The sequence below is a fragment of the Streptomyces sp. 6N223 genome (assembly GCF_052246635.1).
Taxonomy (GTDB): Bacteria; Actinomycetota; Actinomycetes; order Streptomycetales; family Streptomycetaceae; genus Streptomyces.
Genome location: NZ_JBQQCA010000030.1, coordinates 1 through 56,261, shown reverse-complemented (window position 1 = coordinate 56,261; position 56,261 = coordinate 1). Strand labels below are relative to the sequence as shown.

Genomic DNA, 56,261 nt, shown 5'->3' with positions numbered 1-56,261 from the left:
GTCGTACGGGAGGCTGGCTGAGGCGGGCTCGGGCTCGGCCGGCGCGTCGGGCTGGGTGGTGGAGGGGGCCTCGGCGGCTTCGGCCTCGGTGCGGGCGGGCGTGGTGGTGGTGAGGACGGTGGTGACGGCGAGGATGACGGCGGCGATGCCGGCCTCGGCGAGCACGGTGCGGCGCAGGCCGGCGCGGGTGGGGTCGGCGCTCAGGGCCTTGGCGCGGCGGGCCTGCTGGACGGCGGCGCGCTGGCGGGCGAGCTGGCGGGCGCGTTCGGGGTCCGGCTCGGCTTCCGCTTCCCCTTCGGGTTCGGGTTCGGGTTCGGGCTGGGGGCGGGGGGTGGGGCGTTCGGCGAGGCGCTGGGTGAAGCGGCGGGAGAACCAGGCCACGCAGAGCATCGCGGCGACGAGCCCGGCCTTGAGGATGAGGAGTCGCCCGTAGTCGGTGTCGATGAGGCCGTCGAGGGTGCGGATCTGGCGCCAGCCCTGGTAGAGGCCGGTGGCGGCGAGGGTGGCGACGCCGGCCAGGGCGAGGGAGGAGTAGCGGCGGACGGCGTCGCGGGGCAGGGCGCCGGGCTCGCGGCGCAGGAGGGTGAGGAGGGTGACGAGGCCGCCGAGCCAGGCTGCGGCGGCGAGGAGGTGGAGGGTGTCGGCGGGGATGGCGAGGCCGGTCTGGGGTCCGGCGGAGGCGTGTTCGGCGGCGGCCCAGGTGGCGGCGGCGCCGGCGGCGAGGAGAGGGCCGCTGGCGAGCAGGCCGAAGTGGAGGTCGCGCAGGCGTTGCAGCTCGGCCTCGGCCTCGGGGTCGTCGGGATCGGGATCGGGATCGGGGTCGGGAGCGGGAGCGGGGGCGGTGAGGAGGCGGGCGTAGGGGCCGGTGAGGACGGCGATGTACGCCGCCGCCGCGGCCAGGAGGAGCAGCCGGGTGAGGAGCGCGGTGCCGGTCTTGGTGTCGATGACGTCGGCGAGTCCGTCGAGGTCGAGGACGTCGGCGAGGTCTCCGCTGCCGGTGTAGGGGGTGCGGAGGAGGAGCTGGGCGAGGGTGGCGGCGGTGACGGTGGTCCAGCCGGTGCGCAGCAGGCCCCTGGCGGCGGGGCGGGCGGTGGCGCCGGGCCAGCAGCGGAGGATGAAGAGGCAGCAGCCGGTCAGGAGGAGGAAGCCGGCGTAGGCGGCGTAGCGGGAGGTGTCATAGAGGAGGCCGACGGCGCCGTCGTCGCCGGTGGCGGTGGCGTCGTCGGGGTCGACGGTGGTGGTGGAGGGGGCGCCGACGGAGAAGGTGAAGGCGCCGGAGATGGGGTGGCTGTCGGCGGAGACGACGTGCCAGGTGACGGTGTAGGTGCCGTCGGGCAGGCCCGGGCGGAGTGATATGCCCTTGATGACGGCGCCGTCGTCGGTGGTGAGATCGGTGGGGCGGCCGGACTGGACGGGCTCGCCGTCGGGGTCGAGAACGCGGATGGCGTCGTCGGCGAGGGTGACGGGCTCGGAGAAGGTGAGGGTGACGCGGTCGGGCTGGGTGGGCACCACCTCCCCGTCCCCGGGGGTGCTGCCGGTGAGGGTGGCGTGTGCGGCCGCGGGTGTGGCGGCCAGCAGCACGGCGGCGAACGCCGCGGCAAAGGCTGTGGCGAGGGCCGCGAGCAGCAGGGCGGCGGTCCGGCGCCGGGTGGGACGGGGGGTGGTGGGGGTCATGGCCGGTGGTTCACTCCTCCCCTGTATGGGTGGCGGATTCGATGGGGACGCGCAGGGTGATGGGGTCGGATTCGGCGAAGTGGAGTTCGAGGGTCGCGGTGTCGCCCTGGGCGGGGCGGCGGGTGAGGTCGAGGAGCATGAGGTGGCTGCCGCCGCGGTCGAGGCGGAGCCGGCCGTCGGCGGGGACGGGGAAGCTGTCGACCGGGCGCATGGCGTGGTCGACGGTCTCGTGCATCTCCACGGTGGCGGCCAGGTCGGTGGTGACGGAGGTGAGGGTGTCGTCGGCGTCGCCGGCGTTGTCGATGGTGAGGAAGCCGGCGGCCATGTCGCCGCTGAGGGGCTCGGGGATGTACGCGCCGGTGACGGTCAGGTCGGGGGTGGCGGCGTCGGCGCCGGAGCAGGCGGTGAGGGTGCCGGCGAGGGCGACGAGGGCGCCGGCGAGGGTGCCGACGAGGGTGGCGAGAGGGGCCGGGGACGTCTTCGTCCTGGTCACGGAAGCTCCCCCTCCAGCAGCTTGGGGATGTCCCGCTCGAAGGTCTCGGCGGTGACGCCCTCGGTGTAGATGACGTGGGCCTTGTCGTCGGTGGGGAGGAAGGCGATCACCTGGGTGCCGTGGGTGGAGACGATGTCGCCGTTGTCCTCCTCGTAGGAGGGCTCGATGTGGACGCCGAGGGAGCGGGCGGCCCGCTGGATGGTGTCGAAGTCGCCGGTGAGGCCGGTGAAGTCGGGGTCCTGGGCGTCGAGCCAGGAGCGGAGGGAGGCGGGGGTGTCGCGCTCGGGGTCGGTGGTGACGAAGACGACCCGCAGGTCCTGGCGTTGCTCCTCGGTGAGGGTGGTGGCGGCGACGGCGATGTTGCTCATGGTGAGGGGGCAGATGTCGGGGCAGTGGGTGTAGCCGAAGTAGAGGAGGGTGGCGTGGCCGTCGGTCTCCTCGGCGAAGTCGTATCGCTCGCCCTCGGTGTCGGTGAGGACGAGGTCGGGCTTGTCGAAGGGCTGGTCGAGAACGGTGCCCTCGACCGCGCTCTGGGCGCCGGAGACGTCGGCGACCTCGGAGCTGTCGCCCTGGTCCTGGTCGCCGGCGTTGTCGGTGGAGCTGTCGCTGCCGCAGGCGGCCAGGGTGAGGGCGGTGGCGGCGGCGAGGGCGGCGGCGGTGAGGCTGCGCAGGTGCATGAACGTTCCTGGGGTTCTGCTCCTCCCGGGAGCGGTCCGGGGTGCCGGGGTGCGCCCCCGGGAGGAGGTGGTTCGGTGTGCGGGTGGTCGTTGGCGGGTGGCCGTGGGGGGTACGCGGGGTTAGGCGCGGCGGCGGCTGGTGACGACGCCGAAGGCGAGGCCGGCGGCGCCGACGAGGATGCCGATGCCGGCGAGCACGCGGGCGGTGGTGTCGCTGCCGGCGTCGTCGGAGCCGGGCTCGGCGGCGGCCGCGTTCTCGCCGGCGGCCTCCTCGGCGTTCGCCTCCTCGGCCGCGGCGGCGTCGTCGTCATCGGTCGCGCTCTCGCCCTCGCCCTCCCCGTCCGCCGGGGCGGCGGCCAGCTCCAGGACCGGCGAGGGGTACTCGGGCTCGGCCTGGCCCTCGGCGGGCTCCTCGATCCAGCGGACGACCTCGTCGTTGTCGTAGGTCTGGATGGCGTCGAAGACGAGCCGGTCGGCGTCCTCGGGCAGCGGCCCCACGGAGAGCGGGAACTGCTGGAAGGTGCCGGGCTCGATCGCGCCGCCGGTCCAGGTGACGGTGCTGGGCGCCTCGGTGATCTCGGTGCCGTGGACCTCCATCGGCTCGTCCAGCTCGGCGGTCTCGACCTCGACGTCCCAGCCGGGGACGGGCTGGGGCATCACGGAGGAGAGCGGGTGGTCGGGGTCGAGGTGGAGTTCGAGGCGGATCGTCGAGGCGTTGTCGCGCTCGTTGGGGACCTTGATGTTGATGACGCTGTAGCCGCCCTGCTCGGCCTGGTCGGGGTCGATGCTGACGTGCGCCTGGGCGGTGCCGGCGAGCGCGATGACGGAGGTGGCGGCGAGGGCGGTCGCGCCGGCGGCGACGCGCGTGCGCGTGTGTGAGCGCGTGCGCGTACGGGGGCTTGTGCGGTTCATGGGTACTCCAGGGTCAGGTGTGAGGGCCGGTGGGGCCCGTGGGCTGAAGGTGGTGGTGCCGCGCGGGTCGACGCGCAGCCGTTACCTCCCTGCCGGGATGTCCCTGCGGGGTGGCCCTGGGGTGGGTGGGTCTGCGCGTCAGGTCGCGAGCGTGAGCTGCTCGTGCGGGTCGCCGGGGGGCGGGCCGCGCCGGGTGAGGGCGTGCGGCAGCACGACGCCGGTGGTGGCGGGCGTCGCGTGGTCGGCGTGGTTCGGGGGGCGGGCGACGGGGGCGTACGCGGGCGTGCCGGCGGCGAGCCGAAGCGCGCGGCGCAGGGCGCGGAGCATTGCCGTCAGGACGAACGCCACGGCCTCGGCGACGGCGCGTGCGACGGGGGCGGAGAGCCGGACGAGCCGCCACAGGGCGGCCTCGCCGCGCCGCAGCAGCCAGGCGGCGGCGGTGGCGGCGAGCAGGTGGCCCAGCAGCATGGGGGCGGAGCCGAGGGAGGCGACGGCGTCGGCGAGGCCGCCGGGGTCGGCGACAGCGCCGCCGTGGTGGGCGACGGGCACGGGGCCGGTGACGGCGGTGGCCGCGGGGGCGGCGACGCCGGGGCCGGTGGCGGGGTCGAGTCCCGAGGCGGCGACGATGCGCGCCGCCTTCTCGCCGGTGAGGCCCGCGGCGTGGTCGTTGCACAGCAGCCGGGCGGCGATGCCCAGGACGCCGCCGCCGTCGTGGGTGCCGCCGTCGTGGCCCGGGGCGCCGGTCGCGCTCGCGGGCCCGGTCGCGGCACCGGGGTCCGGGGGGGCGGCGCCGTGCTGGCCGAGGCAGTACAGGCAGTGGAGCGCGAGCTGGCCGAGGGCCAGGGCGGCGGCGATGGCGGGGAGGGAGCGGCGTTCGCGCCCGGCGAGGGGCACGGCGACGAGGAAGACGGCGGCGAAGCCGGCTGCCAGCGCCCACAGCGCGATGCCGGGCCCGGCGGCGGCGAGGTGCCCCGCGGCGGCCAGCGCGGCGCATGCCGCGGCGAAGACCGCGGCCCGCAGCAGTCGCAGATCAGCTCTGGCACGCATGGCGGCGTCATCATCTCATCGGAGGGGCGCGCCGTGGGCGCAGGGGCGTGTGTCCGTACGGATGTACCAGGATTCACCCTGGTGGTGTCATCGCTATATCGACTCTGTGACGCGGGCGCATCCGCCGAATGGGGGGTGTTGGGTCAATCACACGCTTACGCTTCACGTGGCTTGGCAATACCTACACATATGTCGAGCCGCGGCCAGGAGGCTGGAGCATGAGCATCTGGTGGTCTCTCCAACTGCGGCGGGAGGCGGCCAGCGTCCCGCTCGCCCGGCGGCTCCTGCTCGGCGCTATGGAGGCCCAGGGGGTGGACGCGGAGGTCTCCCACGAGCTGTCGGTCGCCCTGTCCGAGGCGTGTTCGAACGCCGTGCGGCACGGCGGTGGCGGGCCGTGCGAGGTCTACCGGGTGACGGCGTTCATCGACGACGAGCTGTGCCGGATCGAGGTGGCGGACGGCGGGCTCGGCTTTCCCGGTGGCCCCCCGGTCGTCGGCGGCAGCGGCCAGGGCAACGGCAACGCCCAGGGCGACGGCCGGAGCGACGGCCGGGGCGACGGCGATGCCGACGGCCTGGAGGGCGAGGTGCGCGAGCTGGCGGTGGGCGGGCGCGGGCTGCACCTGATCGAGGCGCTCTCGGACCGGGTCCGCTTCGGGAGCGAGCCGGGCGGCGGCGGCGCCGTGGTGACCTTCGACCGGGCGCTGCGGCGGGCCGAGGGGGCCCTGCTGCGCGCGAGCTGAGGCGGAACCCGCCGGCCGTGGTCCCCGTCACAGGGTCATGAGAGGCACCCAGGCGAATTCGAGGCGTGTGGCGAGACGGGGAGCGGCATGCCTGCTGGCCACCGTCCCGCTGGTGACGGCCCTGGCGGCCCTGGCGGGCTGCGGGGAGGAGGGGGAGGCCGGGCAGGAGAAGGGCGGGAACAGCGAGCTGCTGCGGGAGCCGGGGGGCGGCGCCCTGGTCGGGCCGGAGTGGGAGGAGGCCCGGGACTACGCCTACACGCTGGAGCAGGAGTGCGGCGAGAACTCCGTGACCGGCACCTTCCGGGTGACCGTGCGGGACGGGCGGGTGTCGGGCTGGGAGCCGGTCGGGGAGAACCACACGCCCCGGTCGGTGGAGGTCCCCTCGATCGGCGGTCTGCTGGCTGAGGCCGAGCAGGCGCGCCAGAGCGGCGCCGAAACCGTCGAGGTGCTGCGCGCGGGGGACGGCCGTCCCACGGAGGTCACCATCGACCACGCCGTCCGGGCCATCGACGACGAGGTGTGCTATCGGATCCGTGCCTACCGGCCGGAATCGGTCAGCTGAGAGGCGAATCGCGGCCCGGATCAGGGCTGAAGGGGTCTACCCCACTCCCTCCGATGCGGGTTACAGTCATCGGTGATACAGGACATTCAGTGTGTTCTTCTGGTTCTTCTAGGGAGTAGGCGGGAGTCATGGGTCAGATCGGACCGAAGGAACTCGTTGTTCTCCTCATCGTCGTGCTGCTCGTCTTCGGGGCGAAGCGGCTGCCGGACATCGCACGCTCGCTGGGGAAGTCCGCCCGCATCCTGAAGAGCGAGACCCGGGCGATGAAGGCCGAGAGCGCGTCGGCGTCGCAGCCGCAGCAGCCCGCCGCCAACGCCACCGCCAACGCCGGCACCGGCACCGGCACGACGGCGAACGCCGCGGAGCCCGCGCCCAAGACGATTCAGGCCGCGCCCGGCGATGTGGCCAACGCCCGCCCGGTGGCCGAGGAGCAGCCGAAGAGCACCAGCACCCAGCCCTGACCGGCGGGCAACCTGGCCGCGACAGACGCAGCGACAGACGGCGCTAGCGCTTGGCGTGCCGCCCCCGCGGGGGGGCGGCGGTGTCGTCGTCGCCCCCCGGCTGCCCGGCCCGCTCACGGCGTCCGGCGCGGCGGGCCCGCAGGTACTCGATCGCGATCGGCAGCACCGACAGCAGCACGATCCCGATGAGGATCGCCTCGATGTTCTGGTGCACGAAGTCGACCTTGCCCAGCGCCGCGCCCAGCAGCGTGACGCCCGCGCCCCACAGCACGCCGCCGATGATGTTGAACGTCACGAAGGTGCGGTATTCCATGCGGCTGACGCCGGCGATGATCGGCGTGAAGGTCCGCACGATCGGGACGAAGCGCGCCAGGACGATCGATTTCGCGCCATGCTTTTCGAAGAACTCGTGGGCCTTCTCGATGTTCTCCTGCTTGAAGAGGCGCGAGTCGGGGCGCCGGAAGAGCGCCGGGCCCACCTTGCGGCCGAAGAGGTAGCCCACCTGGTCGCCGACGACGGCGGCGAGCACGATCAGCGGGCACACCACCCACAGCGGGGTGTGCAGGTACTGGTCGGTGGAGACCAGCAGGCCGGTGGTGAACAGCAGTGAGTCGCCCGGCAGGAAGAAGCCGATGAGCAGCCCCGACTCGGCAAAGACAACGATGAGGATGCCGAGCAGCCCGAAGGACTCGATGAGGTGTTCGGGGTCCAGCCAACTGGGACCGAGAGCAAGAGAATTCATGAAGCGCGAACCTCGTCAGCCGCGGCCCGTGACCTCCTGCCCGGGCGGTCCCTCCAGGCTATCAACTCCCCTTGCGGGCGCGGTGGTGCTGATCACGGGAGTGATGGCGGCGGGCAAGAGCACGGTGGCGCAGGAGCTGGCCGCCCGGCTGCCGCGCGCGGCACACGTGCGCGGGGACGTCTTCCGCCGCATGATCGTCTCCGGCCGCCGCGAGCCGCTGCCGGAGGAGGGCCCGGAGCCTGACGCCGAGCTGCGGGAGCTGGCGGAGCTGCGGGGACCGCGGGAGGAGGCCGACGCGCAACTGCGCCTGCGGTACCGGCTGTCGGCGGCGGTCGCCGACGGCTACGCCGCCGAGGGCTTCACGGCCGTCGTGCAGGACGTCGTGCTGGGCGCCGACCTGCCGGCGTACCTGGCGATGGTCCGCACCCGGCCGCGTTACGCCGTGGTGCTGGCGCCCGGCCCCGAGGCGGTCGCGCGCCGCGAGGCGGGGCGGGCCAAGCGCGGCTACGGAGCCTGGACGATCGAGGCGCTGGACCGCGCGCTGCGCGAGGAGACGCCGCGGCTGGGCCTGTGGCTGGACACCTCCCGCCTCACGCCGGAGGAGACGGTGGACGCGATCCTCGGCCGGCTGCCCGAGGCCCGGGTGGAGTGACACCCGCCTATGCGGTGGGAACGCCGCGGACCGCCTCGATGTGCGTGCGGTGCTCGGCGCCCCAGGCGCCCAGCGGGCTCAGCGCCTGGTTGAGCGAGACGCCGAGCTCGGTCAGGGAGTACTCCACCTTCGGCGGCACCTGGTGGTAGACCTCGCGGTGCACGATCCGGTCGGCCTCCAGCTCGCGCAGCTGCTGGATGAGGACCTTCTCGCTGATGCCGGTGACGAGCCGCCGCAGCTCGCCGAAGCGGAGCGGCTTGTCGTGGAGGGCCCAGAGGATCAGCACCTTCCACTTGCCGCCGACGACGTCGAACGCGGCGTCGATGCCGCAGCTGTACGGGCGTTTCTGCACGGTCCGAGCCAACCTTTCGGTGAGTACCTGACTTTTTTGTAGGTACTTGAGAATCGTACGGTGCCGGGCGAGCCTGAGCCACGTGACCACTCACACGAAGACGAACACAACCGCGAACGTGACGGTGATCGGCCTGGGCGCGATGGGCAGCGCGCTGGCGGGTGCGCTGCTGGACGCCGGGCACCGGGTGATGGTGTGGAACCGCACCCCGTCCCGCGCCGACCCGCTGGTGGCGCGGGGCGCGGCGCGGGCGGAGACGGCGGCGGAGGCCGTGGCGGCGAGCGAGCTGACCGTGGTGTGCCTGGTGGACTACGCCGCGAGCCGGCAGGTGCTCGAGCCCGCGGCCGGAGCCCTGTCCGGGCGGACGCTGGTGAACCTCACCTCCGACACCCCCGAGCGGGCGCGCGAGGCGGCGGGCTGGGCGAGGGAGCACGGCATCGACTACCTCGACGGCGCGGTGATGGTCCCCGTTCCGGTCGTCGGCACGCCCGAGGCGCTGCTGCTGTACAGCGGCGGCCAGGCGGCGTTCGCCCGGCACGAGGCGACGCTGCGGGCGCTGGGCGGCAACGCCCGCTACCTGGGCGAGGACCCGGGCGCGGCGGCACTGCACGACCTGGCGCTGCTGGACATCTTCTGGACGATGATGACGGCCGTCCTCCACGCCTTCGCGCTGGTCGGCGCGGACGGGGTGCGGGCGTCGGAGTTCGCCCCGCTGGCGGTGGAGTCCATCACCGGGCTGGCGCCGCTGCTGGTGGAGGAGGCGGCGGCGGTGGACGCGGGTCGGCACCCGGGCGAGCTGGCCCCGCTGGCAACGGACGCGGAGGGCGTGGCGCACGTCGCCGAGGCCAGCCGCGTCCGTGGCCTGGACACGAGCGTGATCGAGGCCGTGCACGCGCTGATGGCACGCACCATCGCCGCCGGACACGGCAACGACGGCTTCAGCCGCGTGATCGACGCGATCCAGGACCGCCTGCCCTCCGGCCTGCCCTCCGCTACGCGGGCTGCGGCTTCTGAGGCCGCATCAGGCGCACCAGCAGGTCGTCGAGGCTGATCAGCCCCGTGAGGCGGCCGTCGGCGCCGCGCACCACCGCGAGGGAGGCGCGGCGCTGACGCAGCTGCTCCACGGCGTGGGCGACGGTGTCGTCGGCCGTGAGCTCCGGCACCGGGCGGGCCAGCTCGCGGGCTGTGACAGCGCGGCCCCGGGAGCGGGCGACGACGGCGTCACGGGCGTGGACCGAGCCGATGACCCTCCCCCAGGCTTCGCCCGGGGGCGCCCCCAGCCCTGTCCCCAGCCCTGTCCCCAGCCCCTCGCACACCAGCAGCCGGGTGTGGTCGCTGGCGGAGGCGGCGGCCAGGATCGCGGTGGCGTCGGCGTCGGCCGGGACCTGGGCGATGCGCGCGGCCGGGACCTGGATGGCGCCGACGGGGGCCTGCGGCTCGGTGAGGGTGCGGGTGATCAGCCCGGAGTCGGCCTCGCTGATGAGGCCGAGCCGCTGCGACTCGGCCACCAGGTGGGCGAGCTGCTCCCGGTCGTGGACGGACGCCAGCTCCTCGCGGGGGGTGACGCGGAAGAGCCGCACCACGCCGTTGGCCGCCTTGTTCAGCAGCCATATCAGGGGCCGCACCAGCCGCACCATGGCGCGGAACGGCGGGGCGAGCAGCATCGCCGATCGCTCGGGGTGGGAGATGGACCACGACTTCGGCGCCATCTCGCCCACGACCATGTGGAGGAAGACCACCAGGGTCAGGGCGAGCAGGAAGGAGATGCCGTGGGTCAGGCCCAGCGGCAGCCCGGCCCGCTCCAGCCAGGGGTCGATCTGGTGGGCGATGGCGGGCTCGGAGATGCTGCCCAGGCCCAGCGTGCAGACGGTGATGCCGAGCTGGGCGCCGGCGAGCATCAGCGACAGCTCGTGGGAGCCGGCCAGCGCGGCGCGGGCGCCGCGGCGGCCCTCCGCCTGCGCCTGCTCCAGGCGGTGGCGTTTGGCGGCGGTGAGCGCGAACTCGGCGGCGACGAAGAAGCCGCTGGCGATCAGCAGGCCGAAGGTGACGGCGAGGGCGGTCATGGCGTTCACGACGGCTGCCCCTCCCGCTCGCGCGGCGCCGGCCGCGACGAGGCGGCGTCAGCGCCGCCCATACGCCCCATACGCCCCATGCGTCCGACGGTGCCGTTGCCCGACCCGCTGCTCGACCCGCCGCCCGGGCCGTCGCCGTCCGGGCCGTCGCCGTCCGGGCCGTCGCCGTTCGCGCCACGGCGTTGCGCGCCGGGCGCCCCCGCCTCGCCCGCACCGGCGTCGGTGTCGGTGTCGGTGTCGGTGTCGGTGTCGGCCGACGGAGTCTCCTCGTCGCCGGGCAGCCGCTCCAGCCGGATGCGGGCCGGGACGCGCCGGTCGAGAGCGAGCACCTCGATGGCGGCCCGGCCGCCGTCGGTCAGCTCGACCAGGATGCGCTCGCCGACCTCAGGGAAGTGCCCGCAGTGGTCGATCACCAGGCCCGCCACCGTCTCGAACGCCTCGTCCTCCGGCAGCGGAATGCCGGTCGCCTCCGACGCCTCGTCGACGCGGCGGCCCGCGTCCACCAGCCAGCCCGCGCCGTCGGCGACGGCGGGCTCGACGACCCGGTCGGACTCGTCGGCGATCTCGCCCACCAGCTCCTCGGCGATGTCCTCCAGGGTCACGATGCCGGCCAGCCCGCCGTACTCGTCCAGCACCACCGCGAACTCGTCGTCCGCCGCGCCGAGCTGCTCCACCGCGCCCGGCAGCGGCAGCGTGTCGGGCAGCAGCAGCGCCGAGCGCGCCAGCGCCCCGGCCGTCAGCCGCGACAGGCGCTCGGGCGTGACGCGCATCAGCTCGCGTACGCCGACGACGCCGACGATGTCGTCGACGCGGTCGCCGATCACCAGGTAGTGGGAGTGGCCGTGCTCGCCGATGAGCCCGACCACCTCGGCGGCGGGCGCGTCGGCGTGCACCGTGCACACGTCCACGCGCGGCACCATCACCTCGCCGAGCGTCCGCTCGGAGAACTCCAGGGCGTGGTCCAGCAGCGCGGCGGTCGCGTGCGGCAGCTGTCCCTGCTCGTGGGACTCCTCGATCAGGTGCCCCAGCTCCTCCAGCGTCGCGCCGTGGTGCAGCTCCTCCACCGGCTGGATGCCGACGCGGCGCAGCAGCCGGTTGGCGGTGGAGTCGAAGACGCGGATCACCGGGCCCGCGACCTTCAGGTACGCCAGGGTGGAGGACGCCATGCCCATGGCCAGCCGCTCAGGCACCGCCAGCGCCAGGTTCTTCGGGCCGAGCTCGCCCAGCACCATCTGGATCCCGGTCGCCAGAGCGAACGCGATCGCCAGCGCGATGCCGTGCGCGGCGGCGTCGGGCAGGCCGAGGGCCTCGAAGGCGGGGTTCAGCAGCCGGGCCAGGGAGGGCTCGGCGAGGAAGCCGACGATCAGGCCGGTGACGGTGATGCCGAGCTGGGCGCCGGAGAGCATGAACGACAGCCGCTCCTGCACCTTCATGGCGCGGGCGGCACGCCGGTCACCGGCGGCTGCCCGCGTGGACAGCGCGAGCCGGTCGGCGGCGACGAAGGCGAACTCCTGGGCGACGAAATAGCCGGTGCCTGCCGTCAGCACCAGCACGGCCAGCAGGCCGAGCAGTGCGGCACTCACTGAGCACCACCTCGCCGTGTGCCGCGTGCTTCCCGATGCTGGCGAGGTGGTCCGGGACTATGCCCGGGGGAGTCCGACGATTGGGCGGACACGAGCTCCTCCTTCGGGGGCTTTGAGTTCTGCAACGCTGGTGCGCGCGTCCGTGTTCCCAGGCTGTACCCGGAAATGCCCCCTTGACACCTGACTTCCCCCTGTGTCGCCCGAGGTCACCGGGGGTCATCTCCCGTGTTGACGCCGTGACCGTCGGCGCCCGCGCCCGGGGCCTGCACGGGCCCGCCCCGGGCTGCCCAGGCAGGCCCCGGCCGGTCCTGGCCCCTCGGGCCTGCGCCGGGTCAGCCCCGCAGCGCGGCCATCCACGCCTCCACCTCGTCGGAGCGGCGCGGCAGGGCGGCGGAGAGGATCTCGTTGCCGTCCTCGGTGACGAGGATGTCGTCCTCGATCCGCACCCCCATGCCCCGGTACTCCTCCGGCACGGTCAGGTCGTCGGCCTGGAAGTACAGCCCGGGCTCGACGGTCAGGCACATGCCCGGCTCCAGGGTGCCCTCCACGTACGCCTCGCGCCGCGCGGCCGCGCAGTCGTGCACGTCCATGCCGAGCATGTGGCCGGTGCCGTGCAGCGTCCAGCGGCGCTGCAGCCCCAGCTCCAGCACCCGCTCGACCGGGCCCTCGACCAGGCCCCACTCCACGAGCCGCTCGGTCAGCACGCGCTGCGCGGCCTCGTGGAAGTCGCCGAACTTCGCGCCGGGCTTCACGGCCGCGATGCCCGCCTCCTGCGCGTCGTACACCGCGTCGTAGACCCGCCGCTGGAGCTCGTCGAAGCGGCCCGAGACGGGCATGGTGCGGGTGATGTCGGCGGTGTACAGCTCGGTGGTCTCCACGCCGGCGTCGAGCAGCAGCAGCTGGCCGGGGCGGACGGGGCCGTCGTTGCGCACCCAGTGGAGGGTGGTGGCGTGCTCGCCGGCGGCGCAGATCGAGCCGTAGCCCACGTCGTTGCCCTCCACGCGGGCGCGCAGGAAGAAGGTGCCCTCGATGTACCGCTCGGAGGTGGCCTGGGCCGCCTCCAGGGCCCGGACGACGTCCTCGAAGCCGCGGGCGGTCGAGGCGCAGGCGCGCCGCATCTCGGCGATCTCGAAGTCGTCCTTGATGAGCCGCATCTCGGAGAGGAAGGTGTGCAGCTCGGCGTCGCGCTCGGCGGTGACCTTGTCGGTGAGGGCGGCCTCGATGCCCGGGTCGTGGGAGCGGACGACGCGCACGGGCCCGGTGGCCCTCTTCAGCGTGTCGGCGACGGTGCGGACGTCGGCGACGGGGATGCCGTAGAGCGTCCCGGCCTCGGTGAGGCTGTTGCGGCGGCCGACCCACAGCTCGCCCTGGCCCGACAGCCAGAACTCGCCGTTCTCGCGGTTGGAGCGGGGCAGCAGGTAGAGCGTGGCGTCGTGGCCGCCGTCGGGGCGGGGCTCCATGACGAGCACGCCGTCCTCGGTCTGGTTGCCGGTGAGGTAGGCGTACTCGACGGCGGCGCGGAAGGGGTATTCGGTGTCGTTGGAACGGGTCTTGAGCTTGCCCGCGGGGATGACGAGGCGTTCGCCGGGGAAGCGGGCGGAGAGCGCGGCGCGGCGGCGGGCGGTGTGCTCGGCCTGCGCGACGGGGGCGAGGTCGCGCCGCTCGGTGTCGGCCCAGCCCTGCTTCATGTTGGCGGCGAGCTCGTCGGAGACCTTCCTGGCGACGCCGTTGCGCCGCTCCTCCTTCTCGCCCTTCTCGCCCTTCTCGCTTCTCTCGCCCTTCGCCTCCGCCGCCTGCTGGGTGCCCTGCTCCGAGCCCTGCCGGGTCTGCTCCGTGGCCACGTGGTGCCTCCTCGCGTGCTGGGCCTGACCGGCTTCCATCGTAGATGTGACCGAATCCGGGCGGACAGGCGTTTGCGGGCGCGGACAACGCGGGCGTCAGTCGAAGCGCGCGGCGAGCAGGACGACGTCCTCCGGGAGGGGGCGGCCGGTGGCCGGGACGGCACGGGCGATGTGGTCGGCCAGGGCGCCGGGGTCGGCGCGGGCGGCCGGGGTGGCGGCGCGGGCGGCGGACTCCAGCCGGGTGAACGCCGCGTCCAGCGGCTCGCCGGTGGCGCGCAGCAGCGCCGTGGTGTAGAGCAGGACCGTTTCTCCCCGGGAGACCTCCACGTGGGTGCTCGGCGCCTCCCAACAGGCGAGCATGCCGAGCGGCGCGGAGAGCGCCGTCTCGGCGAACGCCACCCGCGCGGGCCCGACGACCAGCGGCGGCGGGTGGCCGGCGGAGGCCAGGACGAGGTGGCGGGTGGCGCGGTCGGGCGTGAGCGGCGGCTCGGCGTAGCAGAAGAGGGCGGTCGCGGCGCGGTCGGGCTCGGTCAGCCGCAGCAGCAGCTCCAGGTCCGACAGGACGGCGACGGGGTCCTCGCCCTCCATCACGGCGTAGGCGCGCAGCCCGGCGCGCAGGCTGCCCGCGGCGGCGAGGGCGGCCGGGCCGGGCCCGGTGGTGGAGCCGATGGACAGGCCCAGGGCGCCCTCGGGCAGCGCGAGGGCGTCGTAGAAGTCGCACGACCCGCCGGCGCTGGGGGCGCGGTGGTGGCGCAGGGCGAGGGCGGCGCCGGGGAGTGGGGCGATGCGGCCGGGGAGCAGGCCCTCGCGCACGGCGCGGGCGGCGGCGTGCGCGCGGGCGAGTTCCAGCCGGTTGGCGAGGTGCTGGGCGGCCTGGCGCAGGTAGCGGGCCAGCAGGCGGCGCAGGTGGGGGTCGGGGGCGGCGGGGCGGTCGTAGAGCCAGACGGCCGAGCCGAGGCGGCCGGCGGGCGCGGCGGCCAGCGGCACGGCGTAGCTGGCGGCGCAGCCGAGGCGGGCGGCGACCTCGCGGTGGCGGGGGTGGAGGGCCTCGTCCCCGGCGATGTCGGCGTGTACCACCTCGGCGGGCGCCCCTGGGGATGTGTCCGCGGACGACGCCGTGGACGCCGCCGCGAACGCCGTCACGGATGCCGCCGCGGGTGCCGCCGGGAATGTCTCCCCGGACGCCTGCGGCACGGTGTCGAGCTGGCCGATCTCGGCGTGGCTGAGGCCGAGGCCGATGCGGCGTTCGGGCCCGAGGCCGTCGGCGGGGTGCAGGGAGAACAGCGCGCGCCGGGCGCCCAGGAGCGCGGCGCCGGCGCGCAGCGTCTCGCGCACGGCGTCGGTGAGGTCGGTGGTGCGGCCGAGACGGTCGGTGAGGTCGTGGAGTGTGCTGAGATCGGAGGCCCAGCCCGCGATGCGGTCGCGGATGCCGCCGTGGTGGGTGCCGTGGCCGGGGCGGTGGCCAGGGCGCGTTGGATCGTCGGCGGAGGCGTTGGGTGATCGGGGAGTTTGGGGCATGTCGGAAAGCACCGGGTCGATTCCGGCCACTTTCGGGAGTGGTGGGGTGCTCATGCGCGCGGGCCTTGGTCGACGCGCGTTCCCCGCATCAGCATCGCGAACCCCAAGTTGTGCGCGTGATGTCCTGCGTTCTTCCATCCGCTTGGATGATGCCCAGTCGGTGCTGGTGTTCCGTAAGCGACAGGCCGAGACGGGTGAGGTCAGCGAAAACTTGGCCGAAAAGGGCCAGTGGTCCGGGCAACGCGAGGTCCACTGAGGCGCCCGCTCGGTGGCTGGGACCGGGCGGCATCGAGGGCTGTGGAGGCGTCGCTGAGCACGCTGGACAGGCTGGGTGGATTCGCTGGGTGATCGCTGGGTACGCGCGTCGCTGGGACACATCGATGGGTACGAACGGTGGGTACAAATCGGTGAGTACGTGCCGGAACGACGCGGCGCGCTCAGGCGTCCTAACCCAGGGGCGGCCCGCTCACGTGCCCGTCGGCCCTCACTGACCATCCACCGCGGCCCCTGCGCCGCCCGCCGGGGCCGCGGTGCGCGAGCCACGGCAAGCGTGATCCAGGCACCACGTGGTGCGGCACGTGGTGTGAACGGCCCGGCCCGGCGATGGTGAGCCGGCACTCAGGTGCGAGGGAAAGGAACGAGCGCTGATGCGCGAGATCCTCGGAGAGCTCGGTAACGGTAAGCGGCGAGGCCCGGACGACGGGGAAGGCGGCGGGGGCAGCGGCACCGGCAGCGGCAGCGGCGACAGCGACGGCGGGGAGTTCGCCGCCGGGACGCGCCGGGCCGCGCTGGCGTACGCCCGCGAGTTCGGCTGGCCGGTGGTGCCCGGCGCCCAGGCGCGCCCGGAGGAGACCGGCGCGGTCTGCGGCTGCCCGCGCGGCAGAGACTGCCCGGCGCCCGGCGCCCACCCCTTCGACCCGCAGCTGCTGGCGGCCACCACCGACGCCCGGATGGTGGGCTGGTGGTGGGCGACGCGGCCGGGGGCGCCGATCATGCTGGCCACCGGCGGGCGGGCGCCGTGCGCGCTGACCCTGCCCGTGCCGGCGGGCGTGTGGGCGGTGGAGGAGCTGGACCGGCAGGGGGTGCGGACGGGCCCCGTGGCGGCGGGCGCCTCGCGCCTGGCGCTGCTGGTGCGGCCCTACGAGCTGCCCGAGCTGGGCGAGCTGCTGGGGACGCGGTACGGCGCCGTGCCGGGGGCGTTGCGCTTCCACGGGCCGGGGGGCCACCTGACGCTGCCGCCCTCGCTCGCCGCCGGCGCGGGCGGCCCGGCCGGTGCGGACCGCCCGGATCGACCGGACCGCGCGGGGAAAGCCGGGCGGGCGGCGCGCTGGCTGCGCCCGCCGGAGCGGCGCGCGGGCCGGGTGGCGCTGCCGCGTGCGGCCTGGCTGCTGGACGTGCTGATCGAGGCGGGCTTCAGCCTCGGCGTTCTCAGCGAACAGCAGTGAGCGCGAGCCCGGGCGAACGGCGCGACGAACAGCGCGGCGAACAGCAGAGAACCCGATCGCTGGCGACGGGGGATGCACCAGCGACCGGGCTCACCTCCGAAGGTAACAACTCCTCGGGGAATCGCAAATCCCGCCCCGCCCGATGGGGGCCAAACGGGGCTCCCCGAGGCACGAGTTGTGACCGGAATCACGCGCTACGCTTCGGGCTCTGCCCAGGGCTTTACTCCGGCGGCCGACAGGCCGTCAGACCACCTCAGTTCAGGGTGACCTGACGGTTGGTGAGCCCGCTGCGCGCGCGGCGCTCCTCGGCGGAGAGCGGGCCCGTGGCGGCCAGCGCCTCGGCCAGCCGCTCCGCGAAGACCGCGGCGGGCTTCTCGCACTCCTCGGCGGCCATGGCGCTCGGCAGGTCCCACACCGGCACCGTCAGCCCGTGCGCCCGGAAGGAGCCGACGAGCCGCGTGCCCTCGCCGAGCCCGGAGGCCCCGGCGGCGTGCAGCCGCGCCAGGGCGTCGATCAGCGCCTCCTCGGGGTGGGGCATCACCCAGCGCAGGTGGTTCTTGGCCGGGGTCCTGCACCAGTACGCCGCCTCCACGCCGTCGAGCCGGGTGGTGGGCACGGCCGCGGCGTTGGCTCGCTCCAGCGAGGCGGCGACCTCCCCCGTGGCCTGCTTCTCGGCGTCGTCCAGCCAGAACTCGAAGCCCTCGTGCACCTCGGGCGTCAGGGGGGCGCCGGGGTCGAGGAGGTCCTGCAGCCGGGGCGCGCCGGGCTCGGTCACCGGGGCGGTGGTGACGGGCTTGCCGGGCTCGGTGGTCAGGGCCTGCGTCAGCACGGCGGCGAGGTCGCGGCTCAGGTCGCCGGTGGGGGTGTCGTTCTGCACGCCGAGCAGCACGCTGCCGTCGTCGCGCCGCAGCGCGGGCCAGGCCATGGGCAGCACGGTCGCCAGGGTGAGGGAGGGGACGCCCTCCGGCAGCCCGTCACGCAGCGTGAGCGGCGCGGTGGCGGCGGGGACCAGCTCGCGCAGCGCGACCCAGTCACACTCGCCGGGCAGTCCCTCGAACGGGCGGCGCACCAGCTCCGTCGCGGCCTGGGCGGCGGCCCGGCCGTGGCACGCCTTGTAGCGGCGGCCCGAGCCGCAGGGGCACGGCTCCCGCGCGCCGACGACGGGGACCGGGCCGTCGCCGGCCGGGGCGGTGGTGGTCTGTGGGCGTGGGCGGCGCTTTTTGGCCATGGCTGCGGGTCTCCTGCTGCTGGTACGGCGTCGCCGCGAGCGTAGCCGCGCCCGTGCCATCTGTCAGATCAGCATGCGCGAAAACCGGGCACCGCGATACGGCGTCCGCGCTGCGGAGTGCCACGCAGTTCCCGTCCGTCCTGCGGAGTCCCTGTCCGTCCTACGGCCGGACGCCCGCGGGCGGCAGGACCGCCCAGACCGTGACGGCCCCGGACGGGTCGGCCTCCCGGACCCCCCAGTCGCGGGCGAGGCTGGTGATGATCGTGAGCCCCCGGCCGCCGCGCGCCGTGACGGAGGGCGACGCCGGGCGCGGCAGCGTTGGGCCGCCGCCGTCCGTGACCGCGATGGTGAGCGCGCCGTCGGTGTCCCGGCTCCACGAGGCGTTCACCACGTGGCCGCCGTCGACGCCGTCCAGGGGTCTCGCGTGCCGGTAGGCGTTGCTGAGCAGCTCGGACAGGATCAGTACGGCGTCGTCGATGACCGACTCCGCCGCGCCGCTGTCGCGCAACTCGGCCCGCAGCCGCCGCCTTGCCGTCCCCACCCCCGACGGGCCGTGGGGCACGGACATGGACGACGACGTCGGCACCTGCTGTATGACCACCAACGCCACCCCCGAGACCTCCTTTGCCCCACGCCATGGGTTCGATGCCCTGCGGCTCAGGTCAGGAAACCGGCCACAAGTCATCTGGTGACGGGTTCGTAATGATCCGATACGCCCCGGACGCGGGGGACCACGCCGGGTGAGCCTCAGGCGGTGTGCATGCGGGCGAGCTGCTCACGCACCGTGCGCGGCCGGTTCGTGATCACGGCGTCGACGCCGAGGCGGGCGCACAGCTCGACGTCCTCCGGCTCGTCCACGGTCCACACGTGGACCTCGTGCCCCGCCCGGTGCGCGCGGTCGACGTAGCCGGGGTCGCGGCGCAGGATGCGGATGCTGGGCCCGGCGATGCCGGCGGCGGCCGGCAGCCGCCCGGAGCGGTGGCGGGGCAGCAGGAACTGCATCAGGTACACGGTCGGCAGGTGGGGAGCGGCCACCCGGACGCGCTGCAGCGAACGGGCCGAGAAGCTCATGATCCGCACGGGCCCGGGCACGGTGTGCTCGGCCAGCAGGCGCAGCAGCCGCTCCTCCACCCGACCGGCCCAGCGGGTGGGGTGCTTGGTCTCGATGGCCAGGCCCACGGGCCGGCCGGCCTCGGCGACCAGGCGCAGCAGGCGTTCCAGGGTGAGGACGGACGACGCCTCGGCCCGGTCGGGCGACTCGGCGCGGCCCGACGGCGTCTTCCACGAGCCGAAGTCCAGCTCGGCCAGATCGGCCAGCTCCAGGGAGGCCACGGCGCCACGGCCGTTGGAGGTGCGGTCGACGCGGCGGTCGTGCACGCACACCAGGTGGCCGTCGGCGGTGAGCCGGACGTCGCACTCCAGGGCGTCGGCACCGTCGGCGATGGCCTTGCGGTACGCCACCAGGCTGTGCTCGGGCGCGTCCTCGGAGGCGCCCCGGTGGGCGATGACGGGGATGCGGTGCGGCAGGGAGTTGGGACCGGTCACGGGGTCACGCCGCCATTGTGTGGGTACCGGGGGACACCACCCGCGTCCCCCGGCGGGGGCAGCCGAGTTTTATGCCCGTATGACAGACCATGGGAAAGACTGCCCGCGTACCCGTCGTACACCAATCCGTCTTCACCGACGACAGCGTCGCATACCGAGTCGCATACCGAGGAGAGAGCCGTGAGTACCGAGTACGAGGGCGGCCGCAGGCCCGCCGAGCCGGACAGGCCCGATGGCGGTGACGTCTCCGCCCGGCCGGGGCGGGGGCCCGAGGCCGGGCACGCCGCCCCTCCGCCGGGCGCCGCGCCGCCGCCCCCTCAGCCGCCCCCTCCGCCGTCACCCCCGGCCGCGGCCCCGCCGCCGCCTCCCGCCACCGGCGCCTGGGGCGTTCCCCCGTCACCGCCGCCGCCCGTTCCACCGCCGTCCTCCGCCGGCACGGGCCGCGGCGGCGTGGTGGCGGCCGTGGTGGCGGCCACGCTGATCGCGGGCGGCATCGGCGGCGGCGTGGGGTACGCGCTGTCGGACGAGGACGACTCCACCCAGGCCACCGCCAGCACCGACGCCGACGGCGACGGGAACGACGCGCTGGCCCGCCCCCCGGAGTCGGTCGCCGGGATAGCGGAGGAGGCCCTGCCCAGCGTCGTGACGATCGAGACGATGAGCGGCGGCACGGCGACGGGCAACGGCACCGGCTTCGTCTACGACGAGCAGGGCCACATCCTCACCAACAACCACGTCGTCGCCGAGGCGGACGCCGGCGCCGCGCTGAACGTCATCTTCTCCGACGGCGAGAGCTACGAGGCGGAGGTCGTCGGCCGCGCCGAGGGGTACGACGTGGCGGTGATCCGCCTCTCCGACGTCAGCGGCCGCGACCTGGAGCCGCTGGAGCTCGGCGACTCCGACGACGTCGTGGTCGGCGACGCCACGGTCGCCATCGGCGCCCCCTTCGGCCTGGACGGCACGGTGACCACGGGCATCATCAGCGCCCTGGACCGCCCCGTCTCCACCAGCGACGCCACCGGCACCGACTTCTCGTACATGAACGCCCTGCAGACCGACGCCTCCATCAACCCCGGCAACTCCGGCGGCCCGCTGCTGAACGCCGGCGGCGAGGTCATCGGGATCAACTCCGCGATCCAGCCCACCTCCGACACCGGCCAGTCCGGCAGCGTCGGCCTCGGCTTCGCCATCCCGATCAACCAGGCCGAGCGCGTCGCGCAGGACCTCATCGACACCGGCGAGCCGGTCTACCCGATCATGGGCGCCTACGTGAACACCGACCCGGCGGTCGGGGGCGCCGTGATCAGCGAGCCCACGGCCGAGGTCCCCGAGCCCATCACCCCTGGCGGCCCTGCCGACCAGGCCGGCCTGGAGTCGGGCGACGTCATCACCCGCTTCGGCGACCGCGTGATCGACAGCGGCCCCACCCTGATCAGCGAGATCTGGACCTACCAGCCCGGCGACAGGGTCGAGCTGACCTACGAGCGCGACGGCGAGGAACACACCGCCCAGGTGACCCTCAGCGAACGCATCGGTGATGAGGAGTAAAACGCCCCCGCCCCCTCACGCCCGCTACGCTATCCGGGTGCGCCGCCACCCCACCCACCCCCGGCGCACCCGGGAGGCGTGCCCGAGCGGCCGAAGGGAACGGTCTTGAAAACCGTCGTGGCGTAACCCGTCACCGTGGGTTCAAATCCCACCGCCTCCGCAGCTAGAGAACCCGCAGGTCAGCGGGGAGCCCGGATTTCCGGGCTCCCCGCTTCTTCACTCTCTGTGTCAGGCCGTCCCACCGAAAGCCGTCACTGTCCAGTGTTTGTGGCCAACCTGTGGCCAGAATCGGGGGCGGCAGATGATTTGCTGAAGCAAAATTGATCACGATCGTTGTCGGTCAGGAGCGAAGAGATCAGAGCCCTGGCGGCGATCCCTATGGGTCTTGGGAAGGCGAACTCCGTTGGTCGGTAGCCCGGGACTGAGATGCCCCGGGCTACCCGGCCAACGGCATGGTGGCTGTTGCGGCTCCAGCCCTGAGGGGTCGCAACCGGCGCGCGGGAGATGACGTCGTGTGGGGGGAGGGACACGGCGGGCTGAGGGAGGTGCGAGGAGGAATGAGAGGCGGAGGTGGTGGCGCCGTCACGGCGTTGGAGCGCGACATCCTGCGGAAGGCGACGAAGTTTTTCGCGGGCGAGATGAACTGGTGAACCGCTTCCAGTTCATCGAGGACCACCACCGCGCCTGGGGCGTGAAGCGGTTGTGCGAGGTGCTGGACGTGGCCCGTTCCAGCTTCTACAAGTGGCGGGTCGGCCGCCAGGCACGCGCGGCGCGCCAGCGGGGCGACGCCGTTCTCGCCGAGCGCCATCAGGGCCGTCCACCGAGTGGGACGGCACCGGGGGCCGCCCCCGCATCACCGCGGCGCTGCGCGAGGCCGGGTGGCGGGTCAACCACAAGCGCGTCGGACGGGTGATACGCGCGTATCGCATCGTCGGGCTGCGGCTGCGCCGTCGGGTGACCACCACTGTGCCCGAGCCGTCCGCCACGCCGGTGTCCGGCCTCTTCCAGCGCGACTTCACCGCTACGGTCCCCAACACCAAGTACGTCGGCGACATCACCTATCTCCCGGTAGGCGACGGCGAGTTCCTGTATCCGGCGACCGTGATCGACTGCTTCAGCCGCCGCCTGGCGGGCTGATCGATCGCCGACCACATGCGCACGTCGCTGGTCACCGACGCTGCGGCCACCCGCGGCAGCCTGACCGGCGCTGTCTCCCACCAGCGACCACGGGGCGCAGTACGGCTCCCGTGGATTCGCCGAGTTCTGCGCCCAGTTGGGGGTGCGGCAGTCCATGGGCGCGGTCGGCACCAGCGCGGACAACGCTCTCGCCGCTGACCTCGACGACTGCAAGATCACCGACAGAGTCAAGCTAAGACGTCGTTTCCTTTGGTTATGGCGAGTCGCTGAGCGGTTGGTACAGGAGGGGTGTGGTGGTGTTTCGGTGGCTAGGTGCCACCGACTGAGGTGAAGCCTCCCGGGGGGTGCTGGTCGGCGTTCGGGCCGGTTGATCGGGAGACGCTGGCCGCGATCAGGTCAACAGGCGGCGAAGGGCGGCGGGTGTGGTGCCCAGGTGGGTGCGTATGGTGCGGCACAGGTGGGGCTGGTCGGCGAAGCCCAGGTCTGCGGCCAATGCGCCTAGGTGCGTTTCCCCGGCCTCCAGCCGGTCCAATGCGGTGGCCACACGGACACGGTTGCGGTAGCAGGTCAGGGACACGCCGAGTTCGCGGGTGAATGCCCGGCTCAGCCGGTACGGCGACACGCCAAGTAGCTCGGCGAGAGGGAGCAGGCCCCTCGCGGCGGGATGGCCCTCGTCGATAACGCGGCGGGCCTCGGCGACGAGGGCGCGGTCACGTCCCGTGACCGGCGTGCCGGCGGGGGTGGGTCCGGTGACGGCCCGTGTGACGACACGGCCGATCAGGTCCAGCAGACGTTCCGTGGCGGCGAAGTCGGTGTCTCCGGTCCGGGCGGCGGCAAGGAACCTCCGGTGGGCAAGGTCAAGCCTGGCGTCGACGTACACGGTCGAGGTGTTGGCCCGCCGCGTGTCACCGGCCAGGGCGCGCCACAGGGACGGCGCCAGGCTGAACGCGGTGCACACATCACCTCCTGCGGGGTGGGCGAATCGCTCCTCCTGCCCCGGCACGCCGAGGTAGGCGAGCGTCGGATCGATGTCCGCGGTGAGGCCGCCCGTCTTCCAGCGGAACCTGCCGCGGCGCACGAGCACCACCCGGAAGCCGTCGTATGTCTCCGCCTCGGACCAGCGTGTGTGGTCGTTTCGGCAGGTCACGGCCGAGACGCTGAACTCCGGCCGAGTGGCGAGGGCGACGAACGAAAGCACGCCCGAACGCTACGCCCGGGGTCTGACAGCGGCCCGCAAGGATGTTCAAGACAGGACGCGGAAGCCGCGGAAGGCTGCTCGGTGACACATCCGGCTTCCGAAGGAGTCATCGAGATGCCCGCATTGGCCCAGCTCGCCACCGTCGTCATCGACTGTGCCGACCCCGGCTCGCTCGCCGAGTTCTACCAGGCGGTGACCGGCTGGCATGTCGTCTACAGCGACGCGGACTGCGTCCACCTCGGCGACGGCGGCCCGGTCCTGTTCGGATTCCAGCGTGTCCAGGGCTACCAGCCGCCGGGCTGGCCCGACCCGGCCAAGCATGCCCACCTCGACTTCAAGGTCGCCGACGTGGCGCGCACGGTGGAGAGACTGCTCGCCATCGGCGCGACCAAGCCCGCATTCCAGCCCGGCGGCGAGGAGTGGGTGGTGCTCGCCGATCCCGAAGGGCACCTGTTCTGCCTGGCCGCCGACGCCTGAGCCGCCGCCCTCCGCCGGACCCCTCCGCCCTACAGGAACACAAGGAAGAAGACCCGCATATGGCCTCCGTCAGCAAGGAAACAACGATCATGTCCACCGCCGACGCCGTGTGGGAGGTGATCGGTGACTTCGAGACGGGCCCATCCCGCATGGCACCCGGCCACGTGGTCGGCACACGCGTCGACAGCGACGCCAGAGTTGTCACCTTCGCCGACGGCACGGTGGCACGCGAGCGCTTCGTCTCCCGCGACGACGATGCCCGCCGGATCGTCTACACGGTGGTCGGCGACACCCTGCGACCCGACCACAACAACGCCTCCATGCAGGTCGTCGCAGACGGGAAGGACCACTGCCGGTTGACCTGGATCCACGACGTACTGCCCGACGACCTCGCCGTGCCCCTCGAAGCGGCTATGAGCCAGGGGATGGAGATCATCAAACGAACACTGGAAGCCCGACCCGCCACCGAGCAGGTGGCCTGAACGCCGCGGTGGGGACGACATCGTCGTCCCCACCCGAGCGGCTCATACTTCGTGCTAAGAGGCCCTTTCAGTCGGTGAGCCGGCGGTAGCCGATGAGGGCTGCGGCTATGCCGACGAAGGCGAGGAAGTGTTCGGCCTTGCGTTCGTAGCGGCGGTGGAGGCGTCGGCAGCCGGCCAGCCAGGAGACGCTCCTCTCCACTACCCAGCGGTGACGGCCCAGTCGCTGGGAGGACTCGATACCCTTGCGGGCGATGCGGTGGCGGATGCCGCGGTGCCGAAGCCATCGGCGCAGACGGTTGTAGTCATAGCCTTTGTCGGCGTGCAGCTTGGCAGGGCGCCGGCGGCGCGGGCCGCGCCGGGAGCGGATGGGCGGGATACCGCGTACCAGCGGCTGCAGGCCGAGACTGTCGTGGGTGTTGGCGGCGGAGATGCCCAGCGACAGGGGCAGCCCGTTCCGTTCCGTGATCAGGTGGATCTTCGATCCCATCTTGCCGCGGTCGGTCGGATTCGGTCCGGTCAGTGGCCCCCTTTTGCCGCGCGCAGGCTGACAGTGTCGATCGCGCACCTCGACCAGTCCAGTTCACCGCGGACACCGAGTTCGTCGAGGATGACGCGGTGGAGCTTCGCCCAGACCCGGTCCCGGCTCCACTGGGCGAAGCGGCGGTAGACCGTGGGCCAGCACGGGCCGAAGACCGGCGGCAGCTGCCGCCACGTGCAGCCCGAGGTAGCCACGAAGATGATCGCGGCCAGCGTCTCCCGATCACCCGCCCGACGCCTGCCACCGCCCTGCGGGCGCTTGATCTCCGTCGGCGGCACTACCCGCCGAAAGAGCACCCACAACTCGTCCGGCACCAGCCGCTCCACCAAGTCCGCCATGCACGGTTCAACGACTCACAGTGCCAAAAGAAACGGCGTCTAAGTGGTGTAGTCCGCGTTGATCCGGACGTAGCCGTCGGTCAGATCGCAACCCCATACGCGCGCTTGGACGGTGCCGGTGTTCAGGGAAACGTGGATGAGTACCTCGTCGCCAGCCATGATCCGGCGCAGCCGATGCAGGTCGGGCTCAGTGTCGGGGTACACGGCGAGATCTCCGAACCGGATGACGACGCGGTCGGGGTCGATGTCGGTGTCGTCCTTGCACTTGCCGACGGCCATCGCGATCCGCCCCCAGTTTGGGTCGGATCCATGCACCGCGGTCTTCACGAGCGGGGAGTTGACGATGGCCTTGGCGACCCGGCGCGCCTGAGGCTCGTCCCTCGCCTGGTCGACCACCACCTCGATGAGTTTGGTGGCGCCCTCGCCGTCCCGGGCGACCTGTTTGGTCAGATCCTCCGCGACGGAATGAAGGGCTTCCTCAAAGGCGATGTGGTCGACCTCGCCGGCCCGGCCGTTGGCGAGAATCACCGCGGTATCGCTGGTGGACGTGTCGGTGTCCACGCTCACGCAGTTGAACGTCCGGTCCATTACGCGGCGGAAGACGGTGTCGAGCTCGGGCGCGGGGATGCGTGCGTCGGTGAAGTAGTAGGTGAGCAGGGTGGCCATGTCGGGCTCCATCATCCCAACGCCCTTGGCGACTCCGACGAGCACTGCGGAGCCGACGCGGGTGCGGGCCACCTTCGGATGCGTGTCCGTGGTCATGATCGCTTGGGCGACCGCATCGAAGTCGGGCGTCGCGGTCTCCTTCACATCAGGTACCTGGCTGCGAATCAGATCGATCGGGTAGGGCCGACCGATGACACCGGTTGAGCCGATCAGCACGTCCTCGGCCGCACAGCCCACCAACTCAGCGGTCATCCACGTCAGTTCCTCGGTGTCGCGCCGTCCGCGCTCGCCATTGGCCACATTCGCGTTCTTCGAGACCGTCACGACCGCGCGCGCCGCGCCGTTGGCGACGTGCTTGCGACTGAGGTGAACGCTCGGGCCAGCGAAACGGGACTGCGTGAACACCGCCGCGGCGGTGCAGGGGTGCTCGGAGGCCACCACAGCGAAGTCCCTAGAGGCATCCTTTATACCCAGGTTTGCGACATAGGTGAGAAATCCGAGTGGATTTGACTCTGGCACGTGAAATCTCCGGTTCGATCCATCCATCCGACAATGCTGGTGATAGGCGGCATGGTAGCAACTCGGTAGTGCCGGCGGTACGTTGCACTTCAAAGGCCTTCTTGCTCTGTCCCGGATGCTCTGGCATGGTTATCGGGTCGGTTCGATGGCGCAGCGACAACGTCCTTGTGGACAGGTTCAAGAGCTCCGAAGAGAAGTGCTTCCCGCTCAGCCATCTCGACCCACGAGCCTTCTCCAGCCTTGTTGTCCGCACGCCGAAACGGCTGGTTCACTCCGTGCTCGGCGCGTCCCACGAATTTTCCCCCACGGTCGACTCTCGCAGGTTCGGAAAGTTTCGCTTCGACTACTGATGGTAAGCGAGGCCACTATGACGGATACCGATGATCTGGATTGCTCGACGTTCTCAGTTTCTCGTTCTGGTGATATCGCGCAGGTGACCTTCATCGGAGGGAAGAGCACCAACTCAATGAGCCGTCCGCGAATGCGCGAGCTGTAGCGAACGCTCCTGGAGCTCAATACGGACGATACGGTGAACGCCGTCCTCCTCTACGGCGGAACCGGCCGTTCCTTCGCCTCCGGCGGAGACTTCAACGAGGTCATCGAGTTTACTGGCGGTTCGGAGGTCGACGACTGGATCGACGACATCGCAGACCTCTTCGTGGCCTGCCTCAGTGTGGAAAAGCCGTTGGTCGCCGCAATCGACGGATATGCGATCGGGTTAGGGCTGGAGATCGCGCTGACTGCGGACTTCCGTATCGCCTCGGAAACCGCGAAGCTCCGTATGCCGGAGTTCGCGCTTGGTACCGCCTGCAACTTCGGTGGCTACATGTTGGAGCGGGTCGTCGGGCGGTCGGTCATGCAGCGGATGCTGATGACCTGCGAGTTCTGGGACACGGCGACCGCTGAGCGTGATGGCCTGCTTCACCGGGTCGTGCCCAGGTCCGAGTTGGAGTCCGACGCCGTCGCGTACACGGCGCAGTTCGCCCGCTACAACCCCGCCGCGTTCCGCAGCACCAAGGTGTTCCTCAACCGTGACTACATCGCGGGCATCAGGCGGCTCAAGGAGGAGGCCAAGGCCTCCCACCGGGCCGGGTTCGCCTCGGGCCGCCCGCAGGAGATCATGGCAACGGTGATCGGCCGTGGCTGAAGCACGCGAAACCGACGAGCCCGCCGCGGATCCCGGAGCCGACGCGGTCCGAGACCGCACCTCGGACCGCGCTTCTGCCCCGGTATCGGGCCGAAGCCCGATACCGTCCGGCGCTTGGGTGGTGGTCTCCAACACGCCGATCGCTTCCTTAGATGGCCTCGCCGTTCTGACCCGCTTGGGCGAGCTCTATCTCTACCGTCGGAACGCCACCGGACTCGACGGCCGCACGGCCGGACTCGATCTCGATGTCCGCACCCTGCGTGCTGTCCCTGCCGTCGACCTCCTGTACTCCGCGCCATCGACCCGCCCGGCTTTCATCAGGGTCGAAGAGGACGCGGCAACCGTGGTCACCTCAATGCTGAACGAGGACCAGGTCTACTTCGCTGCCGAGCGCGTCAGCAGCCGGTTCGCCTACTTCACCGACCTCTTCCTGTCGGCCTTGGTGCTCCCGGCCCTCGGGCTGGCTGTCGAACTGGGCGACACGCCCCGCAGTACGGCCGGGAACGAGACCTTGGTGCCCTGGGTGGAACGGTTGGGCCACGGGCTGGTCCACGAATCGCGCCGTACCCGGCGCGGATGGATCACGAAGGAGGTCAGGTCCGCCGATCTGCTCGGAGGCTACCGACAGCCGAGCCGACACCACCCCTTGAAGGCCGGGCGGCGCCAGCTGGAAGCGCTGGGTGCGGTCATCGGTAGCTCATTGGGAGAGTCTGCGAACTGCGCGACGCTGCTGTCGGGCGGTATCGACTCCGGGACGGTCACCACGCTGACCGCCAGGCAGGGCCGGACTGTGACGGCCTACAGCGTCGGGACCCCCTGGGGCGACGAGTTCGCGGAGGCGGCCCAGTTGTGCCGGCACCTCGGCGTTGAACTCCGTCCGCTGCGGTTCGACGCTGACGACTTCGTTCTGAGCCTGCCGGACACCGTGCGATGGCTGGGTGTTGTCGGCGCGGAGACCGTTGAGGTGGCGCTGACCATGGCCACGGTGCAGCGGCTCCGAGCGATACCCGAGAATCTGCCCTTGCTCACCGGCTACGGCAGCGACCTCGTGAACGCCGGAGTCCATGGCGTCGACGCCACTCACGCACAGGTCACCGAGGGCGTGCTGCGGAGCGTTCACGAGACCCGCTTTTCCAACGAGCTCAATGGGCGGGCGGAGCTGGCGTACGGCCGGCAGATCCACCACCCGTTCTGGCAATGGCCGGTGATGAAGGTGGCGCTGGAGACGGCAGCGTCCTGCAAGGTCCGCGAAGGACGCGAGAAGTACCACCTCCGGACCGCGATGCAGGAGTACGTGCCCCACGAGGTGGCCTGGCGGCGCAAGATCGCTGTGCATCACGGTGGCGGCCTACAGGCAGGGCTTGGCCGCCGTCTCGCCCGGGATGTCGGCGAGCAACCACGGGAGGCCCTCTACTACGCGTGCTTCCGTGCTCTCATGGCCGACGCGGGTCGCGGGCTACTGGACCCGCTTGAACCGGCCCGGATCTACGACGAGGCGCTGAAGCTCGTCGCCGCGGCATCGCCCTGACATACCCGGCCCACGCCTCAGCGTTGCCCGATACCTCCAGCCCGCACCACCTGGGAACCCGCGCGGATCTCGGCACGCTGCCGGGCGCCTGCACCGCCCGCGACGAACCCAGGAGGCCCACCGTGCCAGTACCTACCACTGCCGAGCCGACCGACAGCCCGCTGACTGCCTCCGGTCTCGGCCGTAGGCTGGAGGCCATCACCTTCCCGGACACCGCGGCGACCGCGGCGGCCGTCCGCGGCGCGGCCCTGGAGACAGGGCTCGCTCTGGTCCGCGACCTCAGGCTGACCGAGCGGGAGTTCCAGAAACTCGTCCACGGGCTCGGCCCCACCGTGGACAACCACTACCGCACCGGAAGGTCCGACCTGTTCCGCCTCGAAGGCCGGAACGATCCGGGCGCCGTGATCAACGGCCGCGGCACGCTTCCGCTGCACACCGATGGCCTGCTGCTCAGGCAGCAGGTGGACCTGATCATCCTCTACGCCGCGGATGTCCAAGGCCCGGACGGAACGGGTGGGACTCTGGTGTGCGATCAGCTGGCGGCGTGGCGCGACCTGCCCGAGCATCTGCGGGAGATCCTGGAGACCAGAGAGTTCCAGTACCGGGGTCGGGACTCCTCCCACTTTCCCGACGGAGTCCAGAACGCGTGGGTCTCCGTCCCGGTCCACCGCGACTTCGGCCGGGTGCGCTCGCTCAATATCAGCCTTCCGTTCCCGGCAGAGGCCGATGCCGGCTGGGAGGTGCGGGTCAAAGGTCTTGACGAGTCCGCCACTCAGTCGTTCTTCGCGGAGCTTGGAGCGTGGCTGCACACTCCGGAGTACTGCTACACGCACACGTGGCGAACCGGAGACCTGCTTGTCATCGACAACCAGCGGACCCTCCACGGCCGCACCTCACTCGCGGATGCTCGCACGAGGGTCCTCTACCGAGGTCAGGTAGTCGTTCCGGTCGCCTGACCGCCCGTGTCCCCCCTACGCGCCGCCCGCGCGGGCACGCGGCCGGGACCCGATCGACCCGGTCCGGATCGCCCCGGGCACGCGTTCGCGTGCCCGCGCGTTTCCCGAGGGAGCCTCCCATGACCACCTTGCCCCCGGCCGCAGCGACCGGTCCCCGTACGAATGCCCACACCGCTGCTCGGCATGCCCCGCCCGAGCCTGTCGGCGGCGCGCTGCTCATCGGCTGCCCGCGCTCGGGTACCACGCTGCTGAGGCGGCTGATCGACGCCCACCCGCAGGTCTTCTGCCCGCCCGAGCTCAACCTGGTCTCATCCATGGCCCGGATGCTGAGGGACCAGCACCTCGCCCATGGGCTGCCGGTCGGTCTGCTGAGTGGGTTCCGATGTGCCGGATACCCGGAGCAGCTGTTGCTGGACCGCATGCGTGGCCTGGTCGTGGACGTCTACTCGGAACTCGCCCAGTCCGCCGGCAAGAGCCTCTGGGTCGACAAGGATGTGTTCAGCGGCTTCTTCGTCGGGGAGTTGGAGCGGCTGTTCGACGGCACGGCGCGCTACGTGTGGCTGGTCCGTCACCCCCTCGACGTGGCTGTCTCGATGGCGGAGCTGTTTGCCCGTCAGGGTGCCTTCCCGCGCGAGTTCCACGGCTACGTGACCCGGCACCCCGTCATAGTCGAGGCATGCGCGCAGGCGTGGGTCGACATCAATCGGGCCATGGCGGAACTGGCCGCCAGGGCCCACGACCGCGTCCTGCGGATGACCTATGAAGACCTCATCGCTGCCCCTGATTCCGAGCTGGCCCGGGTGAGCCGGTTCCTCGACGTCCCCGAGGCGCCAGGCATCACCGCCTCCGCACTCGCCGATCGCAAGAACTACGGCAAGGGCGATTGGAAGACCTGGTCAAAGGATTCCGTCGACACGGCCGCCGTCGGCCGCTGGCACACACTCCAGCCCACCACCATCGACAGGCTGGTTGCCATCACCGGCGACACCATGCGGGAACTCGGCTACGAGGTGCCCGAGCTCCCGCCGGCCGCAGTGGAGACTGGGAGGGACACAGGCGCCGAGGACGACCGGCGCGCCCTCCGGCGTCTTCTGATGGGCAGCTGAGCGGATGGCCCTGATCCGCGCCGACCTCAGGCGCTACGGCCCGGCCTGCCGCGCCTTCGCCGCGCTGCTCGCGCGCGATCTGCGCATCATCCGCCGTAACCCGGGGATGTTCGTCATCCAAGCGGCCATGCAGCCCCTCTCGTTCGTGTTCATCTTCGCCTACGTGATCCCCACGGCGTCCGGCTCCTCCGGTACGGCGGCCCAAGGGAACTACGCAACGACGCTCGTGCCAGGACTGATGGCGGTCTGCGTGGCGATCCAGGCGGTGACTGCGGCGATCACCCCGCTCATCGCCGAGTTCGGGGCCGGCCGAGAGATCGAGGATCGTGTGCTCGCCCCGTTGCGGACGACCACGCTCGGCCTCCAGAAGATCGTTTCGGCGACGATCCAGTCGATGCTCGCCGGGCTGCTCGTCCTCCCCCTGGTGCTGCTGGTGCACGCGCCCGGTCGTGCACCTGAGGTGACAGTCGCGCACTGGCCGCTCTTCCTGGTCGTCCTCACCGGATCCGGCCTGCTCGGCTCCTCGCTGGGTCTGCTTCTCGGCACTCTCATCGAGGTTCAGCAGGCCAATCTGCTGTTCGCCACTGTGCGGGTACCGCTGGCCATGCTCGGCTGCGCCTACTTCAGCTGGGAGGCGCTGGACGCGACGCCGTGGCTACAGGTGGTGGCGCTGATCGACCCGGTGACGTACATGAGCGAGGGGATGCGCGCCGTGCTCACCCCACAGGAACCCCATCTGCCATTGGGTGTCAGCCTGCTGGTCCTACTGGCGAGCACGGCCCTGGTAGGCCTGTCCGGACTGATCTGCTTCCGCCGCCGGGCAGTGCTGTGACGCCGGCCCCCGAAACCACAACGGCGGCCTCAGCGAGGCCGGAGACGACACAGTCCGCCACTCTCCCACTGCTCGCCATACGCGCGACGGGCCTCCGTAAGAGTATTGGGGTGGTGTCCCAGGCGAACACCCTCGACCGCGCACTGTCCATCTACGAGAACCTGGAGTTCCGCGGACGCTACTTCGGCCTGCGCGCCGCCACCGCCCGCGCCCGCGCCACCGAATTGCTCGACACCTTCGAGGTGGGCCACCGAGCTACGGCGCGCCCCTCGGAGCTGTCCGGGGGCCAAGCGCAGCGTGTAATGATCGCCAGAGCCCTCATGCACCGGCCGGACGTCCTCTTCCTGGATGAACCGACGACGGGCGTCGACCCGCAGAGCCGACTGAAGGTCTGGGAGGTGCTACGGAACCTCCATGGGAACGGCCAGACCATCCTCCTCACCACCCATCACATGGAGGAGGCCGAGACACTCTGCGAGGAGATCGCCATCGTCGACGCTGGAGCCGTACTCGCCAACGGGACGGTCGAGGAACTCGGCAAGCAGGTCAGCATGGACACCGAAGTGACCTGTACCTACGACGGCGAAGCCGCACCCGTCGCGCCGTTCATCGCCGCACGACCAGGCGTCCGCCTCGTCACCGTGGACGCCCGACGGGTCCGGGTGCGTGCCGCGGGCCCCGGGGGCCTCGTCGCCGCACTGGTCGAGGCAGGGGCGATGAGCGGACTCACGGTCCAGGATGTGGCCACCCGACAGACAAGCCTTGAGGACGTCTTTCTCAAGCTCACCGGCAGCGCGTACCGCGACCAATGAGCGACTCCTCTTTGACCTTGAGACTCCCAGGCGGAACGGTGCGACCTTCAGGCAGGCCGCTGGGTCTCGTTGGTCGTTGGTGGGCGATATCTCCCCCGGGCCGGACCAACCGAGGACGGTTGTTGGTCAGTGGCGGATCTGCCACGGTCTCGCCACCACCTGACGATCGCGTTGCCACGGCCGTGCCGTCGGGGCGCCGACGACCCGGGTGGTGGTCCCCGCCGACCACGGCCCCGGCCGCGCCTGGGAGCAGGGCCCGGCCATCCAAGCGGCGATCCCGGCGCAGGCGACTGCACCCACGAGAGTGGGATACGCCCCGCTTCAGTACCGCAGCCCAAGAACGGCAGAGCCAGCTCGACGCCCTGGCCGAGGCGGGCTGCGACCCGGCGTTCTCCGAGAAGATCAGCACCCGGATCAAGGTCCGGGAGTCCGCCAAGGCCATGGACTTCGCCCGGACCATCAAGAAGGCCGTCCCGCACCAGCGAGTGCTCGTCACCGTGCACGAGATGAAACGAGTCGGACGCGGCGCCGTCGAGCTCCTGACTATCGCCGAGGACCTGCGCACCGCCGACATCGAACGTGAACTCCTCACCGGACCGCTGCAAGGGTCTACAACCCCTCCGGACGCAGCGCCGCCCTCTTCGCGGTCTTCGTCGGCGTCGCCGAGTCCGAACCCGAGTACATCCGGGAGAAATCCCTCGAAGGCCAGGCATCCGGCTGCGACCGCGGCCGCCACGGTGGACGCCTCAGGGTCTTCGACGATGACATGGCCGCCTACGCCCGCGCTCACCAACAAACTCGTCATCCCCACCGGCAAGAACAAGGGCGAACACCTCTCCATCGCCTCCGTCTACCGCGTCCTCGCCGAGACCGAGGACGCTCCCGAGACGTAACCCTGATCGCTCTCAGCTACTTGTCGCTTCGCGACAGCTTCGGGAGTACAGGGCCGCGATCCCCGTGAGTTCGCGAAAACTGAAGGGAGATCATCGGGAACCTGAGGGTCCGGTGCCGCCATTTTCATCGACGGACCCCTGAGTTCATGGTGAACACGCTGGATCGACTTCGACAGGCGGGCGCGTGGAGTCCACGTAGCGGAGGACGGCCAGTCGAGAAAACCGATCGACAGACGAGTCCACGATGCACTGTGATGGCTCCGACTGCCCGCCGCATGGAGCGGGCCCACCGCAGGAGTTGTTCTTGGCAACCGGGAGAACCGCGGACCCTCGCCCCGTGATCGATGCCGCGCTGGCCAGGCGCCTGGTCGATACGCAGTTCCCGCAGTGGGCCGAGCTGCCTCTCAAACTGCTCGACCCGGCCGGTTCGGACCATGTGATCTACCGGCTGGGCGAGGACCTGTCCATCCGGCTGCCCCGCCATGCGGGGGCCATCAGGCAGGCCATGAAGGAGTCAGAGTGGCTTCCCAGGCTCGCCCCGCATCTGCCATTGGCCATCCCAGTACCGGTGGGGGTGGGTGAGCCCGACTTCGACTATCCGTGGCCGTGGGCGGTGTCCCGCTGGCTGGACGGCGAGGTGGCGACTGCCGCGGCCCTGGCCGACTCGTCCCGGGCTGCCGTCCAACTGGCGGAGTTCCTCACCGCCCTTCAGGCATACGTGCCCGAGAACTTTCCGGTCGAGGACGTTCGCGGGGACCTCACCGGTCGGCCGCTGGCCGACCGGGACCGCGCGACGCGGGCCGCTATCGCGGAGGTTGATGGTGCGTTCGACGCTGCGGCCATGACCGAGCTGTGGGACGCGGCACTGCGCGCCCCCGAATGGGATCGCCCTCCGGTCTGGTTCCACGGCGACTTCCACACCGGCAACCTGCTGACCGTCGACGGCCGCCTCAGCGCGGTCATAGACTTCGGCGGGCTCGGCATCGGCGACCCGGCCTGTGACCTGACCATCGCCTTCACCCTCATGTCTGCCGGGAGCCGGGCTGCCTTCCGCGCCACGCTCGGCGTCGACGATGCCACCTGGACCCGGGGCCGCGGCTGGGCCCTGGCCACCGGCCTGAACGCCTACACCTCCTACGCCGCCGTCAATCCCCGGGTCGCCGCGCAGACCACCCGCCAGATCACCGAGGCTCTGATCGGCTAATCAGCTGATTCCGGGATATGTGGGTTCATGGAGAACGCCCCGGGCCCATTTCGGGCTCAGGGCTGAGGAGCTTGCGGGCGGAGTCGGCGTAGCGGATAGCGGTCTTCTCATTGATGCCGAAGACGAGCGCGAGGTGGAGCGGGTCGGCGCCGTGGGTGAGCGCCTCCTCCAACTGCCGGTCGGCGCGGAGCCGTTCCAGGGTGGCGGTGAGGTTGCGGGTTGCCCGGGTGGTCCAGAGCTTGCCGGCCGGGCCGAGCTCGACGGCGGTCTTCTGAGTGATCAGCAGGTGCGGGTTGGCCGTGTTCGGCCAGCGGCTGCAGCGGTGGTCGAGCCAGTCCAGGACAGTTCGGCGGGTGAGGTCGTCGAGCGGGCGGACGTGGCCGCCGACGGTGATGCGCCGGTTGCCCAGGTCGACGTCGTCAAGCTGCATCGTGCGGATCATCTTCGGCCGTGCCGCGTGGACGGCGGCCAGGGCGATGATGAGCCGGATGTCTGGGGTGGTTGCGGTAGCGATGGCCTCGTCGATGTCCGCCTGGGCGAGGGCTTGGAGGACGCCGCCGGTCTGTCGGGGGACACGGATCCGGATCGTGGGGTTGCGGAAGATCTGGCCGTTCTTCTTCGCGTGCCGGAACAGCGACCGCAGGGCGACGATCCGGCTCTCGCGCTGTTTGCCGGTGACAGCGTCCCGGGCCGCGATGATGTCCTCCCGGGTGACCTCTCGCAGGTGCTCGTATCGGGTGGACCACTCCAGCAGCACCGGGTGGATCTCACCCAGGTAGGCCCATGCCGTGTGCCGGGAGCGAGGCTCGGACCGCGGGCCACCGTCGAGGAGCGTACGAGCCCAGGCTTCGACGGCGCGGCGGATGCCCGGGGCCATCCCGGCGAGTTTCCGTTCCAGCCACCGGTCGACGGCGGGGGCGCGGTCGTCGGTGAACAGGCCGAGGCGGTCGAGGGCTTCGGCGGTTCGCACGACCGGTAGCCCTCGGGCGCGCAGGGCCGGGAAGAGCTCGGAGTACCGGATCGACTCACCTTCGCGGTAGCCGGACAGCACGATCACCAGGGCTCGGTTCACGTCGCTGGCGATCCAGCGGCTCCAGCCGCGGACCTCTCCCAGTGCCCGAGCGGTCCTCCGGGCCCGCACCAGCCAGGGATTGGCCAGGTCAGCATGCCGCTCCCGATCGAACCGGCGGAAGTCCCGCGTGGCGGTGAACAGCGTCAGTTGCAGCCATTCCGTGATCACGTGAGACGGGTCGTGAGGCGGCGGCTGCTTCACGACCCGTCGCCCGGCTTTGCCGACCAGCGGCCCGCCATTCTTGGGCCGCTGCAGGTTCGCGAAGAACAGCTGCTGGCAGGTCACCTGCCGTAAGTACGGCTCGATAACCGATGCCTTGCCGCTGGCCTTGATCGCCCAGGTTGCCTGAGCTCGGCAGAGACGGCAGTAGCCGTGTTTGTCATCGACCGGGACCTGCCGTCGGCAGCCGACGCATTCGCCGACGGCGTGTTGCTGGCCGTAGGTGTAGCAGCCGCGGCAGAAGCGGCCGGGCAACTGCCCCCAGGTGAAGCAGCCTGTGCAGGAGGCCGCCGGCTTGTTGTCGCTGATCTTTCCCATCGCAGTGCTGCCGGATCACATCGGCGGCAGCGAACGGCCGTCGCGACGCTTGGGCACGACCGGGGCCACCAGTGAGCCGGTTGTCGCTTCCTGGACGTCAGCCTGCTGGCCTGGGCGCCTGACGTTCTCAGGCTCGGGGATCAGCAGGTCGCCGATCTCGCAGCCGAGCACGACGCAGATCACGTCCAGATCCTCCAACTTGAGGGACACCGGCTGGCCGGACCACAGGCCGGACATCTTCCCGGCCGAGATCACCAAGCCGTGTTCGGCCAGGCTCCGCTGGAGTTCGGACGCCTTCCAGATGCCTTTGTTCGCGGCGGTCAGCCGCAGGTTCCACTTCATCCCATCAGTCCTCACAGCCGCTTCGCGGCCCGCTGCTGCCCGGACACCCAGGCGTCCTCGACCCGGGTCTGCTGGACGTGGATGTACCGCATCGTGGTGGCGATCCAGGAGTGCCCGAGGACCTCTTGGATCCCGAGCAGATCAAGACCCCCGAGGTAGAGCTCGGACGCGCAGAAGTGCCGCAGGACGTGTGGCGTGAGCGTGTCGGCCCAGGCGGGCAGATGGGCCTTCGCCGCGGCCGTCAGACCGTTGCGTAGCGCGTCGTCGCCGACCCGGCGCGAGGAGCCGTCGGTGTTCTTGCGCTCGGACGGGAACAGCGGGGCACCGGGACGGGTGTGGTCGTCGTCGAACTGGCCCCAGACGTCCTCGATGAACCACCGCAGCGTGCGGTCGGCGCCGTTGATCAGCGGCACCATCCGCTCGCGTGGGCCCGATCCGCGGGCGCCCTTGCCGTGACGCACGTGGAGCTTGCCGAAGCGGCCCAGTTCCCACTTGATGTCGGCCAGGTCGAGCTTGCACGCCTCGCTCACCCGCAGGCCGACCTGGGACATCAGTTTCGCTGCGGTGTGGTTCCGCGCAGTTGGGGCGAACTTGCGGCAGGTGGCCAGCTCACCGCCCCAGCCGGTGAACAGCGTCTTGATTTCCGGCTCGGTCGGCGGGATCCGCAAGGCCGCTTCCTTGGATCCGCGCGGCCGGTTCATCTCGTCGATCGGGCACTCGACCACGCGCCCGGTCATCCGGTGGATCTCGACCTTGTGCCGCAGCTCCAGGAATAGGAAGTACGTGGTCAGCGCCTGTGCGCGTGCCAGCCGGGTGCCGCTCGGCGAGCCCAGCAGCACCTTTCCGAAGTACACGTCGGCGTCGGCCGGCTCCATCTCCCATAGCGGCCGGCCGAACCAGGCCCGCATCTGGTCCAGGTGTCCGACGTCCCCGCGGATAGTCCCGTCCGCCAGACCTGCCGAGGCCCGCGCGAGCACGAACCCGGCCAGCACGTCGGTCTCGAACCGCTCCAGTTCCTCCGAGGAAACCGGACTGCGGAACTCGCGCAGATCGCGTACGGCAGCCAGCGCCAACCCAAGCCTCCCCACCTTCAGCCCGACCGCAGACCGGTCGGACAGCATGAGAACGCTTCAGGAATCCCGAAGTTGCGTCACCCGGTGACATGGCACCCGGAAGAGGAAGAACCCCTGGCCACAGCAGCAGAAACTCAGCGGGCCTCAGGAGAACTCACGGGATGTCGCACACACCGACGACCGGACGACCGGCCAGGTGACCCGCTGAGGGTGGGGCAGAGCCTGGTCCTCTTTTCGATGTCGGCCACGATTATCCGCACCCTTGGAGTTCTTCGAACCTCGGCTTCCGGCCGCTCGTTCGAGCGCTGTCGCTCTTGTCCCTGTAGGCGGCGAATTTGGCCTCTGCTCTTCGACTGTCACCGTAGGGCTGGGTTCTCATGGCGGTATCCGTCTGGTACCACTGACCCGCGGTCTGGAAGTACATGGTGAAATGGTCGAACTCGGCGCCGTCGGGGGAGTCGACTGAGTACTGGATGCAAGGAGGGAGAGTTGCGATTCTGTAAAATATCCTGCTCGTTTCATCGAGCAGCAGGACGTGGTAGGCCGGAATCAGACTGCGGTTTTCGATGAGAAGCTGCCGAGGACCGTCGCCTTCCTCGTCGACATGCCACGCGACGCGGTAGGCGGTTGCGAGGCGGTTCGCCAGCCGCTGGTTCGAATATGCCTTGTCCGACGCGTCCACCGACAGGGAGAGGCTGATACTGGAGATGACCAGAGCCAGAACCGCACCCAGAGCGATAATCACCTCCGAGCTGAACTTCACCTTCTCCAGAAGTGACAGGTGCTTCCATACCTGGCGTCCGGATTGAAGACCCATGGTGACCGACCTCAACCGTGGGGGATCTCTGATCTCCGTATCGTGACAGTTGCGGTCCGGACGCGCCCACCGGCGCGCCTGGACGCGCTTGACCGTCGAGCCGCATGTGGCCCGCCGCGAGCGCGGTCGTCGCCGCTTGGTGACCGTTGTGGGGCGTGCGCGGGTTGGGCTGGGGCGGCTGCCTGATCATGTCTGTGACCCAGGCATGGTCGACATCGCCGGCCCGCAAGCCCGGACTGGGTGGAGCCCCGGGGATTCGGCAGGGGGCGTGGTGAGGCGATGCGGGGAAGTCGGCGTGCGTGGCCCGGCGTCGTCCCCTGGCCACTAGCGGCCCCGCTGCTATCCCGTCGATCCCGTGGCTGGCAGGCTGGCCGACTCCGGACCCCAGGGCTGCCCCGTAACGAGCCTGCTACCTCGTCGGCGACATCGACACCGGCCGGGCCGACGCGTACGACACCGCCGACCGTATCCGCTCCTGGCACATCTGATTCACGCCGTCCCCACGTACCGGGCGTCCGGGCACGCTCTGCTGGTGGGCGTGAGTGATGCGTACGAAGTAGGGGAGGGACCACGCCCCCGGTTGAGTGCTGGTCGCGCGGCGGCCGGAACCTCGCGGCCGTCTCTCCTCGGGGACGTGCCGTCTCATCGGTCGAGCGCGGGTCATTCCTGGTTGGGCTGCTCGCCGGTGTCCTTGTCCTCGGTCTCTTCGGCGGCATCGACCTCGTGCTGCCCGCCGCAGACTTCTGCGCTGTCACCGACCTCCGTGGCGACGACGTCCGGGCTGTCGGTCCGGGCGCGGTCCGGTTCGGTGAGGGCAGCGGTGCCGTCGTCGAGGACGATCGTGGGCCGGTGCCCGCCGGTCTCGGTCAGGGAGGCAAGGCTGTCGGCGACGCGGTCGTAGCAGGTGGTCGCCAGGGCCCAGTCGCCGTCGCCGTCTGCGGCGGTATGGCGGGTGGTGTGCAGGGTGATGAGGACGGCGATCAGGGACCGGCCGGAGACGTTGGCGGCGATCCGTCCTTCGTCCTGGTCGGTGATCTGCGCGGGGAGCCGGAAGTGTGGATGAGCGCCGGCCTGGCTGGCGAGCCAGTCGAGGGTGTCCTGGTGACACACCAGCCGAGCGGAGGCGATCCGCGCAGCTCGTGTCAGTAGCTGACGGTGCTGCTCCGTCACCGGAACCTTCTCCTGTTCCGGGTCGGGAGAGGACTCCGCCGTGGCGGTGTCCAGCCGTTCGGTGAGCTCGGCGAAGTCAGCCCGCACCACCGCCAGCTGTGCCTCACCCTCCGCCGGCCGGGTGGTGGTCTCCAGGCGCTGGGACAACGCCGCGATCTCCTCGCGTGCGGCCGCGATCTGCTCGGCGAGCGCATCGTCGGGCTGCTGGGACTGCGGCTGAGCCGGGGTGGTCAGGACATCGGCGAGCGCGGCGATCTCCTCGCGCAGGTCGCCGAGCTGCTCGGCGAGCCCGGCCGTATCGGTGGCCGGGCGACCGGCCGGCTCAAGCTCGGAGCCAGCGGGGGCGGTGACGGAGCCGTTCAGGCGCCCGATGTCTTCCCGTACGCCCTCCACCCCAGCCGCGAGCGGGTCCAGCTTCGACGTCAGCGCCGTGAGGACGGCGTCGGCCACGCGCGTCGCGAACACACTCTCCTCCGCCACGGCCTGTGAAGGCAGCGACGTCGGGGCGGCGGCGTGCGCCGCCGGCAGGGCGGCCTCCACGGGTCCTGTCGCCACGGCGCCCCGCACCCACCCGTCCGGGTCCTCGCCGGGAACGTCTGCGGACACGCCCTCTTCGGCGTTGCGCTCGTGGCCCTCGTGCTCGGAAGGCTCCCCCGGCGCTGCCGCGGATGGCGCGTCCGGGTGACCCCGCAACTCGGCACGAAGCAGTCCCAGCTCTTCCGTGACGCGAGTCAGCATGCCTCTGACCTCGAAGCTGAGTTCGCCACCGGTCTGCGTCAGGCGGTTCCTCGTGTCCCGCAAGTTCTCCCGCATCCGGCTCAGCTCGGCCGTCACGTTCTCCTGAATAGACGTCATCCCCTCGGAGCTGGACGTCTGCACCTGCTCGAAGCCCGTCTTGAGCGCGGCTTGCAACTCCTTACGGGTATCGAGCAGCGTGCCGTGCAACATGCTCAACGCCTGGGTCTCGTCGTTGCGCGCCAAACCCACTCCTCATCTCAACCGGAAGTCATCCCCCGGATCCCTGGCGCCGCGCCCGTACCGGAAAACCCGGCCCCAGGGCCGCACTGGCGCGCGAGAGGGCACACCCCCTCCGCCGCGTGCCCCCAACGGGCTCTCCACCCCCTACCGGCGCTAGGCGGATCGTCCAGGCTACGATCAAGGTGTCTTTGCAGCTCAGCGGCTTTCTCGCACGATCATCCATGTGCAGGGGCGCGTGCCGGGGACCCGCCCGTCTGGCCCCTCTGTGGTCGCTGGATCGCGGTCTCCGATTCCGTGGCCAACCTGCGGCCAGATTTGCGGTGCTGGCGCCCGAAGCAGTGTATCGTCGCAGGTCAGGGTTCTGCTGTCGGAATTCTCCAACGTTCTTGAAAACCGTCGTGGCGTAACCCGTCACCGTGGGTTCAAATCCCACCGCCTCCGCCTCTGCGGCAAAGCCGCAGCTCACAGCGGGTGCCGCCTCCCGGGCGGCACCCGCTTCCGCTGTCCGTCTCACTCTGAGTCACCGCTATCCCGGCCCAGATCAGTTCTCACGGGCCATACACGGGCCAAATCCGGGCCCGTCTCACACCGTCTCACCAGCCAATTCCTTCGCAATCAGCTGGTTCGACCGTGCTCGATTCCCGTGCAGGATCCTCGCGTAGAAGCGGCCCAGCACGGCGATGCTGTGCCCGGCCCGTTGCGCGACCTCCGCCGGATCGACGCCCGCCTTGATCCACAACGACACCCCGGCATGCCGCAGCGAGTACGGCACCTCAGCCAGCGGCGTGGCGGCCTCCTCGGGCGTCAGCACCTTCCCCCGGGCCGCACTCCACACCTCGCAGTACTCGGTGGACCGCACCCGCCCACCCCGAGCCGCCCGGAACAACCGCCCATCCTCCGCCGTCCCGTACCTGCGCATGTGCTCCCGCAGCATCCCCACCAGCACGGGCGGAACCGGCACCGACCGCGTCGCCCGGCGCGCCCGCCGCTTCAGCCCGCGCTTCTCATACGACTCGCCACTATCGGTCCGTCCACCCAGCCCCGACCTCCGGTCGGCTCTCCCCCAACAGCAACTCCCCCCACTCGCCCGCAGTCTCCTCGCCATCCGGCGGCAGGAGACAATCGCTCTCCTTGAGCGCGGCGATCTCGGCGGGCCGCATCGCCGCGTAGTACAGGCACCCGAAGAACGCCTCCAGATGCTCTCCCCGAGGCCCTTGCTCCTTCACAGCGGCGAGAAGCTTCCGCGCGAGCGACGGCCCGGGACGTAGCGAAAGTCCACCTCGTCGTCGGTCCCCAGCGCCGCCCAATCAACCCGCGCAAACAGTCCCCGTCGACGACGGGTGCAACCAACGCCGGTCTGGCCGTGCGTCCGAGCGGACAACGCCGACCTGGCTGTGGCGTTCAGACACGCGCAAGGGCCGAACAGAGCGGTGGCCCCAGAACCGGCTGGTCTGGGGCCAGGGGTGCGTGGACCGGCTACGCGGCGTCCTGCTCGACCTCCTTGCCGTCGGGTGCTTCCCGGCCGGTGGTGAAGGTCACGGCGTTCCACATAGGAGGCGTGCGTGCGGCCGCAGCCTTGCGGAGTCGGGCTTCCTGGGTGCGCCCCCAGGCGCGGAGCCAGGCGATGCGGTCCTTGCCGGAGGTGATACCGCAGGTTTCGATCCAGGCGATGAACTGCTTCTTGGTGGGGATCGCCTTGCCGTGGAGGATGCGGTGAATGGTGCTGTGCGGCAGCTCACCGTGGCTGCCGGCATGGCCCTCCATGGTGCGAAGCGGTGGCGCTCCGGCGCGATGGTAGAGGTTGATCATCGCGGGGATCAGCTCGGCCATGTCGCGTACGAGCTCAGGCTGAGAGGGGGCGTAGTACGCCTCGGCTTTCGCAATGTTTGCCGATAGCGTGGAGGGGTACTGGCCTCGGCATTTCGTGGCATTCACGCCCCAGCGAGGGGGTTTCCCCACCGCACATTGATGCGGCGGTGTCCCCGTCGAATTGCTGCACAAGTCCGAGCCTGGGAACCTCGCTGTGCACGTTGTGCTGCACGTGTGCCTGCATGTACAGATGTAGGGCACCCCTTGGCTCACGGGCTCCAACCGAGAATCGCGGGGAACGCACACCGCGCCGGGTGTCTTGCAGCCCCTGCGCACGTGGGCTGACGCCACACGTCGGCGTCAGCCCACACCCGTAGCGAATCGACCCGCCCGACGAGAACTGTTCGCGTCGTCGGGTGCCCGCAGTCGTGACCGGACCAGCGGCTCGCCAGGCCATTTCGTTTGCGATCGCCGCGCGGTGAACCGCGGCGAAGCGTTCGACGAGGCGACCGACCTCAGCCGTCAAACAACCTCGGGGTGGTCCCTGAACCACTCGATCACCCGCGCGAGCCCGTCGGCCCGAGTCACTTTCGGCTCCCAGCCCAGCTCGTTCCTCGCTAACGCGATGTCAGGGAGCCGCCGTTCGGGATCGTCCGGCGGGCGTTCGACGAACTCCACCGAGGACGCGGAACCCGTGATGGCGATGATCTCCTCGGCCAGCTCCAGCATGCTGACCTCCTCGGGGTTCCCCAGGTTCACCGGGCCGCCGTCACCGCTCTCCGTGAAGCGGACGATGCCCTCCACGATGTCGTCGACGTAGCACAGCGAACGGGTCTGCGAGCCGTCACCCGCGACCGTCAGTGGTTCCCCGGCGAGCGCCTGTCTGATGAAGGTGGGGACCGCGCGACCGTCGTCCCCGCGCATCTTCGGCCCAAAGCAGTTGAAGATCCGCACGATCCCCGCGTCCGCGCCCCGGTGACGACGGTAGGCGGCAGTCAGCGCCTCGCTGAAGCGCTTGGCCTCGTCGTAGACGGACCGGGGCCCGATCGGATTGACGTTGCCCCAGTAGGACTCGGGCTGCGGGTGTACGGCCGGATCGCCGTAGACCTCCGACGTCGACGCCATGACGAAACGGGCCCCCGCCGAGACCGCCGCGTCCAGCAGATGGAACGTGCCCAACGAGCCGGCACCCAGCGTCTCGATCGGCAGGCGCAGGTAGTCGGGAGGGCTGGCCGGAGACGCCAGATGAACGATGACGTCGACGTCACCGGCCCTGGAGAACGGCAGCGTCACGTCGTGCTCAATGACTTCGAGCCGGTCGTTCGACACGTACTCGGCCAGGTTCGCACGAGTGCCGGTCAGGAAATTGTCAACGCACAGCACGCGATGACCCATACTCAGGTAATGTGCCGTCAAATGCGACCCCAAGAACCCGGCGCCGCCGGTGATGAGTAATGTCGCCATCGTTTTCCATCCTCTCTGCTGGTGTTACGTGCGGACGGGCGGCTTGGCCGCCCGGCACGTCACAACCCCACGATCTTGAGGAATTCCTCCGCAACATGGGTCGGGGTATGGGAGATGGTCCGCAGCTGCGCCTGGCGTGAGGCCTCGAGGTAGCCCGCCTCGTCGCCGAGCAGTTCGGTGGTGGCCGACCACAGCGCGCTCATACGTCGTGCCACGGAAGGGATGTGGACAGCGGGCCCTCGCAACGCCGGGAGGTCCCCGTCTCCCTTCGCGGAGAACTCGACGGCGCGTCCACCAGCTCCGACCAGCACCGGAAGATGGCCCATGCGGAAACCGACGACGGGGGTTCCCACGGAGAGCGCCTCGGCGGCGACATTGCTGAAGCTCTCGGGACCGGTTGAAGGCACCAAGGCGACGGCCGCCTCCGCGAAGAAAGGCTGGACCTCACTCCAGGGCAGGGGCGGCAGGATCTCCACGTCCTCCAGCGCGTCGGCCAGCTCGGAACACTCCCGCAGATACCGGTCCTGGAGGGCCGGCAGGAGTTCGAACCCCGCTTTGGCCAGGACGACCTGGACGGGCCGGTCGAGTCCCGGTGGCAGCGACCGCAACAGGTCGGCGACCCCTTTCTGGGGATCGGCGCGTGCCACCACCCGGACGGGTCCCGTGCGGCGGAGCTCCTCGCGCCGGGCACTGTCGGGCGCGCCGCCCTCGGTGAGGAGAGCGTTGGGGAGCGCGTGCCAGGCACGGGAGTCGATGCCGGCTCGGGCGGCCTCCTCGATCATGAACTGGCTCACGGTGACGACCGCGTCGGGCTCGTTCGCCAAACTCTGGCGCATCGCCTCGTCGGTGCGAGGGAAGTGCACCATGAGCGCGGTGCGCGTCCCCGGCCCCGCAGGGCTGAGGAAGCCCAGACCGGACACCGCGTCGCCCCAGCAGGCGACATCCATCCGGTGGTCCGCGAGGATCCGCCGAACCTCCCGCCCGATCGCCTCGGTGTCGGCGAGCAGCATGGGGATCTCCTCGTAGGGGACAGGGCGGGGGAACGTCACCGAGGTGAGGCGGACTACGTGCGGGTCGGGGACGCTGTCCGAGGAGCTCGCGGCGATGATGAGGGTGCGATGGCCCAGCGCGCGCAGTCCGGCGGCGAGGGAGGCGAGGGAGCGTTCGATCCCCGCGGGTTCGTCGGAGTGGTAGGTGAGCATGACGAATGCGATGTTCATGTGTCCGCCCGCAGCGCGAAGATGTCGGATGACGACGAGTCGGGGTGGGCGTGGGCTCGGAGTCGTGGCGGACGCCGTTCAGCTCCTGGGAAAGGCAATCCTGATCAACTCCTCGCGGGGTGGTCCGTAGTCGCGGAAGATCCCGTCGAAGAACGAGCAAGTCATGAGCGCGGAGGTGCGGATGCCTCGCATGCTCATGCACAGGTGCTCGCCGTGGCCGATGACGGCGACGTCGTCTGTCCCGGTCACCTTGGAGATCTCCTCGGCGATCTCGCGTACCAGGCGTTCCTGGACTTGGAGCCGGTGCGCGTGGCGGTGGGCGATCCGGGCGAACTTGGACAGTCCCAGCACGTGTTCCCCGGGCTTGTACGCAATGGTCAGCGCGCACGAGAAGGGCAGTAGATGATGTTCGCACAGCGACCACACGTTGATGTCCGAGACCATGACGATCTGCCCGTCGGTGTGCAGCGGGAAGAGCGTTTCGACCTGACCGGCCTGATAGTTGCTGAATTCCCGCCACCATCGGGCGAATCGCTCGGGAGTGCCCCGCAGGCCACTGCGGTCGGGGTCCTCGCCAATCTCGATGAGGAGCTGCCGCGCCACTGCCTCCAAGGGATCGCGTACGGCATGGTCTTGAGGTAGGTCTGCAAGCGTCATACGCCTCTCCGATCGCCCCACATCGTGATGTGCAGCCTGGTGGTCAGATTCCAACCGCGGGCAATGGCGGGGTCTCGCAACCGGGCGAGGGACCCGTCGATCGCCACCTGGTTCCGTCCTTCCGGCATCACCCAGACCGAGTCGATGCCGTACTGTTCGACGAGCAACCCGACCTCGTCGAGGTCGGCCGCGGTGCGGCAGACGAACTTGAAGGCGGTGCCCGGCACGGCGGCGAACGCCGTCAGCGCTCTTCCGACGATGCGTCTGCTTTCCGGGTCCCCCGAGTGAGCCAACTTCGGCGACACGTTGAACCGCACCAACTCCGCGAGCCGGGGGTCCGGTGCGACTGTTCCGTTGGTCTCGATTTCGATGTCGTGTCCTGAATCGCGGAGATCTCGCACCAACGGATAGAGCCTGGTCTGTTGGTTCAACGGTTCGCCGCCGGATACGACGATGAGCGGAACGTCGTAGGCGACCAGGCGGTCACGGACTTCCGTATAGGGAATCACCCGCAGTTCCTTTTTGGGGTCGTAGACGATTCCGGTGTCGCTCCGGCCGGTCCAGTCCCAGGTGTAAGGAGTGTCACACCAGCGGCAGGCGAGATTGCACCCGCCCAGCCGGGCGAAGGCGCAACGACGCCCCAGTGAAGGTCCTTCTCCCTGCACAGTTCAAGTGGGGCCGAATATCTCGTTCACCACGAGCCTCGGCGTCTCCACGGCATCACCTCCTTCCGTCCCGGAGCCCGAAGCCGCGCTCATGGCTTGTACTCCGCCCACGTCTTGACCGTCTCCGAGACGCGCACCGCGCTCAACTCCGGATAGCGAGACGTCCACCGCTCATAGATCCAGCGGCACAGGTTCTCCGCCGTGGGGTTGAAGGGGACCAGGTCGTTCAGATGCCGGTGATCCACCTCGCCGTCCAACCAGCGGGAGAATTCCTTCAGATCACCGTAGTCCCGCACGAACCCCACCTTGCCCAGGTTGTCCGTGCCGACCGAAAGCGTCAGTTCCACGATGTAGTTGTGACCGTGGAGGCGTGAGCACTGATGGTCGGGCGCGAGACCGTCGAGTCGGTGACTCGCCGAGAAGTGGAATTCTTTCGAGATGCCGAAAGGCATGGGCCAACCTCCTTGTACTCAAGGATCTCCGCGGCACGCGCTGTATGCATCACGGTCGTGACCGAGAGATCTGCCAGGCTCTCATGATGGGGTGGCCGGAGACCGGTCCAGCGCATATGCTCGGTACCCGCCCGCGCATCCACGACGCCGGTTTCTCGCCCCTCAGATACGGGAAGCGTGTACCGAGGAAGGACATCCGTGAACGCGAATGCTGACGGTGTGGTCCTGTGTTTCGACTCCAACTACGCATGGCCGGCGTGTGTGGCAATGCACTCGGTCATCCGCACCTGGTCATCCGCCAAGCCCCTGAACCTCTATTGCCTGTGCGATTCGTCCCTCACGGCGGCGGACCGGACGATGGTCGAGGCCGTGGGTCGACAGGGGAACTGCGAGGTGCGGATCATCGACGTCGAGATCTCGGTCCCCGAGATACGCATCGCGCACCTCAGCGCCATGGCCTACGCGCGCGCCATGGCTCCAGAGCTGATCGACGCGACGTATTTGGTCTACCTCGATTGCGACGTCATCGCGTGTGCCAGTATCCACGCGCTGTTGCGTCCGATCGCCGCCGACTATCCGCTGGCGGCGGCTCGCGACGTCTACGGTCCGGAGCTCGCCGCGCCCCATATCGGCCCGCAGCGCTTTCCGTTCGGTCGACGCGCGGGCACGTTCCCCTACTTCAACTCCGGGGTGATGGCCGTCGACGTCGCGAGATGGCGCGAGCAGGCCGTGACACGGCGTGTCACGGCCTTGATGCGCGATCCGGAATGGCGACCCGCGCTGGACGACCAGGACACCCTTAACTATGTTCTGGACGGCCGGTTCGAAATGCTCGACCCTCGATGGAACGTCATTCCGGTGGACTTTCTCAACCGCAGCTTCGGCTCGGCATCCATCCCGGGAGACCGGTACGTACCGGCCGAGTACCAGCGGGATCTCGAGGAATCACCCTGGGTGGTTCACTATCTGACCGACCGCAAGCCGTGGCTCGTCGAGTACGGTGACGATTCTTTGGGCCGCCTCTGGCACGCGACGGCGGCCGAGGCGGCCGGGATCCTCGATCAGGCTGGCGTCTCCCGGCCGTCGACCTGACGACGACACGCCCGTCACGCGGGTTCGTCACGCGGGTACGGTCAAGGCGCCGCGAAGCGTGTGACGCCATCCAGGTATTCGGTGGGGTCGGTGAGGCCGGCCTCTCGGAAGGCCTCACGCCGCTCGTAGCAGGTCCCACACGTTCCGCAATGGATATCACCGCCCTTGTAGCACGACCAGCTGAGCTCCAGCGGCGCGCCGAGTCGCACGCCGTGCCGGGCGATGTCGGCCTTGGACCACGTCAAGAAGGGAGCCTCGACGCGCGGCGCGGCGAACCCCTCGTTGGCCACCGTCACCAGGTGGCGCAGCGCGTCGACGAAGACGGGCCGGCAGTCCGGGTAGACGAAGTGGTCGCCGGCGTGCATGCCGAGCGCCACGGTGTCGGCCCGCCGGGCCACCGCCACCGACACCGCGAGGTTCGCCAGCACGGCGTTGCGGTTCGGAACAACCGTGGCGCGCATGGCTTCCTCCGCGAAATGCCCGTCAGGCACGGCGACGTGCTCGTCGGTGAGGGCCGCGCCCGCCAGCAGTGAACCGAACCCCGCGATCTCCAGCACATGGTGTTCCGCATCGTAGTGCCGGGCGATCCGGCGGGCCGAGTCGATCTCCTTTCGATGTCGCTGCCCGTACTCCACCGTCACGGCCACGAGCCTGAAGCGCAGCGCCGCGAGATGGGCGAGCAGGGTCGTGGAATCCATCCCGCCGGACAACACCACGATCGCGGTGAAGGGGTCCCGGCTGGCGTCGTCTCGTGAGGCGTCCTGTGCTTCCATCGGCATCTCCACATGGGTGCGAATCGGCGCCGAGGCGACACCTCGCCCTGGCCGGCTGTCCTGTGATCACAGTCTTGTTCGCGCGTGACGTCAGCACATCACGGTCCACCACCGAAGGGTTCGGTGCGCCGCGCCGAAGTCGCGGCGCCGTCGGTCAGAATCTCCCAGAGCCCGGGACTGCCGAGGATCTCGCCGAACTCGCCCCGCCCGGAGATACCGAGCTTGCGGTAGGCACTCGACAGGTGCAGCTCCACCGTGCGGCGCGTGATGTGCCGGTTGCCGGCGATCGCGTTGTTGGCCTGACCCAGCATCGCGTCGATCAGGATCTCCCGTTCGCGCGGGGTCAGCGAGCGGATGCCCCGCAGGAAGGCGTCCCGTGGGGCGCGTGTGTCCAGGGCCACGAGCTGAAGCCGCACCCGGTCGGCGAGTTCACGCGCACCTCGGCCGGCAGCTAAGCGCGCCGAGCGGGTCAGGGTGGCCACGGCCTCCCCGTGCCGGCCCAGCCGTGCCAGCACCGTGCCCAACTCGGCGGTCGTTCGCGCCGTTTCGAGGTCATGCCCGGTTTCCTGGATCAGATCGGCTGCCGACGTCAGCAGCTCCACCGCCTCCGGCCCACCGGAGAGCGCGCCCAGCACCCGTAACGCCCGCGCGCGTTCCTGCCGGGAGTCGGTCCGCTCCGCGAACTCCAGCTGCCGGCGGGCGTCTCGCACCGCTTGGTCGGGAGATCCCGTCTTCGCCAGCAGATGGGCACCCTCGTTCCGCCAGTGGAGCGTCCCGGGTCCCCAGGCCCCCGCCGCCTCGCGGCGCCGGACGATCCCCGACAGCTCCCCGGCGCCCCCCGCCAGGTCACCGGCCCTCACCCGCAACCTCGCTCGGGCGAGCGGCACGTCGGCGTCGTACCACTTGAGCGGTGGCTGGCCCTCGTGGTAGTGACGGCGCAGCAGCGACTCCGCGGTGGCCGGGTCGCCCAGGTCCAGGTGGAGGTTGGCCAGCAGGCCGACGAGGCCCCTCCGGAACTGGCCATAGCCGTGGCCATGCATCGGCAGATCCGGGAGCCGATCCGTGAGCACCTGCCGCGCCGCGGACAGCTCACCCGCGGCGTAGTGTCCGGCGGCCTCGGTGAGTTCTACAGCGAAGCGCACCCATCGAGGCAGTCGGCGCACGTCGTCGACGAGTACACGCCGACGCGCGAACGCCTCCGCCTGGTGACCGCAGCCGATCAGCACCGTCAGCGCGGCAGGCAACGCCGGCGGGTGCAGGAGGAGGTCGTCGAGGTCGTGCTCGAGAGCTTCGCGCGCGTCGGCGAGCGCGGTCGACGGCTCCCCGCCCAGCAGATACGAGGAGAGGGCGCTCATCGCCATGGGAGCGGGATGGGGGCGGCGCGTGTCGCCAGAGGCAGGGGAGGCGCCGACGCCTTCGAGGGCTCGGGTGGCGGCCGACGTCGGCGCCATGGACCGGCCGTAGGCGAGAAAGTCCTGCGGCCAGTCGTGCAACTCCGTTCCCGCGACGGCGGACCGCGCCGCCTCCAGGACGCCGCGTGCGTCGTCGCGTTGGTAGCCCTCGCACAGCGTGGCGCCGATCAGGCCGAGCAGCCGGCGCCAGAGCGCCACGTCGGTGGTGCGGCTAAGCATCTCCACCGCGGCGCGCAGGCCTCCTCGTCGGTCGAGTGCGATCCGGGCGGTGGCGAGCTCGGGCGCGACGCGGGACCACGCGCCCTCGGCCCCTGGTTGGGCGGCGCCGGCCTGGGCGGCGTGTTCCAGGTAGCGAACCCGGTCCCGTGCGGTGGTGTCGGCGGACCGGGCGGCTGTGATCAGGGCGGTCACCGACCAGGGGGTGTCCAGGGGCACCGTCGACGCCGCGAGGTGACGGGCCACCCGCCGCGCCGCGTCGCGGCGCCGGTGCAGGAAGGTGGCGGCGGTCAGATGCGCCGCGTTGCGGCTCATCACGGTCATGGAGCCGAGCAGCGCGGTGCTCAGCAATGGGTGGCGCAGCGCCACCGCGTGGTCGTCGGTGACGAGACGCATCCGCGCCAGGAGGTCCAGCGTGGCCAGCGTGTCCTTGAGACGATTCCCGCTGATCCCTGCCACCAGCGCGGGATCCGCCTCGCCGGAAACGGTCGCGACGGCGATCGCCTCGGCCACCGACCGGGCCCGCGGATCGACGCGATTCGCGCGGCGGATCACCGCCTCAGCCGCGGATGGGATCACGGCGTCCCGCAGCTCGGCCGATGCGCGCACCGGGGGCTCCTGTGCCCGGATCCAGTCGCACACGGCGCTGATCATGAACGGATTGCCGGCGGTGATCCGATGACACGTCGCGACGAGGTCGTCGCCGAACGGCCGGCCCAGCCGCTCGTACAGCAGGGTGCCGGTCTCCTGCTCGGACAGACCGCCCAAGGTGATGGCGCGGGCGCCGGCTAACAGATCCGCGAGTTCGGCCGGTGCGAAGGCCGGTTCGCCGCTCCGGGTCGAGGCGATGAGCGTCACCGGCAGGTGCGCGATGTCCCGCAGGGCGCGCCGCAGGCGGACGAGTGAGGCGGGGTCCGCCTGGTCGACATCGTCCAGCGCGATGATCAGGGGGGCGTCGCGGGTCAGCGCTTCCACCAGGTCCAGGAAGCCGGCCGGCACGCCGTCCTCGGCCTGTCTCCAGGCGGGCGTACTGCCGGGCCGGACATGGGCGTTCGGTTGCGTGGCGACGCCATCGGCGTGGCGACGGTCGGCGGCCAGCCGGAGCAGCCCGTCCACGAGCGCCGCGAACAGCCGGTTCGCGTGCCGGGAGCACGCGATGAGAACCGCCGGACCGGCGTGGGACGGTGTGGGACGGCACACCATGGTCAACAGGGCGGTCCGTCCCACCTTGGGCTCGCCCGTCACCACGTGACAGGTGAGTCCCGTGCGCGTGCTGTGATGACGCGCCGACAGCAGTCTCCTGAGCAACTCGGTCCTGCCCACGATCCCACCGTGACGCGTCCGCGTGTCCAGCATCCAAGTCCTCGCAATCGGGAAAGTCTGACCTCGGAGATGGCGTCCCCGCCCTTGGCCGCCGCGGTCCGGCGGCGGGCGGCTGCGTGTGTGCCCACCCGGCTGGGCGTCGTCGGGGGTCAGGAGCCCGGGCGGGCGACCAGGACCGCGGCCTGGTCGCCGATCCCGTGTGGCCGGCGCGCGAAGTGGCGTGCCAAGGCCGGCTCCAGGGCCCTTCTGATCTTCTCGGCCTTCGGGTGCGGTCCGTACCAGAACTCGGTCAGCACGCCCGCCCCCGTCGCGACTCGCTCCGCCATTCCCACATCACCGAACCGGATCGACGCCTCGGTCCGGTGAAGGGAGAAGTCGGCGAAACCATGCTCGGCGAGCACCTGGGCGGCGGTCGACAGCAGGTAGCCGTGATGGTCGTAGGGCTCCTCGGCGACCGGCACGCAGACCTCGTTGAGAAGTGTCAGGAGTTCGTTCCCGGAACCCCCTGCGATCAGCACGATCTTCGACTCCGGATCGCTCGGGTCGCAGACCCGAATCATCTCCGTGACGGCATGCTCGATGTCGCTGACGTAGGGGAGGACCCACGCGCAGTAGACGGCGTCGAACGAGGCGTCGGGAAAGGGAAGCTCCTCGGCGGTCCCTGCGAAGACGTCCACCGCGCCGGTAGTGGCCTCGTCCCGGATCGACTTCACCAGCTGAGCGTGCGGCTCGACGGCCGTGCAACGCCCGATCTGCCCGGCGACGGCGCGCGCCATCTCCCCGCTGCCACCGCCAACGTCGAGCACACGGCGATTGCCGGCCGTGAGGCTACGAATGAGAGCGATCTCCTCGCCGCGTTCCAGCCGGGTCGCGAATCCCACCCACCCGTCGCCGGTCACCTGTCGCGGCCCGCGGTATCGCGCGGGCAGCCGATTGTGGGGGCCTAACGCGGAATGCTCCATGAGTTGGGGCAAGGAAAGCCGTGCGGGGTGCTCAAAATTCCGTGTGACGCTCCCATGCGCCGACGTGTCGAGCCGTGCTTCCGTCATGCCAAGCCCACCTCTGTCAGTCGTGTGTTGAAGGATGGTCATCGGGGGTGGTGCGGCGTGGTTCCGTGAGGGGTGACGCCCTTCTGGCGCCGTTGCGCTTTTCCTGGGTCAGAACGTCCCGCGTGTCCATGCTCCGCGCTGCCGCACTGCGGTCGCATCGGCGAACATCGCCTATACCTCCCGGCCTCCCGGGCGCACGGCGGTTGGCTTTGTTCACGAGTTGCGACGGCAGATGTACGCCTCACCGAGCAGCACGTGGATGGCGGCGTGTTCGATGTTCACGAGGAATGACAGCGGCCGTGGGGCGGCTGGCCATGCGATGGCATCCACGAGTCGAGGACTGTGCTCGATCACAGCCTGGTGGCCAGCCAGACGGTTACGGCCGCGGTGGCGATGAGCCCGACGTTCAGCGCGATCCGGCGGTCTTCGCCGGTCGAGTGGACGGCGATCGCACCGGTCTGCAGGAGTACGAAGCCGATGGCTGCGGCCAGCGCCAGCGAGGGTGCGATGCCGGTCAGCGGCGGCAGGATCAGGCCGGTCGCGCCGAATACTTCGACCGCCCCCAGCGCTCTGACAGCGGGCAAGGGTACGCGGTCGACCCAGGCCATCATCGGTCGGAGCTGATCGCGGCTCCGGCTCAGCTTCAGCGTGCCTGCGTAGAAGTAGAAGAGGGCGAGCAGTCCAGCGACGATCCAATAGGCGATGTTCATGGTTCCCGTTCATGGGCCGCCGGTTCGCGGATACCCGTCGATTGCGTCGATTGCCAGGGAAGCCCTTGGAGAAGGCCCGGTCCGCCGTTCGACAGGTCCGGACGTGAAGGGCGGGAGCACCACGGCCCCGCCGGTTGAACGGAGGGGCGCTCGAGCCGCTTCGCTGACTTCACGCGAAGTCGGTGGCGGGCTCGGTCGCGTAGCGGCTCGTCGCGTCGATATTGGCCTGCGGCGTCAGCGGCTGACCTCCGGCGAGCACCTCCTGAAGGTCGCGGAAGTACTGCAGGTACAGGTCGGGGGTGAATGTGCTGAGCATGACGGCGGGTTGGTCGGTCAGGTTGGCGAAGGTGTGAGGGACACCGGGCGGAACCATCACGAACGTGCCCGTGGTGGCGTCGTAGTCGTCGTCCCCGACGGTGAATCGCACGGTGCCGGAAAGGATGTAGAAGCCCTCGTCGTGTTGGGCGTGGCGGTGCTGCGGCGGTCCCTGGGTGTGTGGGGCGAGGACGGACTCGGCGATCGCGAGGCGGTGCCCGGTGTGGCTGCCGTCCTCCAGCACACGCATGCGCGTGCTGCCCAGAACGATCGTCTCACCGCCGCCGGGACCCACCACTGATACGGCGGAGTCGGTCCGCAGCTCGCTGGTCCTTGCTTCTTCGGTCATGCTCACCAGTGCACCGCCGGAGCCCTGCCAGTGTCCAAGACCCATTCCGCAGCGCCAATACCTCATGGGTATCGTTGCAGTGTGGAGCTACGAACCTTGCGCTATTTCGTGGCGGTCGCGGAGGAACTCCACTTCGGCCGGGCCGCCACCCGGCTGCACATGAGTCAGCCGCCGCTGAGCCGGGCGATCAAGCGGTTGGAGGCCGATGTCGGGGCCCTGCTGTTCACCCGCTCACCTACCGGCATCGCGCTGACGCCGGTAGGCACGGTGCTCCTCGACGAGGCACGGGCCCTACTCGACCACGCCGACCGCGTCGGCGTACGCATCAGCGCGGTGGCCGGCAACGCGACCATCACCGTCGGCATCCTGGACGACAGCACCGACCCGGGAGTGTCCAGGCTGGCCGCCGCCTACCGCCGCAGCCACCCCGGCATCGACATCCGCATCCGCGACACCGACCTGACCGACCCGACGTGCGGGCTGCGCACCGGACTGGTCGACGTCGCCCTCACCCGGGCGCCGTTCGACGAGACTGCCCTGACGGTGCGGGTGCTGCGGACCGACCCGGTCGGAGTGGTCCTGCGCGCCGACGATCCGCTGGCCCACCGCCAACGGCTGCGGCTGGCCGAGCTGAGTGACCGCCGCTGGTTCCAGTTCCCGCAAGGCACCGACCCCATCTGGCAGTCGTACTGGAACGGCGGCAGACCGCGCGAGGGCCCCGTGGTACGCGCAGTCCAGGAATGCCTCCAGGCCGTGCTGTGGAACGGCACGGTCGGCCTGGCCCCCCTCGGACACGACCTGCCCGCAGAGCTGGCCGTGGTACCGCTGGTCGACATGGCGCCAAGCCGAGTGGTGGCGGTGTGGAACGAAGGGGACACCAACCCGTTGATCCAATCCTTCATCGAGAACGCGACAGCCGTCTACCGCCACTGAGCACCGGCACCGGTGCCGCCGCAGCTCGTGAACAATCCGAACGCTGCGGCCTTCCGGACGGCCTCCCGAAGCGGTGAACATCTGCTGCTCCTAATCGCGTACAGAGCCAGGCGGTTGAGGGTCAGGGCAGCCGCACGTTCCGAAGCTGGCGGCGGGAGGTGATGTCGAGCTTGCGGAAGATGTTGCGCAGGTGCGCGTCGATGGTGCGCGGGCTCAAGAAGAGCTGCGCGGCGCGGCGGTCGGGGGCGACCTGCGGGTCGGTCACGGTGGCCAGCGCGCGGTGCGCGCGGCGGCGGTCAGGCGGAGCTGCGGCCCGGTAGACAGCCGAGCGCACCAGCGGATGAGAGAACCGCACCCGGGCGCCGATCTCCAGCAACCCCGCCGCCTGTGCGGGTGCGGCCGCGTCAGGGCCGATCTCGAGGTGGTCCGCGGCGTGCCATAGCAGCGCCGCGTCGCCGAGAGGCTCTGCCGCCGCGAGCAGCAGCAGCTGTTGCGTATCGGCGGGCAGGCTGACCGACCGGCGCTGGAAGCACTCCTCGATCCTGCGTGGCACCCCCAGCGCGTCCGGCCGTTCGAACCCGCCTGCCAGCTCCCCCAGTTGTGCCGTCTTCGTGCTCCGGGGCAGCTCTTAGAGGGCGGTTCGTGAGGTGATGTCCGTTCCTGGCTGAGGCTGGGGACGGGGCTGCTGGTCAGGCAGTTCGGGGGGCTACTGGTTCCTGGTGAAGCTGCCGGCCTTGGGCTCGGTGAGGATGTTGAGCTTGACCAGGCGTTTCAGCTTGGTGCGGGTGCGCTCGATGTTCTTCGGCAGCAGTTCTTGGTCGAGGGCTTCGCAGACGTCGCGGGCGCGCAGGGGGGGCGGTTGTCTGGTTGAAGACGGCGAGGATGCGGGGGTAGTCCGGGTGCTCGGG

51 protein-coding genes, 1 tRNA gene and 6 pseudogenes (1 of these 58 running past the window's edge) are annotated in these 56,261 nt (G+C 70.7%); 22 read left to right on the top strand and 36 right to left on the bottom strand.

All coding sequences use genetic code 11. From position 1 onward, the window contains the following. The 5 genes from ACTWQH_RS19370 to ACTWQH_RS19350 form a co-directional block, all read right to left on the bottom strand. Window positions 1-1,674 carry the 5' portion of a copper resistance protein CopC gene (locus ACTWQH_RS19370; protein ID WP_443287879.1) on the bottom strand. The gene continues 330 nt to the left of window position 1, outside the view, so only the first 1,674 of its 2,004 coding nucleotides appear in the window; it begins with the start codon at window positions 1,672-1,674; its stop codon lies off the left edge, out of view. Between the two features lie 10 nt (window positions 1,675-1,684). Then, window positions 1,685-2,167 carry a copper chaperone PCu(A)C gene (locus ACTWQH_RS19365; protein ID WP_443287878.1) on the bottom strand — a complete coding sequence of 161 codons (483 nt, stop codon included), beginning with the start codon at window positions 2,165-2,167 and terminating at the stop codon, window positions 1,685-1,687. After that, entirely contained in the window at window positions 2,164-2,844 is a 681-nt protein-coding gene (locus ACTWQH_RS19360; protein WP_443287877.1) for an SCO family protein, read from the bottom strand. Before ACTWQH_RS19360 ends, ACTWQH_RS19365 begins: the two co-directional genes overlap by 4 nt. A 120-nt stretch (window positions 2,845-2,964) precedes the next feature. After that, the gene (locus ACTWQH_RS19355) at window positions 2,965-3,756 is read right to left on the bottom strand and encodes a YcnI family copper-binding membrane protein (RefSeq protein WP_443287876.1); all 792 of its coding nucleotides are present in this window, start codon (window positions 3,754-3,756) and stop codon (window positions 2,965-2,967) included. Window positions 3,757-3,894: 138 nt separating this feature from the next. Then, a complete protein-coding gene (locus ACTWQH_RS19350) occupies window positions 3,895-4,803 on the bottom strand; it encodes a hypothetical protein (RefSeq protein ID WP_443287875.1) in 909 nt (302 codons plus the stop codon). Window positions 4,804-5,021: 218 nt separating this feature from the next. Between ACTWQH_RS19350 and ACTWQH_RS19345 the strand changes: the two genes are divergently transcribed. From ACTWQH_RS19345 to tatA, 3 genes are all read left to right on the top strand, one after another. Further along, window positions 5,022-5,543 (top strand): ATP-binding protein, encoded by a 522-nt coding sequence (locus ACTWQH_RS19345; RefSeq protein WP_443287874.1) that lies wholly within the window; start codon window positions 5,022-5,024, stop codon window positions 5,541-5,543. 67 nt (window positions 5,544-5,610) lie between these two features. Then, window positions 5,611-6,105, top strand: a complete 495-nt coding sequence (locus tag ACTWQH_RS19340) for a DUF6174 domain-containing protein (protein WP_443287873.1) — start codon at window positions 5,611-5,613, stop codon at window positions 6,103-6,105. Between the two features lie 128 nt (window positions 6,106-6,233). Further along, complete coding sequence (tatA, locus tag ACTWQH_RS19335) at window positions 6,234-6,566, top strand: Sec-independent protein translocase subunit TatA (RefSeq protein ID WP_443287872.1); 333 nt, start codon at window positions 6,234-6,236, stop codon at window positions 6,564-6,566. A gap of 43 nt (window positions 6,567-6,609) precedes the next feature. Here the strand turns inward: tatA and ACTWQH_RS19330 are convergent, their stop codons facing one another. Further along, a complete protein-coding gene (locus tag ACTWQH_RS19330; RefSeq protein ID WP_443287871.1) occupies window positions 6,610-7,308 on the bottom strand; it encodes a DedA family protein in 699 nt (232 codons plus the stop codon). 82 nt (window positions 7,309-7,390) lie between these two features. Between ACTWQH_RS19330 and ACTWQH_RS19325 the strand changes: the two genes are divergently transcribed. Beyond that, entirely contained in the window at window positions 7,391-7,960 is a 570-nt protein-coding gene (locus tag ACTWQH_RS19325) for an AAA family ATPase (protein WP_443287870.1), read from the top strand. 7 nt (window positions 7,961-7,967) lie between these two features. On the opposite strand, the gene ACTWQH_RS19320 is transcribed toward ACTWQH_RS19325, so the two are convergent. Beyond that, the gene (locus tag ACTWQH_RS19320; RefSeq protein WP_443287869.1) at window positions 7,968-8,312 is read right to left on the bottom strand and encodes a winged helix-turn-helix transcriptional regulator; all 345 of its coding nucleotides are present in this window, start codon (window positions 8,310-8,312) and stop codon (window positions 7,968-7,970) included. Window positions 8,313-8,394: 82 nt separating this feature from the next. Between ACTWQH_RS19320 and ACTWQH_RS19315 the strand changes: the two genes are divergently transcribed. Beyond that, window positions 8,395-9,363, top strand: coding sequence for an NAD(P)-dependent oxidoreductase (locus ACTWQH_RS19315; RefSeq protein WP_443287868.1), 969 nt, complete (start codon window positions 8,395-8,397; stop codon window positions 9,361-9,363). Here the strand turns inward: ACTWQH_RS19315 and ACTWQH_RS19310 are convergent. The 4 genes and pseudogenes from ACTWQH_RS19310 to ACTWQH_RS19295 all read right to left on the bottom strand — a co-directional run bounded on the left by ACTWQH_RS19310 (window position 9,305) and on the right by ACTWQH_RS19295 (window position 15,326). Next, complete coding sequence (locus ACTWQH_RS19310) at window positions 9,305-10,375, bottom strand: hemolysin family protein (protein WP_443287912.1); 1,071 nt, start codon at window positions 10,373-10,375, stop codon at window positions 9,305-9,307. The genes ACTWQH_RS19315 and ACTWQH_RS19310 overlap by 59 nt on opposite strands. Window positions 10,376-10,659: 284 nt before the next feature. Further along, window positions 10,660-11,967 (bottom strand): annotated as a pseudogene (locus ACTWQH_RS19305) (hemolysin family protein); the annotation flags it as partial. A 332-nt stretch (window positions 11,968-12,299) separates the two neighbouring features. Next, window positions 12,300-13,847 (bottom strand): aminopeptidase P family protein, encoded by a 1,548-nt coding sequence (locus ACTWQH_RS19300; protein ID WP_443287867.1) that lies wholly within the window; start codon window positions 13,845-13,847, stop codon window positions 12,300-12,302. Window positions 13,848-13,904: 57 nt separating this feature from the next. After that, window positions 13,905-15,326: a PP2C family protein-serine/threonine phosphatase gene (locus tag ACTWQH_RS19295; RefSeq protein ID WP_443287866.1), complete on the bottom strand. Its 1,422-nt coding sequence runs from the start codon at window positions 15,324-15,326 to the stop codon at window positions 13,905-13,907. 647 nt (window positions 15,327-15,973) lie between these two features. Here ACTWQH_RS19295 and ACTWQH_RS19290 point away from each other — a divergent pair. Further along, the gene (locus tag ACTWQH_RS19290) at window positions 15,974-16,771 is read left to right on the top strand and encodes a bifunctional DNA primase/polymerase (protein ID WP_443287865.1); all 798 of its coding nucleotides are present in this window, start codon (window positions 15,974-15,976) and stop codon (window positions 16,769-16,771) included. Window positions 16,772-17,024: 253 nt separating this feature from the next. Here the strand turns inward: ACTWQH_RS19290 and ACTWQH_RS19285 are convergent, their stop codons facing one another. From ACTWQH_RS19285 to ACTWQH_RS19275, 3 genes and pseudogenes are all read right to left on the bottom strand, one after another. Next, window positions 17,025-17,999, bottom strand: a complete 975-nt coding sequence (locus ACTWQH_RS19285) for a DUF5926 family protein (RefSeq protein ID WP_443287864.1) — start codon at window positions 17,997-17,999, stop codon at window positions 17,025-17,027. A gap of 166 nt (window positions 18,000-18,165) precedes the next feature. Beyond that, a pseudogene (locus ACTWQH_RS19280) lies at window positions 18,166-18,684 on the bottom strand (ATP-binding protein); the annotation flags it as partial. A 62-nt stretch (window positions 18,685-18,746) separates the two neighbouring features. Next, a complete protein-coding gene (locus ACTWQH_RS19275) occupies window positions 18,747-19,544 on the bottom strand; it encodes a glycerophosphodiester phosphodiesterase (protein ID WP_443287863.1) in 798 nt (265 codons plus the stop codon). A gap of 180 nt (window positions 19,545-19,724) precedes the next feature. Here ACTWQH_RS19275 and ACTWQH_RS19270 point away from each other — a divergent pair, with 180 nt between their 5' ends. The 3 genes and pseudogenes from ACTWQH_RS19270 to ACTWQH_RS19260 all read left to right on the top strand — a co-directional run. Next, window positions 19,725-21,092 (top strand): S1C family serine protease, encoded by a 1,368-nt coding sequence (locus ACTWQH_RS19270; protein WP_443287862.1) that lies wholly within the window; start codon window positions 19,725-19,727, stop codon window positions 21,090-21,092. A gap of 72 nt (window positions 21,093-21,164) precedes the next feature. Continuing rightward, window positions 21,165-21,252: transfer RNA gene (locus ACTWQH_RS19265), tRNA-Ser, on the top strand. Window positions 21,253-21,685: 433 nt separating this feature from the next. Beyond that, window positions 21,686-22,476 (top strand): annotated as a pseudogene (locus ACTWQH_RS19260) (IS3 family transposase); the annotation flags it as partial. 144 nt (window positions 22,477-22,620) lie between these two features. Here the strand turns inward: ACTWQH_RS19260 and ACTWQH_RS19255 are convergent. Then, window positions 22,621-23,427, bottom strand: coding sequence for a helix-turn-helix transcriptional regulator (locus ACTWQH_RS19255; RefSeq protein ID WP_443287861.1), 807 nt, complete (start codon window positions 23,425-23,427; stop codon window positions 22,621-22,623). 114 nt (window positions 23,428-23,541) lie between these two features. Between ACTWQH_RS19255 and ACTWQH_RS19250 the strand changes: the two genes are divergently transcribed. Then, entirely contained in the window at window positions 23,542-23,904 is a 363-nt protein-coding gene (locus ACTWQH_RS19250; RefSeq protein WP_443287860.1) for a VOC family protein, read from the top strand. A gap of 59 nt (window positions 23,905-23,963) precedes the next feature. Further along, complete coding sequence (locus tag ACTWQH_RS19245; protein WP_443287859.1) at window positions 23,964-24,386, top strand: SRPBCC family protein; 423 nt, start codon at window positions 23,964-23,966, stop codon at window positions 24,384-24,386. 67 nt (window positions 24,387-24,453) lie between these two features. Here the strand turns inward: ACTWQH_RS19245 and ACTWQH_RS19240 are convergent. Together ACTWQH_RS19240 and argJ are read right to left on the bottom strand one after the other, a co-directional pair. Beyond that, window positions 24,454-25,262 (bottom strand): IS5 family transposase gene (locus ACTWQH_RS19240; protein WP_443287858.1). Its coding sequence is split into 2 segments (ribosomal slippage): window positions 24,454-24,905 and window positions 24,905-25,262, totalling 810 coding nucleotides; the frame shifts between segments, so codons are not numbered across the junction. Between the two features lie 39 nt (window positions 25,263-25,301). After that, window positions 25,302-26,474: a bifunctional glutamate N-acetyltransferase/amino-acid acetyltransferase ArgJ gene (gene argJ / locus ACTWQH_RS19235; protein WP_443287857.1), complete on the bottom strand. Its 1,173-nt coding sequence runs from the start codon at window positions 26,472-26,474 to the stop codon at window positions 25,302-25,304. A 478-nt stretch (window positions 26,475-26,952) separates the two neighbouring features. Between argJ and ACTWQH_RS19230 the strand changes: the two genes are divergently transcribed. The 9 genes and pseudogenes from ACTWQH_RS19230 to ACTWQH_RS19190 all read left to right on the top strand — a co-directional run bounded on the left by ACTWQH_RS19230 (window position 26,953) and on the right by ACTWQH_RS19190 (window position 34,925). Then, a complete protein-coding gene (locus ACTWQH_RS19230; protein WP_443287911.1) occupies window positions 26,953-27,594 on the top strand; it encodes an enoyl-CoA hydratase/isomerase family protein in 642 nt (213 codons plus the stop codon). Beyond that, window positions 27,587-29,122 carry an asparagine synthase-related protein gene (locus ACTWQH_RS19225; RefSeq protein ID WP_443287856.1) on the top strand — a complete coding sequence of 512 codons (1,536 nt, stop codon included), beginning with the start codon at window positions 27,587-27,589 and terminating at the stop codon, window positions 29,120-29,122. Before ACTWQH_RS19230 ends, ACTWQH_RS19225 begins: the two co-directional genes overlap by 8 nt. Window positions 29,123-29,244: 122 nt before the next feature. Further along, the gene (locus ACTWQH_RS19220) at window positions 29,245-30,078 is read left to right on the top strand and encodes a TauD/TfdA family dioxygenase (protein ID WP_443287855.1); all 834 of its coding nucleotides are present in this window, start codon (window positions 29,245-29,247) and stop codon (window positions 30,076-30,078) included. Between the two features lie 119 nt (window positions 30,079-30,197). Beyond that, window positions 30,198-31,184, top strand: coding sequence for a sulfotransferase family protein (locus tag ACTWQH_RS19215; RefSeq protein WP_443287854.1), 987 nt, complete (start codon window positions 30,198-30,200; stop codon window positions 31,182-31,184). Window positions 31,185-31,188: 4 nt separating this feature from the next. Continuing rightward, on the top strand, window positions 31,189-32,016 hold the full coding sequence (locus tag ACTWQH_RS19210; RefSeq protein WP_443287853.1) for an ABC transporter permease: 828 nt from the start codon (window positions 31,189-31,191) through the stop codon (window positions 32,014-32,016). Further along, complete coding sequence (locus ACTWQH_RS19205; RefSeq protein WP_443287852.1) at window positions 32,013-32,828, top strand: ATP-binding cassette domain-containing protein; 816 nt, start codon at window positions 32,013-32,015, stop codon at window positions 32,826-32,828. Before ACTWQH_RS19210 ends, ACTWQH_RS19205 begins: the two co-directional genes overlap by 4 nt. Then, a pseudogene (locus tag ACTWQH_RS19200) lies at window positions 32,825-33,346 on the top strand (hypothetical protein); the annotation flags it as partial. The gene ACTWQH_RS19205 and the pseudogene ACTWQH_RS19200, both read left to right, overlap by 4 nt. Before the next feature lie 243 nt (window positions 33,347-33,589). Further along, complete coding sequence (locus ACTWQH_RS19195) at window positions 33,590-33,721, top strand: hypothetical protein (protein WP_443287915.1); 132 nt, start codon at window positions 33,590-33,592, stop codon at window positions 33,719-33,721. Window positions 33,722-34,025: 304 nt separating this feature from the next. Continuing rightward, the gene (locus ACTWQH_RS19190; RefSeq protein WP_443287851.1) at window positions 34,026-34,925 is read left to right on the top strand and encodes an aminoglycoside phosphotransferase family protein; all 900 of its coding nucleotides are present in this window, start codon (window positions 34,026-34,028) and stop codon (window positions 34,923-34,925) included. A gap of 25 nt (window positions 34,926-34,950) precedes the next feature. Here ACTWQH_RS19190 and ACTWQH_RS19185 read toward each other — a convergent pair whose 3' ends face one another. The 12 genes from ACTWQH_RS19185 to queD form a co-directional block, all read right to left on the bottom strand. Continuing rightward, window positions 34,951-36,534 (bottom strand): hypothetical protein, encoded by a 1,584-nt coding sequence (locus ACTWQH_RS19185; RefSeq protein WP_443287850.1) that lies wholly within the window; start codon window positions 36,532-36,534, stop codon window positions 34,951-34,953. Window positions 36,535-36,549: 15 nt separating this feature from the next. Further along, window positions 36,550-36,876, bottom strand: coding sequence for a helix-turn-helix domain-containing protein (locus tag ACTWQH_RS19180; RefSeq protein WP_443287849.1), 327 nt, complete (start codon window positions 36,874-36,876; stop codon window positions 36,550-36,552). Between the two features lie 11 nt (window positions 36,877-36,887). After that, window positions 36,888-37,997: a tyrosine-type recombinase/integrase gene (locus tag ACTWQH_RS19175; protein ID WP_443287848.1), complete on the bottom strand. Its 1,110-nt coding sequence runs from the start codon at window positions 37,995-37,997 to the stop codon at window positions 36,888-36,890. Between the two features lie 202 nt (window positions 37,998-38,199). After that, entirely contained in the window at window positions 38,200-38,766 is a 567-nt protein-coding gene (locus ACTWQH_RS19170; protein WP_443287847.1) for a hypothetical protein, read from the bottom strand. Between the two features lie 660 nt (window positions 38,767-39,426). Continuing rightward, window positions 39,427-40,917, bottom strand: a complete 1,491-nt coding sequence (locus tag ACTWQH_RS19165; RefSeq protein ID WP_443287846.1) for a hypothetical protein — start codon at window positions 40,915-40,917, stop codon at window positions 39,427-39,429. A gap of 580 nt (window positions 40,918-41,497) precedes the next feature. After that, complete coding sequence (locus ACTWQH_RS19160; protein ID WP_443287845.1) at window positions 41,498-41,773, bottom strand: hypothetical protein; 276 nt, start codon at window positions 41,771-41,773, stop codon at window positions 41,498-41,500. A gap of 617 nt (window positions 41,774-42,390) precedes the next feature. Continuing rightward, entirely contained in the window at window positions 42,391-42,744 is a 354-nt protein-coding gene (locus tag ACTWQH_RS19155; RefSeq protein ID WP_443287844.1) for a hypothetical protein, read from the bottom strand. Window positions 42,745-43,245: 501 nt separating this feature from the next. Beyond that, a complete protein-coding gene (locus tag ACTWQH_RS19150; protein ID WP_443287843.1) occupies window positions 43,246-44,187 on the bottom strand; it encodes a UDP-glucuronic acid decarboxylase family protein in 942 nt (313 codons plus the stop codon). Between the two features lie 59 nt (window positions 44,188-44,246). Beyond that, window positions 44,247-45,407 carry a glycosyltransferase family 4 protein gene (locus tag ACTWQH_RS19145; RefSeq protein ID WP_443287842.1) on the bottom strand — a complete coding sequence of 387 codons (1,161 nt, stop codon included), beginning with the start codon at window positions 45,405-45,407 and terminating at the stop codon, window positions 44,247-44,249. Between the two features lie 78 nt (window positions 45,408-45,485). Further along, window positions 45,486-46,064, bottom strand: coding sequence for a GTP cyclohydrolase I (gene folE / locus ACTWQH_RS19140; RefSeq protein WP_443287841.1), 579 nt, complete (start codon window positions 46,062-46,064; stop codon window positions 45,486-45,488). Next, a complete protein-coding gene (locus ACTWQH_RS19135) occupies window positions 46,061-46,729 on the bottom strand; it encodes a 7-carboxy-7-deazaguanine synthase QueE (RefSeq protein ID WP_443287840.1) in 669 nt (222 codons plus the stop codon). The genes folE and ACTWQH_RS19135 overlap by 4 nt, the downstream gene beginning before the upstream one ends. 89 nt (window positions 46,730-46,818) lie before the next feature. Further along, window positions 46,819-47,181, bottom strand: coding sequence for a 6-carboxytetrahydropterin synthase QueD (gene queD, locus ACTWQH_RS19130; RefSeq protein ID WP_443287839.1), 363 nt, complete (start codon window positions 47,179-47,181; stop codon window positions 46,819-46,821). Window positions 47,182-47,379: 198 nt separating this feature from the next. On the opposite strand from queD, the gene ACTWQH_RS19125 reads away from it, so the two are divergent. Further along, on the top strand, window positions 47,380-48,273 hold the full coding sequence (locus ACTWQH_RS19125; RefSeq protein ID WP_443287838.1) for a glycosyltransferase family 8 protein: 894 nt from the start codon (window positions 47,380-47,382) through the stop codon (window positions 48,271-48,273). Between the two features lie 41 nt (window positions 48,274-48,314). On the opposite strand, the gene queC is transcribed toward ACTWQH_RS19125, so the two are convergent. From queC to ACTWQH_RS19100, 5 genes are all read right to left on the bottom strand, one after another. Next, entirely contained in the window at window positions 48,315-49,046 is a 732-nt protein-coding gene (gene queC, locus ACTWQH_RS19120) for a 7-cyano-7-deazaguanine synthase QueC (protein WP_443287837.1), read from the bottom strand. Between the two features lie 98 nt (window positions 49,047-49,144). Further along, a complete protein-coding gene (locus ACTWQH_RS19115; RefSeq protein ID WP_443287836.1) occupies window positions 49,145-52,030 on the bottom strand; it encodes an AAA family ATPase in 2,886 nt (961 codons plus the stop codon). A gap of 116 nt (window positions 52,031-52,146) precedes the next feature. Next, window positions 52,147-53,046: a class I SAM-dependent methyltransferase gene (locus ACTWQH_RS19110; protein WP_443287835.1), complete on the bottom strand. Its 900-nt coding sequence runs from the start codon at window positions 53,044-53,046 to the stop codon at window positions 52,147-52,149. Window positions 53,047-53,396: 350 nt separating this feature from the next. Next, window positions 53,397-53,756 (bottom strand): DoxX family protein, encoded by a 360-nt coding sequence (locus tag ACTWQH_RS19105; RefSeq protein ID WP_443287834.1) that lies wholly within the window; start codon window positions 53,754-53,756, stop codon window positions 53,397-53,399. A gap of 169 nt (window positions 53,757-53,925) precedes the next feature. Then, entirely contained in the window at window positions 53,926-54,420 is a 495-nt protein-coding gene (locus ACTWQH_RS19100) for a cupin domain-containing protein (protein ID WP_443287833.1), read from the bottom strand. A gap of 81 nt (window positions 54,421-54,501) precedes the next feature. Between ACTWQH_RS19100 and ACTWQH_RS19095 the strand changes: the two genes are divergently transcribed. Then, entirely contained in the window at window positions 54,502-55,353 is an 852-nt protein-coding gene (locus tag ACTWQH_RS19095; RefSeq protein WP_443287832.1) for a LysR family transcriptional regulator, read from the top strand. Window positions 55,354-55,474: 121 nt separating this feature from the next. Here ACTWQH_RS19095 and ACTWQH_RS19090 read toward each other — a convergent pair. Both ACTWQH_RS19090 and ACTWQH_RS19085 read right to left on the bottom strand, forming a co-directional pair. Beyond that, window positions 55,475-55,582, bottom strand: a pseudogene (locus tag ACTWQH_RS19090) (LuxR C-terminal-related transcriptional regulator); the annotation flags it as partial. Window positions 55,583-56,059: 477 nt separating this feature from the next. Further along, window positions 56,060-56,261, bottom strand: a pseudogene (locus ACTWQH_RS19085) (hypothetical protein); the annotation flags it as partial.

Coding starts and splice junctions, on each gene's coding strand:
- ACTWQH_RS19360 (WP_443287877.1), bottom strand. CDS start 2,844: ATGCACCTGCGCAGCCTCACCGCCGCCGCCCTCGCCGCCGCCACCGCC.
- ACTWQH_RS19355 (WP_443287876.1), bottom strand. CDS start 3,756: ATGAACCGCACAAGCCCCCGTACGCGCACGCGCTCACACACGCGCACG.
- ACTWQH_RS19350 (WP_443287875.1), bottom strand. CDS start 4,803: ATGCGTGCCAGAGCTGATCTGCGACTGCTGCGGGCCGCGGTCTTCGCC.
- ACTWQH_RS19345 (WP_443287874.1), top strand. CDS start 5,022: ATGAGCATCTGGTGGTCTCTCCAACTGCGGCGGGAGGCGGCCAGCGTC.
- tatA (WP_443287872.1), top strand. CDS start 6,234: ATGGGTCAGATCGGACCGAAGGAACTCGTTGTTCTCCTCATCGTCGTG.
- ACTWQH_RS19330 (WP_443287871.1), bottom strand. CDS start 7,308: ATGAATTCTCTTGCTCTCGGTCCCAGTTGGCTGGACCCCGAACACCTC.
- ACTWQH_RS19310 (WP_443287912.1), bottom strand. CDS start 10,375: ATGACCGCCCTCGCCGTCACCTTCGGCCTGCTGATCGCCAGCGGCTTC.
- ACTWQH_RS19300 (WP_443287867.1), bottom strand. CDS start 13,847: ATGGAAGCCGGTCAGGCCCAGCACGCGAGGAGGCACCACGTGGCCACG.
- ACTWQH_RS19295 (WP_443287866.1), bottom strand. CDS start 15,326: ATGCCCCAAACTCCCCGATCACCCAACGCCTCCGCCGACGATCCAACG.
- ACTWQH_RS19290 (WP_443287865.1), top strand. CDS start 15,974: ATGCGCGAGATCCTCGGAGAGCTCGGTAACGGTAAGCGGCGAGGCCCG.
- ACTWQH_RS19285 (WP_443287864.1), bottom strand. CDS start 17,999: ATGGCCAAAAAGCGCCGCCCACGCCCACAGACCACCACCGCCCCGGCC.
- ACTWQH_RS19250 (WP_443287860.1), top strand. CDS start 23,542: ATGCCCGCATTGGCCCAGCTCGCCACCGTCGTCATCGACTGTGCCGAC.
- ACTWQH_RS19245 (WP_443287859.1), top strand. CDS start 23,964: ATGGCCTCCGTCAGCAAGGAAACAACGATCATGTCCACCGCCGACGCC.
- argJ (WP_443287857.1), bottom strand. CDS start 26,474: ATGGATGGATCGAACCGGAGATTTCACGTGCCAGAGTCAAATCCACTC.
- ACTWQH_RS19215 (WP_443287854.1), top strand. CDS start 30,198: ATGACCACCTTGCCCCCGGCCGCAGCGACCGGTCCCCGTACGAATGCC.
- ACTWQH_RS19210 (WP_443287853.1), top strand. CDS start 31,189: ATGGCCCTGATCCGCGCCGACCTCAGGCGCTACGGCCCGGCCTGCCGC.
- ACTWQH_RS19195 (WP_443287915.1), top strand. CDS start 33,590: ATGACATGGCCGCCTACGCCCGCGCTCACCAACAAACTCGTCATCCCC.
- ACTWQH_RS19185 (WP_443287850.1), bottom strand. CDS start 36,534: ATGGGAAAGATCAGCGACAACAAGCCGGCGGCCTCCTGCACAGGCTGC.
- ACTWQH_RS19180 (WP_443287849.1), bottom strand. CDS start 36,876: ATGAAGTGGAACCTGCGGCTGACCGCCGCGAACAAAGGCATCTGGAAG.
- ACTWQH_RS19175 (WP_443287848.1), bottom strand. CDS start 37,997: ATGCTGTCCGACCGGTCTGCGGTCGGGCTGAAGGTGGGGAGGCTTGGG.
- ACTWQH_RS19170 (WP_443287847.1), bottom strand. CDS start 38,766: ATGGGTCTTCAATCCGGACGCCAGGTATGGAAGCACCTGTCACTTCTG.
- ACTWQH_RS19155 (WP_443287844.1), bottom strand. CDS start 42,744: ATGGCCGAGCTGATCCCCGCGATGATCAACCTCTACCATCGCGCCGGA.
- ACTWQH_RS19150 (WP_443287843.1), bottom strand. CDS start 44,187: ATGGCGACATTACTCATCACCGGCGGCGCCGGGTTCTTGGGGTCGCAT.
- ACTWQH_RS19145 (WP_443287842.1), bottom strand. CDS start 45,407: ATGAACATCGCATTCGTCATGCTCACCTACCACTCCGACGAACCCGCG.
- folE (WP_443287841.1), bottom strand. CDS start 46,064: ATGACGCTTGCAGACCTACCTCAAGACCATGCCGTACGCGATCCCTTG.
- queD (WP_443287839.1), bottom strand. CDS start 47,181: ATGCCTTTCGGCATCTCGAAAGAATTCCACTTCTCGGCGAGTCACCGA.
- queC (WP_443287837.1), bottom strand. CDS start 49,046: ATGGAAGCACAGGACGCCTCACGAGACGACGCCAGCCGGGACCCCTTC.
- ACTWQH_RS19115 (WP_443287836.1), bottom strand. CDS start 52,030: ATGCTGGACACGCGGACGCGTCACGGTGGGATCGTGGGCAGGACCGAG.
- ACTWQH_RS19110 (WP_443287835.1), bottom strand. CDS start 53,046: ATGACGGAAGCACGGCTCGACACGTCGGCGCATGGGAGCGTCACACGG.
- ACTWQH_RS19105 (WP_443287834.1), bottom strand. CDS start 53,756: ATGAACATCGCCTATTGGATCGTCGCTGGACTGCTCGCCCTCTTCTAC.
- ACTWQH_RS19100 (WP_443287833.1), bottom strand. CDS start 54,420: ATGACCGAAGAAGCAAGGACCAGCGAGCTGCGGACCGACTCCGCCGTA.